Origin of the sequence: Microbacterium sp. LWH10-1.2, assembly GCF_038397765.1 — a bacterium.
In the GTDB taxonomy this organism is placed as follows: Bacteria; Actinomycetota; Actinomycetes; order Actinomycetales; family Microbacteriaceae; genus Microbacterium; species Microbacterium natoriense.
Map to the genome: position 1 here is coordinate 1,850,671 of NZ_CP151638.1, position 56,114 is coordinate 1,906,784.

General features: G+C 69.2%; 54 protein-coding genes (2 of these 54 only partly in view). 17 read left to right on the plus strand and 37 right to left on the minus strand.

Annotation, left to right across the window (positions count from 1 at the left end):
* Both MRBLWH10_RS08910 and truB read right to left on the minus strand, forming a co-directional pair.
* Positions 1–291: the 5' portion of a hypothetical protein gene (locus MRBLWH10_RS08910; RefSeq protein ID WP_341942419.1), read on the minus strand. The gene continues 78 nt to the left of window position 1, outside the view; 291 of the gene's 369 nt are visible here — the first part of the coding sequence; its start codon is at positions 289–291; the stop codon falls past the left edge of the window.
* Positions 288–1,181 (minus strand): tRNA pseudouridine(55) synthase TruB, encoded by an 894-nt coding sequence (truB, locus tag MRBLWH10_RS08915; protein WP_341942420.1) that lies wholly within the window; start codon positions 1,179–1,181, stop codon positions 288–290. Before truB ends, MRBLWH10_RS08910 begins: the two co-directional genes overlap by 4 nt.
* Positions 1,182–1,277: 96 nt before the next feature.
* On the opposite strand from truB, the gene MRBLWH10_RS08920 reads away from it, so the two are divergent.
* Positions 1,278–2,168 (plus strand): A/G-specific adenine glycosylase, encoded by an 891-nt coding sequence (locus tag MRBLWH10_RS08920; protein WP_341942581.1) that lies wholly within the window; start codon positions 1,278–1,280, stop codon positions 2,166–2,168.
* A 19-nt stretch (positions 2,169–2,187) separates the two neighbouring features.
* Here the strand turns inward: MRBLWH10_RS08920 and MRBLWH10_RS08925 are convergent, their stop codons facing one another.
* The 5 genes from MRBLWH10_RS08925 to nusA form a co-directional block, all read right to left on the minus strand.
* Complete coding sequence (locus MRBLWH10_RS08925) at positions 2,188–4,257, minus strand: LuxR C-terminal-related transcriptional regulator (RefSeq protein WP_341942421.1); 2,070 nt, start codon at positions 4,255–4,257, stop codon at positions 2,188–2,190.
* A gap of 156 nt (positions 4,258–4,413) precedes the next feature.
* The gene (rbfA, locus tag MRBLWH10_RS08930; RefSeq protein WP_105674619.1) at positions 4,414–4,845 is read right to left on the minus strand and encodes a 30S ribosome-binding factor RbfA; all 432 of its coding nucleotides are present in this window, start codon (positions 4,843–4,845) and stop codon (positions 4,414–4,416) included.
* 71 nt (positions 4,846–4,916) lie between these two features.
* The gene (gene infB / locus MRBLWH10_RS08935; RefSeq protein ID WP_341942422.1) at positions 4,917–7,667 is read right to left on the minus strand and encodes a translation initiation factor IF-2; all 2,751 of its coding nucleotides are present in this window, start codon (positions 7,665–7,667) and stop codon (positions 4,917–4,919) included.
* A gap of 94 nt (positions 7,668–7,761) precedes the next feature.
* Complete coding sequence (locus tag MRBLWH10_RS08940; protein ID WP_341942423.1) at positions 7,762–8,016, minus strand: YlxR family protein; 255 nt, start codon at positions 8,014–8,016, stop codon at positions 7,762–7,764.
* A 57-nt stretch (positions 8,017–8,073) separates the two neighbouring features.
* Entirely contained in the window at positions 8,074–9,057 is a 984-nt protein-coding gene (nusA, locus tag MRBLWH10_RS08945; RefSeq protein ID WP_105674625.1) for a transcription termination factor NusA, read from the minus strand.
* Between the two features lie 189 nt (positions 9,058–9,246).
* Between nusA and MRBLWH10_RS08950 the strand changes: the two genes are divergently transcribed.
* Positions 9,247–10,602: an NAD(P)/FAD-dependent oxidoreductase gene (locus MRBLWH10_RS08950; protein WP_341942424.1), complete on the plus strand. Its 1,356-nt coding sequence runs from the start codon at positions 9,247–9,249 to the stop codon at positions 10,600–10,602.
* On the opposite strand, the gene MRBLWH10_RS08955 is transcribed toward MRBLWH10_RS08950, so the two are convergent.
* Both MRBLWH10_RS08955 and MRBLWH10_RS08960 read right to left on the minus strand, forming a co-directional pair.
* The gene (locus MRBLWH10_RS08955; protein WP_105674629.1) at positions 10,571–11,611 is read right to left on the minus strand and encodes a TIGR00730 family Rossman fold protein; all 1,041 of its coding nucleotides are present in this window, start codon (positions 11,609–11,611) and stop codon (positions 10,571–10,573) included. The genes MRBLWH10_RS08950 and MRBLWH10_RS08955 overlap by 32 nt on opposite strands.
* Before the next feature lie 50 nt (positions 11,612–11,661).
* The gene (locus MRBLWH10_RS08960) at positions 11,662–12,822 is read right to left on the minus strand and encodes a P1 family peptidase (protein ID WP_223586619.1); all 1,161 of its coding nucleotides are present in this window, start codon (positions 12,820–12,822) and stop codon (positions 11,662–11,664) included.
* 174 nt (positions 12,823–12,996) lie between these two features.
* Here MRBLWH10_RS08960 and MRBLWH10_RS08965 point away from each other — a divergent pair, with 174 nt between their 5' ends.
* Positions 12,997–14,436 (plus strand): APC family permease, encoded by a 1,440-nt coding sequence (locus MRBLWH10_RS08965; protein WP_223586620.1) that lies wholly within the window; start codon positions 12,997–12,999, stop codon positions 14,434–14,436.
* Between the two features lie 23 nt (positions 14,437–14,459).
* On the plus strand, positions 14,460–15,059 hold the full coding sequence (locus MRBLWH10_RS08970; protein ID WP_105674722.1) for a TetR family transcriptional regulator: 600 nt from the start codon (positions 14,460–14,462) through the stop codon (positions 15,057–15,059).
* A gap of 51 nt (positions 15,060–15,110) precedes the next feature.
* Here the strand turns inward: MRBLWH10_RS08970 and MRBLWH10_RS08975 are convergent, their stop codons facing one another.
* Together MRBLWH10_RS08975 and MRBLWH10_RS08980 are read right to left on the minus strand one after the other, a co-directional pair.
* Positions 15,111–16,868, minus strand: a complete 1,758-nt coding sequence (locus tag MRBLWH10_RS08975; protein WP_341942425.1) for a proline--tRNA ligase — start codon at positions 16,866–16,868, stop codon at positions 15,111–15,113.
* A 41-nt stretch (positions 16,869–16,909) separates the two neighbouring features.
* Positions 16,910–17,680, minus strand: coding sequence for an isocitrate lyase/phosphoenolpyruvate mutase family protein (locus MRBLWH10_RS08980; RefSeq protein ID WP_341942426.1), 771 nt, complete (start codon positions 17,678–17,680; stop codon positions 16,910–16,912).
* 100 nt (positions 17,681–17,780) lie between these two features.
* Here MRBLWH10_RS08980 and MRBLWH10_RS08985 point away from each other — a divergent pair, with 100 nt between their 5' ends.
* Genes MRBLWH10_RS08985 through MRBLWH10_RS08995 form a run of 3 tightly spaced genes read left to right on the plus strand, consistent with a single transcriptional unit; the run spans position 17,781 to position 20,414 of the window.
* Positions 17,781–19,196 carry an RNB domain-containing ribonuclease gene (locus MRBLWH10_RS08985; protein ID WP_341942427.1) on the plus strand — a complete coding sequence of 472 codons (1,416 nt, stop codon included), beginning with the start codon at positions 17,781–17,783 and terminating at the stop codon, positions 19,194–19,196.
* A 5-nt stretch (positions 19,197–19,201) separates the two neighbouring features.
* A complete protein-coding gene (locus tag MRBLWH10_RS08990) occupies positions 19,202–19,897 on the plus strand; it encodes a nucleotidyltransferase domain-containing protein (protein WP_341942428.1) in 696 nt (231 codons plus the stop codon).
* 40 nt (positions 19,898–19,937) lie between these two features.
* Positions 19,938–20,414: an NUDIX domain-containing protein gene (locus MRBLWH10_RS08995; RefSeq protein WP_341942429.1), complete on the plus strand. Its 477-nt coding sequence runs from the start codon at positions 19,938–19,940 to the stop codon at positions 20,412–20,414.
* A gap of 41 nt (positions 20,415–20,455) precedes the next feature.
* Here the strand turns inward: MRBLWH10_RS08995 and MRBLWH10_RS09000 are convergent, their stop codons facing one another.
* Genes MRBLWH10_RS09000 through ispG form a run of 3 tightly spaced genes read right to left on the minus strand, consistent with a single transcriptional unit; the run spans position 20,456 to position 22,865 of the window.
* The gene (locus MRBLWH10_RS09000) at positions 20,456–21,325 is read right to left on the minus strand and encodes a hypothetical protein (protein ID WP_341942430.1); all 870 of its coding nucleotides are present in this window, start codon (positions 21,323–21,325) and stop codon (positions 20,456–20,458) included.
* A gap of 38 nt (positions 21,326–21,363) precedes the next feature.
* Positions 21,364–21,690 carry a nuclear transport factor 2 family protein gene (locus MRBLWH10_RS09005; protein WP_341942431.1) on the minus strand — a complete coding sequence of 109 codons (327 nt, stop codon included), beginning with the start codon at positions 21,688–21,690 and terminating at the stop codon, positions 21,364–21,366.
* Between the two features lie 23 nt (positions 21,691–21,713).
* Positions 21,714–22,865 carry a flavodoxin-dependent (E)-4-hydroxy-3-methylbut-2-enyl-diphosphate synthase gene (gene ispG, locus MRBLWH10_RS09010; protein WP_181155891.1) on the minus strand — a complete coding sequence of 384 codons (1,152 nt, stop codon included), beginning with the start codon at positions 22,863–22,865 and terminating at the stop codon, positions 21,714–21,716.
* Between the two features lie 223 nt (positions 22,866–23,088).
* On the opposite strand from ispG, the gene MRBLWH10_RS09015 reads away from it, so the two are divergent.
* Positions 23,089–24,972, plus strand: coding sequence for a chorismate-binding protein (locus MRBLWH10_RS09015; RefSeq protein WP_341942432.1), 1,884 nt, complete (start codon positions 23,089–23,091; stop codon positions 24,970–24,972).
* A gap of 43 nt (positions 24,973–25,015) precedes the next feature.
* Here MRBLWH10_RS09015 and MRBLWH10_RS09020 read toward each other — a convergent pair whose 3' ends face one another.
* Positions 25,016–26,332, minus strand: a complete 1,317-nt coding sequence (locus MRBLWH10_RS09020; RefSeq protein ID WP_341942433.1) for a site-2 protease family protein — start codon at positions 26,330–26,332, stop codon at positions 25,016–25,018.
* 65 nt (positions 26,333–26,397) lie between these two features.
* Between MRBLWH10_RS09020 and MRBLWH10_RS09025 the strand changes: the two genes are divergently transcribed.
* The 3 genes from MRBLWH10_RS09025 (at position 26,398) to MRBLWH10_RS09035 (ending at position 29,462) form a co-directional block, all read left to right on the plus strand.
* Complete coding sequence (locus tag MRBLWH10_RS09025; RefSeq protein ID WP_341942434.1) at positions 26,398–26,970, plus strand: hypothetical protein; 573 nt, start codon at positions 26,398–26,400, stop codon at positions 26,968–26,970.
* A 92-nt stretch (positions 26,971–27,062) separates the two neighbouring features.
* Positions 27,063–27,725, plus strand: coding sequence for a YcnI family protein (locus tag MRBLWH10_RS09030; RefSeq protein WP_341942435.1), 663 nt, complete (start codon positions 27,063–27,065; stop codon positions 27,723–27,725).
* 114 nt (positions 27,726–27,839) lie between these two features.
* Positions 27,840–29,462: a UDP-N-acetylmuramoyl-L-alanyl-D-glutamate--2,6-diaminopimelate ligase gene (locus MRBLWH10_RS09035; RefSeq protein ID WP_341942436.1), complete on the plus strand. Its 1,623-nt coding sequence runs from the start codon at positions 27,840–27,842 to the stop codon at positions 29,460–29,462.
* 42 nt (positions 29,463–29,504) lie between these two features.
* Here MRBLWH10_RS09035 and dxr read toward each other — a convergent pair whose 3' ends face one another.
* Positions 29,505–30,596, minus strand: coding sequence for a 1-deoxy-D-xylulose-5-phosphate reductoisomerase (dxr, locus tag MRBLWH10_RS09040; RefSeq protein ID WP_341942437.1), 1,092 nt, complete (start codon positions 30,594–30,596; stop codon positions 29,505–29,507).
* A 37-nt stretch (positions 30,597–30,633) separates the two neighbouring features.
* Positions 30,634–31,617 (minus strand): FKBP-type peptidyl-prolyl cis-trans isomerase, encoded by a 984-nt coding sequence (locus MRBLWH10_RS09045; RefSeq protein WP_341942438.1) that lies wholly within the window; start codon positions 31,615–31,617, stop codon positions 30,634–30,636.
* Positions 31,618–31,744: 127 nt separating this feature from the next.
* Between MRBLWH10_RS09045 and MRBLWH10_RS09050 the strand changes: the two genes are divergently transcribed.
* A complete protein-coding gene (locus MRBLWH10_RS09050; RefSeq protein WP_105674664.1) occupies positions 31,745–32,524 on the plus strand; it encodes a lysophospholipid acyltransferase family protein in 780 nt (259 codons plus the stop codon).
* A gap of 4 nt (positions 32,525–32,528) precedes the next feature.
* Here MRBLWH10_RS09050 and MRBLWH10_RS09055 read toward each other — a convergent pair whose 3' ends face one another.
* Positions 32,529–33,014, minus strand: a complete 486-nt coding sequence (locus MRBLWH10_RS09055) for an OsmC family protein (protein WP_341942439.1) — start codon at positions 33,012–33,014, stop codon at positions 32,529–32,531.
* 97 nt (positions 33,015–33,111) lie between these two features.
* Between MRBLWH10_RS09055 and MRBLWH10_RS09060 the strand changes: the two genes are divergently transcribed.
* Positions 33,112–34,107, plus strand: a complete 996-nt coding sequence (locus MRBLWH10_RS09060) for an asparaginase (RefSeq protein WP_341942440.1) — start codon at positions 33,112–33,114, stop codon at positions 34,105–34,107.
* Positions 34,108–34,119: 12 nt separating this feature from the next.
* Here the strand turns inward: MRBLWH10_RS09060 and MRBLWH10_RS09065 are convergent, their stop codons facing one another.
* From MRBLWH10_RS09065 to prmC, 16 genes are all read right to left on the minus strand, one after another.
* Positions 34,120–36,843 carry an FtsK/SpoIIIE domain-containing protein gene (locus MRBLWH10_RS09065; RefSeq protein WP_341942441.1) on the minus strand — a complete coding sequence of 908 codons (2,724 nt, stop codon included), beginning with the start codon at positions 36,841–36,843 and terminating at the stop codon, positions 34,120–34,122.
* A 69-nt stretch (positions 36,844–36,912) separates the two neighbouring features.
* Positions 36,913–37,707, minus strand: coding sequence for a protein phosphatase 2C domain-containing protein (locus tag MRBLWH10_RS09070; protein ID WP_105674670.1), 795 nt, complete (start codon positions 37,705–37,707; stop codon positions 36,913–36,915).
* Between the two features lie 186 nt (positions 37,708–37,893).
* Positions 37,894–38,739 carry a large exoprotein gene (locus MRBLWH10_RS09075; RefSeq protein WP_341942442.1) on the minus strand — a complete coding sequence of 282 codons (846 nt, stop codon included), beginning with the start codon at positions 38,737–38,739 and terminating at the stop codon, positions 37,894–37,896.
* Positions 38,740–38,855: 116 nt separating this feature from the next.
* The gene (gene yaaA, locus MRBLWH10_RS09080) at positions 38,856–39,602 is read right to left on the minus strand and encodes a peroxide stress protein YaaA (RefSeq protein ID WP_341942443.1); all 747 of its coding nucleotides are present in this window, start codon (positions 39,600–39,602) and stop codon (positions 38,856–38,858) included.
* A gap of 85 nt (positions 39,603–39,687) precedes the next feature.
* On the minus strand, positions 39,688–39,948 hold the full coding sequence (locus tag MRBLWH10_RS09085; RefSeq protein WP_045258871.1) for a F0F1 ATP synthase subunit epsilon: 261 nt from the start codon (positions 39,946–39,948) through the stop codon (positions 39,688–39,690).
* A 2-nt stretch (positions 39,949–39,950) separates the two neighbouring features.
* Positions 39,951–41,405 carry a F0F1 ATP synthase subunit beta gene (atpD, locus tag MRBLWH10_RS09090; protein WP_105674674.1) on the minus strand — a complete coding sequence of 485 codons (1,455 nt, stop codon included), beginning with the start codon at positions 41,403–41,405 and terminating at the stop codon, positions 39,951–39,953.
* 21 nt (positions 41,406–41,426) lie between these two features.
* Positions 41,427–42,326: a F0F1 ATP synthase subunit gamma gene (locus MRBLWH10_RS09095; RefSeq protein WP_105674676.1), complete on the minus strand. Its 900-nt coding sequence runs from the start codon at positions 42,324–42,326 to the stop codon at positions 41,427–41,429.
* A gap of 19 nt (positions 42,327–42,345) precedes the next feature.
* A complete protein-coding gene (atpA, locus tag MRBLWH10_RS09100; RefSeq protein ID WP_105674678.1) occupies positions 42,346–43,986 on the minus strand; it encodes a F0F1 ATP synthase subunit alpha in 1,641 nt (546 codons plus the stop codon).
* 47 nt (positions 43,987–44,033) lie between these two features.
* Positions 44,034–44,822, minus strand: a complete 789-nt coding sequence (locus MRBLWH10_RS09105; RefSeq protein ID WP_341942444.1) for a F0F1 ATP synthase subunit delta — start codon at positions 44,820–44,822, stop codon at positions 44,034–44,036.
* Positions 44,822–45,373, minus strand: a complete 552-nt coding sequence (locus MRBLWH10_RS09110) for a F0F1 ATP synthase subunit B (RefSeq protein WP_341942445.1) — start codon at positions 45,371–45,373, stop codon at positions 44,822–44,824. The genes MRBLWH10_RS09105 and MRBLWH10_RS09110 overlap by 1 nt, the downstream gene beginning before the upstream one ends.
* A 26-nt stretch (positions 45,374–45,399) precedes the next feature.
* The gene (gene atpE, locus MRBLWH10_RS09115) at positions 45,400–45,633 is read right to left on the minus strand and encodes an ATP synthase F0 subunit C (protein ID WP_105674684.1); all 234 of its coding nucleotides are present in this window, start codon (positions 45,631–45,633) and stop codon (positions 45,400–45,402) included.
* A 46-nt stretch (positions 45,634–45,679) separates the two neighbouring features.
* Positions 45,680–46,462 (minus strand): F0F1 ATP synthase subunit A, encoded by a 783-nt coding sequence (gene atpB, locus MRBLWH10_RS09120; RefSeq protein WP_341942446.1) that lies wholly within the window; start codon positions 46,460–46,462, stop codon positions 45,680–45,682.
* Between the two features lie 147 nt (positions 46,463–46,609).
* Positions 46,610–47,116, minus strand: a complete 507-nt coding sequence (locus tag MRBLWH10_RS09125; protein WP_341942447.1) for a hypothetical protein — start codon at positions 47,114–47,116, stop codon at positions 46,610–46,612.
* Positions 47,116–48,285 (minus strand): MraY family glycosyltransferase, encoded by a 1,170-nt coding sequence (locus tag MRBLWH10_RS09130; protein ID WP_105674690.1) that lies wholly within the window; start codon positions 48,283–48,285, stop codon positions 47,116–47,118. Before MRBLWH10_RS09130 ends, MRBLWH10_RS09125 begins: the two co-directional genes overlap by 1 nt.
* Complete coding sequence (locus MRBLWH10_RS09135) at positions 48,282–48,989, minus strand: L-threonylcarbamoyladenylate synthase (RefSeq protein ID WP_105674692.1); 708 nt, start codon at positions 48,987–48,989, stop codon at positions 48,282–48,284. The genes MRBLWH10_RS09130 and MRBLWH10_RS09135 overlap by 4 nt, the downstream gene beginning before the upstream one ends.
* Positions 48,990–49,030: 41 nt before the next feature.
* Entirely contained in the window at positions 49,031–49,891 is an 861-nt protein-coding gene (prmC, locus tag MRBLWH10_RS09140) for a peptide chain release factor N(5)-glutamine methyltransferase (RefSeq protein WP_341942448.1), read from the minus strand.
* Positions 49,892–49,990: 99 nt separating this feature from the next.
* On the opposite strand from prmC, the gene cysK reads away from it, so the two are divergent.
* Positions 49,991–50,929 (plus strand): cysteine synthase A, encoded by a 939-nt coding sequence (gene cysK / locus MRBLWH10_RS09145; protein WP_223586642.1) that lies wholly within the window; start codon positions 49,991–49,993, stop codon positions 50,927–50,929.
* Between the two features lie 9 nt (positions 50,930–50,938).
* The gene (epsC, locus tag MRBLWH10_RS09150) at positions 50,939–51,508 is read left to right on the plus strand and encodes a serine O-acetyltransferase EpsC (protein WP_105674698.1); all 570 of its coding nucleotides are present in this window, start codon (positions 50,939–50,941) and stop codon (positions 51,506–51,508) included.
* A 3-nt stretch (positions 51,509–51,511) separates the two neighbouring features.
* Here epsC and MRBLWH10_RS09155 read toward each other — a convergent pair whose 3' ends face one another.
* Positions 51,512–51,910, minus strand: a complete 399-nt coding sequence (locus MRBLWH10_RS09155; protein WP_105674700.1) for a phage holin family protein — start codon at positions 51,908–51,910, stop codon at positions 51,512–51,514.
* Positions 51,911–51,980: 70 nt separating this feature from the next.
* A complete protein-coding gene (locus MRBLWH10_RS09160) occupies positions 51,981–53,525 on the minus strand; it encodes a CitMHS family transporter (RefSeq protein ID WP_341942449.1) in 1,545 nt (514 codons plus the stop codon).
* Positions 53,526–53,670: 145 nt separating this feature from the next.
* Here MRBLWH10_RS09160 and MRBLWH10_RS09165 point away from each other — a divergent pair, with 145 nt between their 5' ends.
* A complete protein-coding gene (locus tag MRBLWH10_RS09165) occupies positions 53,671–55,353 on the plus strand; it encodes a sensor histidine kinase (RefSeq protein ID WP_341942450.1) in 1,683 nt (560 codons plus the stop codon).
* Positions 55,350–56,003, plus strand: a complete 654-nt coding sequence (locus tag MRBLWH10_RS09170; RefSeq protein WP_341942451.1) for a response regulator — start codon at positions 55,350–55,352, stop codon at positions 56,001–56,003. The genes MRBLWH10_RS09165 and MRBLWH10_RS09170 overlap by 4 nt, the downstream gene beginning before the upstream one ends.
* A gap of 22 nt (positions 56,004–56,025) precedes the next feature.
* On the opposite strand, the gene prfA is transcribed toward MRBLWH10_RS09170, so the two are convergent.
* Positions 56,026–56,114 carry the end of a peptide chain release factor 1 gene (prfA, locus tag MRBLWH10_RS09175; RefSeq protein WP_105674708.1) on the minus strand. It continues 991 nt past the right edge of the window, so only the last 89 of its 1,080 coding nucleotides appear in the window; the start codon falls outside the window, past its right edge; it ends in the stop codon at positions 56,026–56,028.

The window sequence follows — 56,114 nt, forward strand, 5'->3', positions numbered from 1 at the left end:
CACCGTGCTCCATCTGCTGCGCTCCATCAGGGCCCACAGCACGGCGCCGATCGGCAGGAGGACGGCGGACACCAGGTACACCCAGAACTCGAGGAGATCTCCCGTCGGCGGGTTCCCCACCAGCGGCGCCACGATCGAGACCACGACCTGCACGATCAGCAGCGCCTCGACGGCGGCGAGAGCGCCGACCGTGAAATCGCTGGGGCGGCGGCCCGCGAGTCCGGCCGAGACGCAGAACACGCCGGCGCCGATCGCGACGACGATCTGGACGATGGTCAGCCACAGGATCATCGTGCGACCTCCGGCATGTTCATCGCGCTCTTGAGGTCTGCACCGCGCTTCTCCACGACCCCGACGAGAACGCCGTCGTGATCGATCGCGGCGGCCAGAGCTCCGTCGAGTCGTGACGCCTGTCCCGGCAGCCTCTTGCCGTGGCGCAGATCCCTCGCATCCTCCGCCGAGACGTCGAGCGGCTGCAGGACCCGCGCCGCCGCCTGCGCTGGTGTGAGGGTCGGCGCCCCCTCGAGGGCATCGATGCCGACGGCATCCGCGACGTCGAAGTCGCCTACCCGCGTGCGACGGAGCGCTGTCAGATGGCCGCCGACGCCCAACCCCGATCCCAGGTCCCTCGCGAGCGAGCGGATGTAGGTGCCGGAGGAGCAGTCCACGATCACGTCGAGGTCGATGACGCCCTCCCCGTCACGGCGTGCCAGCACGTCGAAGCGGGACACCGTCACCTCTCTCGCGGCGAGCACGACCTCCTCACCCGCGCGCACGCGATCGTAAGCGCGCCTGCCGTCGACTTTGATGGCGGACACCGAGCTCGGGACCTGCGAGATCCGCCCCGTGAGCGAGCGGATGCCGTCGGCGATGCGCTCCTCCGTGACGTCGGCCCATGCGTCGGACGGCGCCTGGACGATGATCTCCCCGTCGGCGTCGTCGGTGCCGGTCGTCTGCCCCAGACGGATCGTCGCGACGTACGTCTTGTCGGCCCCGACGATGTACGTCAGCAGACGCGTCGCCCCTTCGATGCCGACGACGAGCAGGCCAGTCGCCATCGGATCCAGCGTGCCCGCGTGACCGACCTTGCGCGTTCCGAAAGCGCGTCTGGTGCGTGCGACGACGTCGTGGCTGGTCAGCCCAGCGGGCTTGTCAACGAGGAGGATGCCGGGCGAGACCATCCTCCCAGCCTACCGACGGCCGTCAGGGACGCTGCGCTTCAGCTCTCGACGGACGCACGGCGCGCGTCGGTCGCCTAGGCTGGCGAGATGCCCGCGATGACCTCTCCCGCGAGCGCGGGACTGCCGCGTCTGCCCGAGTGGTATCGCGGAGCCGCACGCGATCTCCCGTGGCGGCGACCGGAGTTCCACGACGAATACGGGGCGTGGGGAACGCTGGTCAGCGAGTTCATGCTGCAGCAGACACCGGTGACCCGTGTGATCCCGCACCTGAACGCGTGGCTCACCCGCTGGCCCACGCCGGTCGCTCTGGCCGCAGCCTCTCCCGCCGAGGTCGTGCACCAGTGGGCGAACCTCGGCTACCCGCGTCGGGCACTGTGGCTGCACAGGGCGGCCATCGAGATCACCGAGCGCCACGACGGCGTGGTCCCGCGCGATGTGGACGCGCTGCTCGCGCTGTCCGGCATCGGCGACTACACCGCACGCGCCGTCGCTGTTTTCGCCTACGGCGACCGGCATCCCGTGGTCGACACCAACACACGACGCGTGCTCGCCCGCGCGATCCAGGGACAGGCCCAGCCCGCGCCCCCGTCGCGTCGCGATCTCGGTCTCATGGAGTCACTGCTGCCCGCTTCGGATGCCGAATCCGCGATCTTCAACGCCGCCGCGATGGAGCTCGGCGCCACGGTGTGCACGTCGAGGGCACCCCGCTGCGAGATCTGTCCGCTTCTCGACGGGTGCGCGTGGGTGGCGGCCGGCCGACCAGACACGGGCGACCGGCGTCGCCGGCAGGCTGCCTTCGAGGGCTCGGATCGTCAGGCCAGGGGCGCCGTGCTGAGGATGCTGCGGGAATCGGCCCCTCGTCCGGTGCCGATCCCCGCGATCCTGCCAGAGTGGCCCGATCCGCAGCAGCGCGACAGAGCGATCGACTCGCTCATCGCAGACGGTCTCGCCGAGGCCGATGGAGAGCTGCTCTCCCTCCCCCGGTGAGCCCGATGCCGGCCACCGGCTAGGAGTACCGTCCGGCGCGATGAGCCAACACAGTCAGCTCGACCCTGTTGCGCACGCCGAGCTTCACGAACACCCGACCGAGGTGCACCTCGACCGTGCGCACCGAGACGCGGAGATCGTCGCCGATCTCGCGGTTGGATCCTCCCGTCACAGCGCGCATCGCGACCTCCAGCTCCCTCGACGTCAGCACCGGCTCCCAGGCGCGGCGGCACGCACTGACGAGGCTGTCTTCCGCGTCAGCCGCACGATCCTCCCTTTCCACCGCTGAGAGACGTTCCTCGGCGTTGCGGGCCCACGCCTCGGCGCCGGCCGTCTGGAACAGGGTCAGCGCCGTCTGGAGATGCTCGCGGGCCACGGCTGGCTCGTCCCTCACCAGTGCACGGGTGCCGAGCATCGACTCGACCCTGGCACGGGAGAACGGGGACGCGAGAGCCCTCGTCGCGAGGACGATCTCGTCGCGCTCCCGTCGCCACCGCGCATCAGGCGTCGCCGCGATGCGCGACATGAGCTCACGCGACAGCCGGGCGTCCGGCGGCTCGATCAACGGGGACGCGGGCGCTCCGTCATCGCGGACGAGTTCGTCGAGCTCGGGGACGGAGAACTGTCCTCGGGGAGAGCCGCGGTCCGCCCAGAGCCTCAAGAACGACGACGCCTCGTCGGCCTCTCCCCTGAGGAACGTCTCGACGGCGTGATCCACGAGCCGGTCGATGCGGACAGCGGACGGCAGCGACGCTGTCAGCGCCTCGGAGATCGGACCGATGCGTCCGCTCACGGCGAGGTCGAGTCGTCGTGCCAGGACCACCCCGAGACCGGCGAAGGGCATCGCGACGGGGAGGGCGAGCGCCGCCTCCCGAATCCGCTCCCTGGCGTGGCCGAGATCGCCCCGCCAGACGAGCAGCAGCACCTCGACGACGGCGCGGTACGCCGCGACGAGCGGGCTGTGTTCGAAACCGGCGACGAACGGGTCGACCTCGGTCCCGAGTCCGGACCCGCCGGCCGCCAGGAACCTCAGCGCCTGATCGAGGTCGCCGTCGACCGAAGCGCGGAGAGCACGGAGCATCCCTCCGGTGAGCGGCCCGGCTCCGACCTCGCCGTCGGTCTCGTCCTCCCCGGCGATCAGCCAGGCGAGGGTGACGACGGGGTCGCGCAGCGTGCTCTCAGCTCCGACTCTCGCGCAGCCTTCACGCAGCGCCTCCAGCCAGGTCCGCATCCCGCGTCGATCGCCGCGCTCCGCGCTGAGGACGGCGGCGAAGGCGGCTGCTCGCGCCCACGAATACCAGTCCTCGTCGTCACCCGACTGCGGCCGGAGCGAACCGGGGTCCACCTCGGGGACCGCGCCCTGAAGGAACGCCTCGGCGACCACGAGTCCTCCGAGCCCCTGCAGGCGAAAGCGCTCCGTTCCGGCCGGGAACAGCGCGCCGAGCCAGGCCGCCGCCTCCGCGGCGTATCCGGCGCCGATGGCGGCGGCGCCGGCGACCTGACGCGCCTCGTCGAGATCCGACCCTGTGGCGTGCGCGGCGGCCTCCGCCGCGAGGAGCAGTGCACGATCGGGGTGTCCTGATTCGGAGAGTCTCCGTGCGATGCGGGTCAGCTCCGGCGCGGTCTCAGGTATCCCGTACGACGAGGCGCGCGCGCGATGCCAGTCCGCGTCCACTCCGGCGCCGGGCGCGCCGAAGATGTGGGCGAGCCTCTCGTGCACCGAGGCCTCGACGACCGGGTCCGCGGTCGCCCGCAGCCAGACCTCGAGAAGAGGATCGACCAGTCGAACCCGCCCGGCGCGCACGACGAGGTGCGCGCCGATCGCACTCCGCATCAGCTCCTCGGCGCTCCGGCCGTCGAAAGCGAGCAGCGGCGCCAGCGCATCGTCCAGGCGCAGAGCGAGGGCGAGGAGGAGATCGCGGTCGCGCTCGCTCCATTCGATGCCGTCGTATCGCGCCGTGATCGACGCGACCAGCGGCAGCGGAGAAGGAAGCGGGCGCATCCCCGTGCGCACGGCAGGGTCGAGGATGCGCACGACATCGCGGATCGCCTCACGGTCGCCGTTCAGCTGAGCGGCGATGCGGGCCATCACATGTGGTGCGCAGGTCAGCGCCTCGTCTCGAAGGTCCGCGAGGACCTCTTCGACCGGCGCCGCGAAGCGACTGCTCGAAACGTTGATGCTGTTCCCCCCGGATGTGCGAGAACCTCCTCGCACAGCCGAGGGTAGCAAAACCCCGGACGGGGATCAGCGATCGGCGTCGTCGTCCGCGTGGACGTACGGGTCCGCGTCGCCGGCGTGCGATGCCGAGGACGCGAGCCTGGCGACCTCTGCATCATGCTCCTGCGCCTGGCGGAGCAGCGCGGAGATGTGGTCCGCGTTCTCCGGCAGGGCGTCCGGGATGAACTCGAGCGTCGGCACGAGGCGCGTGCTGAGCTGCTTGCCCACCTCGCTGCGCAGCATCCCCGTGGCGGAGGTGAGAGCGGCGCCGCTGGCGAGACGCTCCTCCTCCGTGCCGAGAACGGTGTAGAACACGGATGCATGCTGAAGATCGCCGCTGACGCGGACGTCGGTGATCGTGACGAAGCCGAGGCGCGGATCGCGCAGCCCCTTCTCGAGCCTCTCGGCGAGGATCACGCGGATGCGGTCCGCAAGACGAGCCTGTCTTTCACCAGCCATTGTTCTCTCCCTCTACGAAGCCTTCGGGCGAGGATGCGCTCAGCATCCTCGCCCGAAGATATCGAACTCGATCAGCCGCGAGGCTTCTCGACCATCTCTGTGGTCTCGATCTCGTCGCCGATCTGGATGTCGTTGTACTTGCCCAGGCCGATACCCGCCTCGTAGTCCGTGCGGACCTCGGTGACATCGTCCTTGAAGCGGCGCAGCGACTCGATGGCGAGGCCATCGGCGAGCACGACGCCGTCGCGGATGACACGAGCCTTGGCGTTTCGCGTGATCGTTCCCGACCGCACGATGACACCGGCGATGTTGCCGAACTTCGAGGAGCGGAACACCTCGCGGATCTCGGCGACACCCGACTGGACCTCTTCGTACTCCGGCTTGAGCATTCCCTTGAGGGAGCTCTCGATCTCGTCGATCGCGTTGTAGATGACCGAGTAGAACCGGATGTCGACGCCTTCACGGGAGGCGCGCTCGCGCGCCTTCGTGTCGGGGCGGACGTTGAAGCCCACGATGATCGCGTTGTCGATCGTCGCCAGGTTCACATCCGACTCGGTGATCGCGCCGACGCCGCGGTGGATGATGCGCAGCTGCACCGAGTCGTCGACCTCGATCTTGAGGAGCGACTCCTCCAGCGCCTCGACGGCACCGGAGACGTCACCCTTGATGATGAGGTTGAGCGACTCGACCTTGCCGTCTTCGAGAGCACGGGTGAAGTCCTCGAGCGAGATGCGCTTGCGGGCCTTGGCCAGCTGGGCGTTGCGCTCGACCGCTTCACGCTTCTCAGCGATCTGGCGGGCCATGCGGTCCTCCTCGGTGACGATGAAGACGTCACCGGCACGGGGCACCGAGTTCAGACCCTGCACCTGCACCGGGCGCGACGGGTAGGCCTCGAGGACCTGCTCGCCGTTCTCGTCGGCCATGGCGCGCACGCGGCCGTAGGCGGTGCCCGCGACGATCGCGTCGCCGACCCGGAGGGTTCCGGACTGGATCAGCACGGTGGCGACCGAACCGCGGCCCTTGTCGAGCTTCGCCTCGATGGCGACGCCTCGAGCGCCCTTGTTCGGGTTGGCCGTGAGGTCGAGACCGGCGTCGGCGGTGAGCAGCACGGCGTCCAGGAGCTCCTGGATGCCGGTTCCCGCACGGGCCGAGACGTCGACGAACATGACGTCGCCGCCGTACTCCTCTGCGACGAGACCGTACTCGGTGAGCTGCTGACGGACCTTGGCCGGGTTGGCCTCGGGCTTATCGACCTTGTTCACCGCGACCACGATCGGCACGTTCGCCGCCTGGGCGTGGTTCAGGGCCTCCACCGTCTGCGGCATGATGCCGTCGTCGGCCGCGACCACGAGGATCGCGAGGTCGGTGACCTGCGCACCACGGGCACGCATGGCGGTGAACGCCTCGTGACCGGGGGTGTCGATGAACGTGATGGCGCGCTCGATGCCCTCGTGCTCGGTCCAGACCTGGTAGGCGCCGATGTGCTGGGTGATGCCGCCGGCCTCACCCTCGATGACGTTGGTCTGACGGATCGCGTCGAGCAGTCGCGTCTTACCGTGGTCGACGTGACCCATGACGGTGACGACGGGAGGACGGATCTCGAGGTCGTCCTCGCTCTCGTTCTCCAGCTCGGCCTCGAGGTCGAGACCGAAGCCCTCGAGGAGCTCCTTGTCCTCGTCCTCGGGCGAGACCATCTGGATCTTGTAGCCGAGCTCGGCGCCGAGGACCTCGAAGGTCGCCTCATCCAGCGACTCGGTGGCCGTGGCCATCTCGCCGAGGTTGAAGAGGATCGTGACCAGGGTTCCCGGCTGCACCGTGTAACCGGTCAGCGTCTCGATCTTGTCGGCGAAGTCCGCGATCGATGCGCCGCGACGCATGCGGATGGTCTCCCCGTTGCCACGGGTGACGTTGACGCCACCGACGACCGGAGCACTCCGCATCTCGAACTCTTGCCGCTTCGCCCGCCGCGACTTGCGCTGCTTGCTCTTGCCGCCGCCCTTGCCGAAGGCACCGGCGGTACCGCCGCCAGGACCACGACCGCGTCCACCGCCGCCACCCGGGCGACCGGCGAAACCGCCGCCGCCGGGACGTGCGCCGGGACCGGCGCCGGGTGCACCGGCGCCGCCGGGACGACCGGGGCCACCGGGACGCTGCTGGAACGGAGCGCCGGGACGACCGCCCTGTCCACCGCGCGGAGCGCCGGGACGGGGGGAACCTGGGCGCGGAGCGCCCGGGCGGGGCGCGCCGGGGCGCGGAGCCTGCGGACGCGGGATGTTGCCCGGCGTCGGACGCTGGCCCATGCCCTGCGCCGAAGCGAACGGGTTGTTGCCAGGACGCGGACCCGCGGGACGCTGACCCATCCCCTGCGAGGAGGAGAACGGGTTGTTTCCGGGGCGCGGCGCACCGGGCTTCGGAGCTCCGCCATCGGCGGGCTTCGGAGCTGCGGGACCGGGCTTGGCTGCGGCCTCGGAAGCCGCGGGAGCCGCCTCTGCCGGAGCTTCGGCGACCGCGGGAGCGGCCGGAGCAGCGACCTCAGGGGCCGGAGCAGGCTTGGGGCCGGGCTTCGGACCCGGGGTGGGGCCTGAGGGCTTGGCCGCTGCCGGCTTGGCTGCGGCGGGCTTCGACGCCGGGGCGGCGTCTGCCGAGGACTTCAGCGAGGCATCGGACTCGATCGCGGCGCGCAGCTTGCGCGCCACCGGCGGTTCGATGGTCGAAGAGGGGCTCTTGACGAACTCTCCGAGTTCCTTGAGCTTTGCAAGTGCGATCTTGCTGTCGACGCCGAGTTCGGCGGCGATCTCATGTACGCGTGGTTTACCAGCCACAATTCTCCTGTCGGGTTCGGTCCACCCAGACAGGGCAGACCACTAGTCGCGGACGGGTCTCATTTCGAGCCGTTCACTTTGTTTCCATAGCTGTTCAGCCTTTGTTTCTTGGCGAATAATCTTCGATGGTCTGCGTGTCCAGAATCGTGGGCACACGCAGTGCTCGTCCGAAAGCGCGGCGCCGCAGTGCGGCGTCCATGCATTCCCGCGTCGGATGCACCCACGCGCCACGCCCCGGCAGCACAGCACTCTCATCGATGATGATGATGTCGTTCTGGGACACCACCCTGAGCAGAGTGGAGCGGGGAGCACGCGCGCGACAGCCGACGCACGTTCGTACGGGTTCCATCTTACACCTGCGTTTCACCCGGACTCACCGCCCGAGGGGGCGAGTCCGGGAAGCGGATCAATCCAGGACGCTGTCGGGCTGGATGTCGATCTTGGCGCCGGTCAGCTTCGCGGCCAGACGGGCGTTCTGCCCCTCCTTGCCGATCGCGAGCGACAGCTGGTAGTCGGGGACCAGCGCGCGGACGGCCTTGGTGCCGGCATCGAGGATGAACGAGCTCGTCACCTTGGCCGGCGACAGCGCGTTCGCCACGAAGGCCGCGAGCTCGGGGTTGTAGTCGATGATGTCGATCTTCTCCCCCGCGAGCTCCTCGGTCACCGCGCGGACGCGACGGCCGAGTTCGCCGATGCAGGCGCCCTTGGCGTTGATGGCCGGGTCGTTGGCCTTCACCGCGATCTTGGTGCGGTGCCCGGCCTCACGGGCGAGCGAGACGATCTCCACGAGTCCGCCGGCGATCTCCGGCACCTCGAGCGCGAACAGCTTGCGCACGAGACCGGGATGCGTGCGGGAGACCGTGATCTGCGGGCCCTTGAGCCCCTTGGCCACGCTGGTCACATAGACGCGGAGGCGCGAGCCGTGGGTGTACTCCTCACCGGGGACCTGCTCCTCTGGCGGGAGGATGGCCTCGACGGAGCCGAGGTCGACGTGGATCATGCGCGGGTTCGGCCCCTGCTGGATGACGCCGGCGACGATGTCGCCCTCCTTGCCGCGGAACTCGCCGAGCACCGCGTCGTCTGCGATGTCGCGCAGACGCTGGCTGATGACCTGCTTCGCGGCGAAGGCGGCGATGCGGCCGAAGTCGTCGGGAGTCGCGTCCTCCTCGCCGATGACGGCGCCCTCTTCGTCGGTGACGACCTGGAGCACGTCGACGTGACCGGTCTTGCGGTCGAGGGAGACGCGGACGCCCTCAGGCGCGGGGCCGTCTCCGGCGACGTGCTTGTTGTACGCCGTCAGGATGGCCTGTTCGATGATCGACACGAGTTCGTCGAAGGGAATCGCCTTCTCCTTCTCGATCCCACGCAGCAGACTCAGTTCGATGTCCATGACGGCCTCTCTATTCAGCTCTCGCCTCGCGCAATCGACCGCGGGCATCAGTCCAGGATACCGGAAGCGGGCGGCATCCCGCCCTCTCAGCCGGTCAGGGCGACGCGGGGGGCGTGCAGCGATAGCCTGGGCGCGACGCCGGAATGCGGCGAGCCGCACCGCTGCGGCGACGGAACGCAGGAGGAACGCGTGACCAGGTTCGACACCATCGTTGTGGGTGCAGGCATGTCGGGGATGACGAGTGCACGGATGCTGACGGATGCCGGCCAGCGGGTCGTCGTGCTCGAGGGACGCGATCGGATCGGCGGACGGATGAACACCGACCGCGCGGCCGGCTTCCCCGTCGACCTCGGCGCCTCGTGGATACACGGGATCGACGGGTCGCCGCTGTGGGATCTCGCACAGGCCCTCGGCATCCCGACCCTCGAGTACACGGTCGGCAGCTTCCAGGTGGGCGGTCGCCCGATCGAGAACTTCGACGGGGACGGCGCGGCGATGGATGCCGCCGCCACGGAGCAGTGGATCGCCGACGTCGACGAGGCCGATCGCCTGCTCGTCGAGGAGATCGCTTCCTCCGCTCCCGGCGACACCTACCTCGACGTGACCGAGCGCGCGCTGGACCGCTCAGGACTCGACGCGGAGCGCATCGACGAGATCCGCGAGTTCTTCCGCCATCGCGTCGAGGAGCAGTGCGGCGCCTGGATCGGCGATCTCGACGCGCACGGACTCGACGAGGATGCGATCGACGGCGACGAGGTCATCTTCCCGCGCGGCTACGACGAGCTCCCGCGCCGGATCGGCGCCGGACTCGACGTGCGGCTGAACCGCATCGTCACCGGGGTGTCCCGCTCCGCGAGCGGCGTCGTCGTCACCGCGGATGGCGAGGATTTCACGGCCGATCGTGTCATCGTCACGGTGCCGCTCGGCGTGCTCAAGACCGGGAGGATCGCCTTCACCCCACCGCTCCCCGACGAGGTGTCCGGCCCGATCGAGCGCTTGGGCATGGGTGTGTTCAACAAGGTGTTCGTCCAGTTCCCCGAACGGTTCTGGAACGAGGACAGCTATGTCATCCGAGCGCTCGGCGAAGCGGGCGAGCACTGGCACTCCTGGTACGACGTCTCCGCGGTGAGCGGTCTGCCGACACTCCTCACGTTCGCCGCCGGACCGTTCGGCCGGCGCATGCAGGAGCTGTCAGACGAGGATGTCGTGGCCGACTCCGTCGCCGCCCTCCGTGCGCTGTACGGCACGAGGGTCCCCGCACCGACGGCGCACTGGATCACCCGCTGGGGGCAGGATCGCTTCTCGGACGGTTCCTACTCGCACCTGGCCGTCGGTTCGTCGCACCACGACCACGATGCTCTCGCCGGCCCGGTCGACGACGTCTTCCACTTCGCCGGCGAGGCGACGTGGGGAGACGAGCCCGCGACCGTGGGCGCCGCGTTCTACTCGGGCCACAGGGCCGCGGAGAGGATCCTCGGCCGCCCCGTGGACCTCGCGGCGTTCGCCGCCGCGATCAGGGAGCGGGAGCAGACGGCAGATCGTTGATCGCGCGGATCAGGCGGAACAGCTCCCCCACGCGGTACTGATCGAGGTGCAGGGACAATCGCGGCAGATCGAGAAGGTCGTCGTCGGCGACCTCGGGCTGGCGAGGCGCGGTGCGCTCGATGCGACCTGAGATCAGCATCCCGGCGAACCGCTCGTTGAGATCCTCGATCTCGGCGTCGGTGGGCGCGTTCCTCAGCCGGAGCACGAGCGTGCCACCGACCCAGCGCAGGGAGTCGTAGTTGCGCCAGAACCCGGTGATCTCCGCCGTCGCGGCCTCGATCGAGTCGGTGATGACGACACGATCGAAGTCGCCCTCGGAGATGACTCCGGTCGGAGCGAGATCCTCGTCGATGAACCGCTTGAGCCCGGTCCAGAAGGTGCCGCCCTTCTCATCGAGCAGCACGATCGGCATCGGCTCCGCCTTGCCCGTCTGCTGAAGGGTCAGCAGCTCGAACATCTCGTCCAGCGTTCCGAAGCCGCCGGGCAGGCAGATGAAGCCGCGCGATTCCTTCATGAGCATGAGCTTGCGGGTGAAGAAGTACTTCATCGCGACCACGTGGTCCGACGCCTCGATGATCGCGTTCGCCTTCTCCTCGAAGGGCAGACGGATCGAGACGCCCAGCGAGAGGGCAGGACCCGCTCCTTCGGCCGCCGCCTGCATGATGCCGGGGCCCGCCCCGGTGACGACCATCCAGCCGTCGGCGGCGAGCGCCGACGCCACGTCCCGCGCCTGGCGATAGAGCGGATCGTCCTGCCTCGTGCGGGCCGATCCGAACACCGTGACCTTCGGCACTCCGCCGTAGGGTGCGAACAGGCGGAACGCATCCCGCATCTCGGCGAGCGCAGCCGAGGCGATCTTGAGGTCGAGGCGATCGGCGCCGTCCTCTCCGAGGAGGATGGCCGTACGCAGCATCCGCATCACCAGTCGCCGGTCGGACCGCACTCCGGCGTCGTCGAGCACTCTGTTGATCTCGGCGCTGAGCGCTTCGGGGAGTGGTTCCTCAGTCATGCGTCCAGCGTGTCACGCGAACCGCCGCACGGTCGACGCAACGCCGCCGGTCAGCGAGCGTTCACCTCGGCGACCGCCGCCCTGACCTCCTCGTGCGGGAGCGCGTGGCTGACGTGTCCGTCACGGCCGACCATGTCCTCCGCCGCGACCAGAGCGTTCCACACCGCCTCGTCGACGGCTTCGGCGACCGCGGTGAGGAACGGGTCGATGCGCCCCCACGGGATGAAGCGCAGGGTCTCGTACTCTGCACGGTCGTCCGAGGGGAACGAGGAGGTGAGGGCGCCCTCGTTCGCCGTGGACAGCGCGAGCATGATGTCGCCGGAGAAGTGCCCTCCTGCTGTGCCGCTGCGTCCGAGACCGATCGCTCCTCGCCGTGCCAGCGCGCCGCACTGACCGGGCAGCAGGGGCGCATCCGTGGCGATCACGACGATCGCCGATCCTGCCCCACCGGGGGCGCGCAGTCGTTCCCGCTCCCGATGGAACCAGTCGTCGCGCTCCATCGGGTTCGGCGCGGCCGAGCGCGACCCCAGCGGGATGCCGTCCAGGCGCAGCTCGTCGCGCGAGCCGAAGTTGGCCTGGATCAGCACGCCGACGGTGTACTCGTCATCGCCGTGCCGGACGACCCTGGATGAGGTGCCCGTCCCGCCCTTGAATCCGTAGCAGTTCATCCCGGTTCCGCCGCCGACGCTGCCCTCGGCCACTGGCCCCTCGGACGCGGCATCCAGCGCCTCCCGCGCGGTCGACGCCGTGACATGGCCGCCGTTGATGTCGTTGAGGTAGCCATCCCACGTCTCCCCCACGACCGGCAGCATCCACTGCGCGGCGACGTGCGGCGCCACCTCGGCCACCCACTGGTCGATGCCGCTGTGCACCGCACCCACGGAGTGCGAGCTCGTGATCCCGATCGGCATGGACAGCGCGCCGGACTCGTCGATCCACGCGCGTCCGGTGAGCTCTCCGTTGCCGTTGAAGGAGTGGACGGCGGCGGCGCAGGGCACGCCGACTCCGGAACGCCCTCGCGGCAGGATCGCCGTCACGCCGGTCCGCACCGCGCCTGCACCCTCCCCCTCGATCAGCGTCCGCTGACCGACGGCGAGCCCCGGTACGTCGGTGATCGCGTTGAGCGGGCCGCTCCTCCCGGCGAATCCGATGCCGAGGTCGCGTGCCCTGACGGGGCGCTCCGTGCGCGCCGTCTCCGCGGATGACTCCATCACTGCTCCGATCAACTATGAACGATTGTTCAGATTCTAGTCACCGATTTCCCTGTTTTGCTTGACACACACAGGTTAGCCCTTTTGAATCACTGTTCAGAAGATCGCATACGATCCTCACACCCGACCCGTCAGATTCCGGAGCCGCAGATGTCTCACCCGAATCCTCCGTCCGTGCCCACGACGACCACCACCACACTCGCACAGAGGCGTCTCGGCGTGTGGGCGATCGTGTTCTTCGTCGTCTCCGCCGCCGCTCCCCTGACCGTCGTCGCGAGCGCAGCGGCGACCGACTTCCGCCTCGCCGGCATCGGAGGGCCAGGGGCGATGCTCGCGAGCGGCGTCGTCCTCATCCTCTTCGCTTTCGGATTCACGGCGATGTCGCGCTACGTGCGCAACACCGGTGCGTTCTACGTCTACGGCGCGCGCGGTCTCGGCAAGCCGATCGGGATCGGCATCGTGTTCGTGACGATCTTCTCGTACGCGGCGCTGTGCATCTGCTTCTACGGATTCGTCGGCTTCTTCGGCGAGATGACGTTCGCTGCGCTCTTCGGCATCGAGCTGCCGTGGACCGTCTACGCGATCGTGGCTCTGCTGATCGTCGGCGTGCTCGGCTATCGCAAGATCGACGTCGGCGCGAAGGTCCTCGCCGTGCTGCTCACCGCGGAGGTCGCGATCCTGCTGATCCTCGCGATCGCCGTCCTCGCGCAGGGAGGGCCCGAGCCGATCTCGTTCGCCTCATTCGCTCCCGAGAACGTCTTCTTCGCCGCGGGCAGCGGTGCCCTGTTCGTCTTCGGCTTCGGCGCCTACCTCGGGTTCGAGAGCACGGCAATCTACACCGAGGAGGCGAAGGATCCGGCTCGGACCGTTCCCGCCGCCACCTACATCTCCATCGCCTTCCTCGCGGTGTTCTACGCCTTCACGTTCTGGATCCTCACCGTCGCCTTCGGCGTGGACGGCGTGCTCGAGCTCGCGCTGCAGGACGACTTCCAGGACATGGTGTTCCACGCCGGCGACCAGTACCTCGGCGCCTGGGCCGGAATCACGATGCGGATCCTCATCGTGACGAGCTTCTTCGCCTGCCTCCTCGCCTTCCACAACGCCAGCTCCCGCTACCTGTTCTCGCTCGGCCGCGAGCGGCTGCTGCCGTCATGGCTCGCTCAGACGCAGCCCACCACTCAGGCCCCCCACCACGCGAGTCTCGTCATGTCGATCGTCTCCCTCGTCGCCGTGCTCGTCACTCTCGTCACCGGGGCCGATCCCTTCCTGGGTTTCGCGCTGCCGGTGTACTCGATCGGCGTCGCGGGTCTCGTCTTCGCGCAGGCGGTGGCCGCGATCGCCGTGGTGGGCTTCTTCCTCAAGGACAGGAGGGACCACAGCGCGTGGCGCGTGATCGTTGCCCCTGCCCTCGGCGCCCTCGGGCTCATCGTCGGCTGGGTGCTCATCGCGATCAACTTCGACCTCGTGACCGGCCTCACTGGGCCGATCAACCTGGCCCTGCTGGCCCCGACGCCGGTGCTGTTCCTGGCGGGGATCGTGACCGGCTTCATCCTCAGGAGCCGCCGCCCCCAGCACTATGCTGAACTGACCACGCTCGTTCCCGACGACGAGTGACGTCGGGCGAGAAGGAGAAGGACGTGGCCGAGCAGCGAGGACGCGCCGTCCGTCGCGCGGAGCTGATCTCCGCCACCAGGAGGGTCGCCCGCCGGAGCGGCATCGGCGGCACGAACGTGCGGGCCGTCGCCGCGGAGGCCGCGGTGAGCACGGGGAGCGTGCTCTACTACTTCCCCAGCTTCGACGAGCTGATGTACGCCACCGTCGAAGGCGTCCTCGAGGAGATGTACGAGCAGAGGCGGATGATCGCCGAGGGGCAGCCCGATCCGGCGAAGCGGCTCGTCGCGCTGATCACCGCGGGCGTGCCCGATGAGATCAGCGATCACCTGCGCATGGCGTACGAGAGCATCCCCCTGCTCCGTGAGCAGCCGGAGTATCGCCCGCTGCACCGTTCCATCGTCGAACGGCAGGTGTCGCTGTACCGCTCGACGATCGAGGTCGGCGCCGCGATCGGGGTGTTCCGCCCCACGGCCGATCTCACCGTGATCGCACGCAACATCGTCGCTCTCGAGGACGCCTACGACCTCTACCCGCTGATCGGGCTGGAGCACGGCGCCGCCACCTACCGGGCGAACATCGTGTCGTACGCGCAGACCGCGCTCGGCTGCGAGCTCACGCTCTAGACGCGAAGAGAGCCGCGCCGCCCTCAAGGACGGACGCGGCTCTCGTCGTGATCAGCGGCGCGACAGCCGCTCGAGCGCGTCGTCGACGGAGACCGTGTCGCGGTCGCCGGTGGCACGGTCCCACAGCTCGACCTGGCCGTCTGCGGCACCCCGACCGACGATGACGATCTTCGGCACGCCGACCAGCTCGGCGTCTCCGAACTTCACGCCGGGAGAGACCTTGGGCCGGTCGTCGTAGAGCACGTCGAGTCCTGCGGACTCCAGCTGCGCCGAGATGTCGGCGGCCACGTCGAAGGCGACCTGATCGCGGCCCGCCGCCACGACCTGCACGTCGAAGGGCGCGACGGATGCCGGCCAGATGAGGCCCTTGTCGTCGTTGTTCAGCTCGGCGATGATCGCGAGGATGCGGGTCACGCCGATGCCGTAGGAGCCCATGGTGACGGTCACGAGCTTGCCGTTCTCGTCGAGGACCTTGAGTCCCAGCGCCTCCGCGTACTTGCGACCGAGCTGGAAGACGTGACCGATCTCCATGCCACGCGCGAGCTCCACGGGGCCGGAGCCATCGGGAGCGGGGTCGCCCGCGCGCACGTTCGCGATCTCCACGACGCCGTCCGCGGTGAAGTCGCGTCCTGCGACGACCGAGTGCGCGTGCTTCTGATCGATGTTCGCGCCCGTGATCCAGCTGGTGCCCTCGCTGACGCGCGGGTCGACCAGGTAGCGGATGCCGGTGGCAGACTCCTCACCGAGGATCGCGCCGGTCTCCGACCAGGGGCCGATGTAGCCCTTGACCAGCAGCGGGTTGTTCTCGAAGTCGTCCGCAGTGGCGGTCTCGACCTCGGCGGGTGCGAAGGCGACCTCCGCGCGCTTCTCGTCGACCTCACGGTCGCCGGGGATGCCGACGATCACGAGCTCGCGGGTGCCGTCGAGGTGGGTGAGGGCGAGCACGACGTTCTTCAGCGTGTCGGCGGCGGAGTACTCGCCGTCGAGGTTCGCATTGGCGTGCGCGACGAGCGTCTCGATCGTCGGGGTGTTCGGAGAGTCGAAGATCACGGGGGACGCATCGGCGTCGAACGGCACGGCGGCGGGAACCGCCGTCGTGAACGCCTCGACGTTCGCCGCGTAGCCGCCGGCGCTGCGCACGAAGGTGTCCTCGCCGACGGGAGTCGGGTGCAGGAACTCCTCGCTGCGGGAACCGCCCATGGCACCGGCATCCGCCTGCACGATCACGTACTCCAGGCCGAGGCGCTGGAAGATCCGCTCGTAGGCGTCGCGCTGGGCCTGGTAGCTCACGTCGAGACCGGCGTCGGACGAGTCGAAGGAGTAGGCGTCCTTCATCGTGAACTCGCGTCCGCGGAGCAGGCCGGCGCGCGGACGCGCCTCATCACGGTACTTGTCCTGGATCTGATAGATCGTGAGGGGCAGGTCCTTGTAGGACGAGTAGAGGTCCTTCACGAGCAGGGTGAAGGCCTCCTCGTGCGTCGGGGCGAGCAGGTAGTCGCCACCCTTGCGGTCCTGGAGGCGGAACAGCAGATCGCCGTACTCCTCCCAGCGGCCGGTGGCCTCGTACGCCTCACGCGGCATGAGCGCCGGGAAGTGCACCTCCTGAGCGCCCGCTGCGGCCATCTCCTCTCGGACGACGGTCTCGATCCTGGCCTTCACGCGCAGACCGAGCGGCAGCCACGCGAAGATGCCGGCCGCCTGCGGTCGGATGTATCCGGCGCGGATCAGCAGCTTGTGGCTGGCGATCTCGGCGCCAGCCGGGTCTTCACGGAGTGTGCGGAGGAAGAAATTGGAGAGACGAGTGACCACGGGCCCAGTCTAGTGACCCGTGGTCGCCCGCCTTCACGGGCTCAGTTGAGCGCAGGGAGACCAGAGGGGATGACGCCGCCCGCGTACAGGCTCGCCGCGAGCTCCTGTACGGCCGTCAGCGCCACGCGCTGCGGCAGCGGACCGTAGGAGATGCGGGCGACGCCCAACGACTCGTACTGGGCCGCGGTGAGCGCGCCGGGGAGGCCGATCACGCTGACCTTGCGCTCTCCGATGCCCTCGACGAGCTGACGGGTCACCGCCTCGTCGAGGATTCCGGGGACGAAGACGGCGGTGGCGCCGGCGTCGAGATAGGCGCGCCCGCGGTGGATCGCGTCGGCGATGCTCTCCTCCACCGGACGACCTCCCCCGCGCACGAAGGCGTCGGTGCGGGCGTTGAGAGCGAACGGCACACCCTCGGCCTCCGCGGCCTTCACGATGGCCGCGACGGCCGCGACCGACTCGTCGAGAGGCCGGAGACGATCCTCCACATTCGCGCCGACGACGCCGGCGGCGATCGCGAGACGCGTGGTCTCCCCCGCATCGCCGTACCCGTCGTCGAGGTCGGCGGTGACCGGGACGTCGACGGCCGCCGCGATGCGGCCGACCATGTCGATCATGATCTCGCGGGGAGTCGCGCCGTCGTCGTAGCCGAAGGACGCGGCGACGCCGTGGCCGGCCGTGGCGATGGCTCTCGTCTCGGGCAGCGCGGCGACCGCGCGCGCGGACACGACGTCCCACACGTTCACGACGCGAAGGATCTCGGGGGCTTCGTAGAGGCCGATGAGGGTCTGGGCTTTCGCAGCAGTGGTCATGAGACCACGCTAGTGCGGCGAACGGACACAGGGGCCTGTGGATCGCGTCGGATGACGCGTCGCTGAAAGCCTCGGAATCGCCGCGGCATAGTGTGGGGGCATGCCCCAGCGTCGATCGCATGTCGCCCCGTCCGCCGCGCAGACCGAGCTGGCCGCAGCGCTGGCACGCCTCAGGGAGGAGTCGGATGCGCCGAAGGACTTCTCCCCCGAAGCCCTCGCCGAGGCCGAGCGCGTCTCGGGCTCCGAGCCGGACCTGGATCTGAGGGACATCCCCTTCGCGACGCTCGATCCCGCCGGGTCGCGCGATCTCGATCAGGCGTTCCAGCTGGAGCGCGACGGATCGGGTTACACGGTCCGATACGCGATCGCCGATGTCCCGTCGTTCGTCGCTCCGGGCGGGGCTGTGGACGCGGAAGCACGTCGTCGCGGACAGACGCTGTACGCCGCGGACGGCACGATCCCGCTGCATCCGCGCGTGCTGAGCGAGGACCGGGCATCCCTGCTCCCCGATGTCGATCGCCCCGCCCTCGTGTGGACGTTCTCGTTGGACGAGGCGGGCATCGTCGGCGATTTCCGCCTGGAGCGCGCCCTCATCCGCTCGCGAGCACAGCTGGACTATGTGAGCGCCCAAGCGTCCCTGGACCGTGGAGACGACGGCCCCGCTTCGCTGCTCCCCGAGATCGGCGCGCTGCGCATCGAGCAGGAGAGGCTGCGCGGTGGCGCCAGCCTCAACCTTCCCGATGAGGAGGTGGTACGCGCCCCCGACGGCGCATACGCGATCGAGAGACGTCGGCCGCTTCCCGTCGAGGACTGGAACGCGCAGCTGTCGCTCATGACGGGCATGGCCGCGGCATCCCTGATGCTCGACGCCAGAGTCGGGGTGCTGCGCACGATGCCCCAGCCCGACGAGAGGTCCTTCGACGAGTTCCGCCATCAGACGGCCGCGCTGGGTCGCCCGTGGACGACGGGGCGCTACGGCGACTATCTGCGCGGGCTCGACCGTGCGGATCCGCTGACCCTGCCGATCCTCGAAGCCGCGGCCTCGCTGTTCCGCGGAGCGGGCTACGTCACCTTCGACGGCGCCGTTCCCGACGACGTGACCCAGGCGGCGATCGGGGCCCCCTACGCCCACACCACCGCTCCGCTGCGACGCCTGGTCGACCGCTGGTCTCTCGTCACCTGCCTCGCGATCTCACGGGGTGCCGAGACGCCGTCCTGGGCGCGCGACTCGCTCGCCGAGCTTCCCGCGCTCATGCAGGAGTCCGGACAGCGTGCGTCGAAGCTCGACGCCGCGACGATCAACTGCGTCGAGGCCGCCCTCCTGACGCCGCACGTCGGCTCGACGATCGAGGCGACCGTGATCGCCGCGCACGGCCCCAAGGGCAGGGTGCAGATCGCCGAGCCGGCCGTCACGGCGACGGCGCCGCTCCCCGCGGACGCCACCCCCGGTTCCACGGTGCGCCTCACCGTCGTGCGCGCGGACATCGCCCGCGGAGAGGTCGAATTCGCGTTGTGACGGACATGGAAGACCTTCTCGCTCTCGCTGAGCGCTTCATCACCCGGAACTATCCCGACGCGACGATCGCCGTCGTCGGAGGGAGCACCGCCCGCGGCGAGCGCACCGCGTCGAGCGACATCGATCTGCTCCTGCTCGGCGACGGGCTCTTCGACGACTCCGGTCAGACGAGCCGCGCGGCGACATACGAGTTCGAGGGAGAGACGGTCGAGGTCTTCGCGTACACCCTCGACGGCTTCGACGACTGGGCCCATCGCGGCGTCGCGCAGCACCGCCCCGTCATCGTGCACATGCTCACGGAAGGGCGCCCTGTCCGCGACGACGGACGTCTCGACGGACTCCGTGGCGCATGGACCGCGATCCTGGCTGAAGGTCCGACGCTGACAGCCCAGGAGTCCGCCCTCCGTCGCTACATGATCACGGACCTCGTCGATGACCTGCGCGACGCCGTCGATCCGTTGGAGCGCGAGGTGACGGCATCCGCCCTCTTCGAGCGGATCGCCGAGCTCATGCTCCTCTCGGAGGGGCGGTGGATCGCCACGGGGAAGTGGCTGCCTCGGCGACTTCGCGCCCTGAGCGAGGACAGGGCGGAGATGCTGAGCGCTCCCCTGCTCTCAGGAGACCACAGGAGCTTCGCCGACCGTGTCGACGCCGAGCTGGAGCGCGCAGGAGGGCGTGTGCGCGCGGGGTTCGTCCGCTGAGCTCACGCGAGACGAGGCCTGCCGACGTAGGCTCGGCGGCATGGCCATCTCCCCGTATGTGCGCGATCTCCGCAGCCGAGTCGGACACGACCTCCTTCTCCTGCCCGGCGTGACCGCGGTGATCCGCGACGGCTCGCGCTTCCTCCTCGCGCGACAGCACGGATCGCCGAACTGGGGAACAGTGGGCGGGAGCATCGAGCCAGGAGAAGAACCGCAGGAGGCCGTGGCCAGGGAGGTGCGGGAGGAACTGGGCATCGATCCCGTCGTCGGCGGCATCGTCGGCGCGTACGGTGGAAGCGATTTCGTCTTCGAATACGCGAACGGCGACCGTGTGAGCTACGTCAGCATCGCCTACGAGTGCCGGCTGCCTGCGGGCGCGAACATCTCCTTCGTCGACGACGAGCTCGTCGAGACCGGCTGGTTCACCCGAGACGAGGTCGCGACGCTGCCCCGGGACCCCTGGGTCGATCGGATCCTCGAGGATGCCGCGCACAGGCCGGAGCCCGCCGACGCGTGAACATATGACGCGGCCGAGCGCCTGCCCGTCGGGCTACGGCGTCAGGATGCGGGAACGGCGGTCGTCGTCATCACGAGGAGCTGCGGATCGCTCAGGTCGAGCGTCACCGAGATCGAGGCGAACTCCGCCAGCGATGAGACGTGGGTGCCTCCGCAGAGGATCTCCGCCGTGCCCTCCGGGAGCTCGCACACCCAGGTGCGGCGGTCGACGATCGTCGGGCCGTCGGTCACGATGCGGCTCGGAGCGGATGCCGCCACCCACGCGGCCAGCTGCGCGTTGATGCTCGCCTCACGATCGGCGAGGGTCGCCGAGAACGTCTCCGTGTCGAAGCCTGCCCTGCGCAGGCTCTTGCCGAGCCGGTACTCGTCGACGGCGCCGTCCTCGTGGATTCGGCTCGATTGATTCGCGCGCCCCTCGAAGTCGGGCGTCCCGAGGGCGTCCGCCCCCGGGTCCTTGCGCCACAGGTCCGCGACCGCGAGATCCAGCGCCAGTGAGGCGAGGTGGCATGCCGTGTGTCCGCGGCTCAGCCCCGCGCGTCGACCGGCATCCGCCGCCAGCGTGACCTCAGCCCCCTCGACCAGCCAGTCCGGAGCTGCGCCGTCGAGCCGATGGGCGACGAGCCAGGTCCATCCTTCCGCGCCGCGCTTGACCGGGATGTCGACCCCCACCGCGAAGGCGCCGTCATCGGATGCCGCCGCCATGACGGCCTCGGCCACACTCGCGGTGTCGCCGCCGTGAGAGATCGTGCCGGAGTCTCCCGGCTGGTCCGGCCAGGTGTGGTCGACCGGGTGGAACGGCGTCGCGTCCACCACGACCACGGTGCCGTCGGCTCCGCCGCGCTCGACGCGGGTGACGATGCCGTCGCCCGTGAGCGCACCTGCGGCGAATGACACGACAGTGGACGAGGACATGGTTCTCCTAGGGATTCAGCCGAGGGACGAGCGAACGCTCAGTGCCCGGGCGGGATGGTGAAGCTGGCGAGCCTGTCGCCGTCGACCACGAAGATGCCGTCCGACTCGCCGTTGAAGACGCGACTCGCCCAGCCGAAGCGGATGCGCGTGGTGTCGCCCTCGGTCTCGGACGAGAGCACGGTCATGCGCGCGCCTGCGCCGATGGCGTCGCTGTCAGCCCACCCCCGGACGCCGTCGGGACCCGCCTTGACGGTGCCCCAGTCGCTCACGAAGCCGGCGGGGGTGAAGGCCGCGACGAAGGCGTCGGTGTCGGCCGCGTTGATCGCGTCGATCATCGCCAGGACAGGTGTGGGCAGCTGCGACATCTTCGTCTCCTTGCGGTTCTCGGTCAGACCGTGACGACCTGAGCGGCGCCGAGCGGGGCGTCAGGCCCCATCTCCGCGGCGATGCGGTTCGCCTCTTCGATGAGCGTGGCGACGATCTCGGCCTCGGGCACGGTCTTGATGACCTCTCCCTTGACGAAGATCTGGCCCTTGCCGTTGCCCGAGGCGACGCCGAGGTCTGCTTCACGGGCTTCACCCGGACCGTTGACGACGCAGCCCATGACGGCGACCCGCAGCGGGACCGTCATGTCCTTGAGGCCCTCGGTGACGTTCTCGGCGAGCGTGTAGACGTCGACCTGCGCACGTCCGCACGACGGGCAGGAGACGATCTCGAGCTTGCGCTCGCGGAGGTTCAGCGACTGCAGGATCTGGTGACCGACCTTCACCTCTTCGGCGGGCGGGGCCGACAGGGAGACGCGGATGGTGTCGCCGATGCCCTCACCGAGGAGGATGCCGAACGCGGTGGCGCTCTTGATCGTGCCCTGGAACGCGGGACCGGCCTCGGTCACGCCGAGGTGCAGGGGCCAGTCGCCCCGCTCGGCGAGCTGACGGTACGCCTTGACCATCACCACGGGGTCGTTGTGCTTGACGGAGATCTTGAAGTCGTGGAAGTCATGCTCCTCGAAGAGCGACGCCTCCCAGACGGCGCTCTCCACGAGAGCCTCCGCGGTGGCCTTGCCGTACTTCGCGAGGATCCGCTTGTCGAGCGAGCCCGCGTTCACCCCGATGCGGAGAGACACGCCGGCGGCCTTGGCCGCCTCCGCGATCTTGCCGACGTTGCCGTCGAACTCGCGGATGTTGCCCGGGTTCACCCGGACGGCGCCGCACCCCGCGTCGATCGCGGTGTAGATGTAGCGCGGCTGGAAGTGGATGTCGGCGATCACCGGGATCTGGCTCTTCATCGCGATGATCTTGAGCGCGTCGGCGTCGTCCTGGTGCGGCACGGCCACGCGGACGATCTCGCACCCTGATGCCGTGAGCTCGGCGATCTGCTGGAGAGTGCCGTTGATGTCGGTGGTCTTCGTGGTCGTCATGGACTGCACGGTCACCGGAGCGTCGCCGCCCACGAGCACCTTGCCCACCTTGATCTGGCGGGACTTGCGGCGGGGGGCGAGGACTTCGGGGAGCTTCGGCATTCCCAGGTTCACTGCTGGCACCTCTCAAGCCTACGCCGCCCGCACGCGCCGGGGCTGGATGACAGCCCCACGTCATCGGCCCGCCCTGGTCCGATCACCTGTGATAGTTTTCACCACATGCTCGCGAACCTCACCTGGTGGCCCGCCTCCTAGGCGGTGTGTTCGCGTTCCCACGAATCCAGACCGCCTCCAGGGGCGGTCTTTTCGTTTGAGCCGCGCCCGATACCTCGCACAGGAGACATCGATGACCCTCTCACGCCTCGCCGAGCTCAGCGCAGACCCGGCGGCATCCTTCGTGCTGATCGCGCGCGACGGAGCGGACACGGTCGAGCTGCTCACCGGCGACGTCGTCGACGTCGATCTGCTCGCCGACATCCCGCTGATCGTCGACGGCGCCGCACGGGAGGTCTTCGCGATGGTGCCCTATCGCCAGGTGCGGGAACGCGGCTTCGTCGCTCAGGATGACGGCGCCCCGCTGCGGTGCATCGTCGTCGACGAGCACCTGCACCTGCCGACCCCCGAGGTGCTCTCCGCACTTCCGTCGGCCTCCGTCCCGCTCCGCGACGACGGCTTCGACATCGACGACGAGGAGTACGCCGCGATCGTCGAGCGCGTGATCGCCGACGAGATCGGCCGCGGAGAGGGCGCGAACTTCGTGATCCGCCGCGACTTCACCGCGAACATCGACGTCGACGACCGCACCGCCGCTCTCACCTGGTTCCGCGCCCTGCTCACGCATGAGCGCGGCGCCTACTGGACCTTCGCCGTCTTCACACCGGGCCACATCGCCGTCGGCGCGAGCCCCGAGGCGCACGTGGTCGCCCGCGACGGCATCGTCACGATGAACCCGATCTCCGGCACCTTCCGCCACCCCGCGGGCGGAGCCACGAAGGAGACCCTGGTGGACTTCCTCTCCTCCACGAAGGAGACGGAGGAGCTCTTCATGGTCGTCGACGAGGAGCTGAAGATGATGAGCGCCGTCTGCTCCGACGGCGGCCGCATCACCGGGCCGCACCTCAAGGAGATGTCGCGCCTCACGCACACGGAGTACATGCTCCGCGGCCGCAGCCGCCTCGACCCGCGCGACATCCTCCGCGAGACGATGTTCGCCCCCACGGTGACCGGCTCCCCCATGCAGAACGCCTGCGCGGTCATCCGCCGTCACGAGCGCAAGCCCCGCGGCTACTACTCCGGCGTCGCCGCCCTGTTCACGCCGAACGCCGAGGGCGGTCACGACCTCGACGCGCCCATCCTCATCCGCACGGTGTACCTCGAAGACGGTGCGCTCAGCGTTCCGGTCGGCGCCACCCTCGTGCGCCACTCCGACCCGTACGGCGAGGTGAGCGAGACCCACGGCAAGGCCGCCGGCGTACTGGGGGCGATCGGCGCCATCGATCGCGACCGGGTCGCCGAGGCGCGCAGCGATGCCGACGCCCCGACCGAGCCGCGCCCTCTCGCCGAGGACCCGACCGTCGCCGAGCTGCTCTCCTCCCGCAATGCGCGACTGGCCGAGTTCTGGCTCAACCCGCAGGGCGAGGAGTTCACCGGTCCGTTCACGGGACGCACGGCCCTCGTGGTGGATGCCGAGGACCGCTTCACCACGATGCTCGCCCATCAGCTGCGCCATCTCGGCCTCGACGTCACGATCGCCCCGTGGAACGAGGTGCAGGATGCCGCGGTCGACGCGGCGGACCTCGTGGTGGCGGGGCCTGGCCCCGGGGACCCGCGGGACCTGTCCAGCCCCCGCATCTCGCGGATGCGGGAGGTCGTGGCGCGCCGTCTCGACGCCCGGGCTCCGCTGCTCGCCGTGTGCCTGAGCCACCAGATCCTCGCCGATCGGCTCGGCATCGCTCTCACTCCCCTCGCGACACCGCACCAGGGGCTGCAGAAGTCGGTGCCCGTGTTCGGCGAGAACGCCTCGATCGGCTTCTACAACACCTTCACCGCGCGAGTGGATCCCGGCACGACGAGCGTGGATGGGGCCGAGGTGTCGGCGGATGCCGCGTCCGGCGACGTCTACTCGCTGCGCGGAGAGCGCTTCTCCTCCGTGCAGGGGCACCTCGAATCGATCCTGTCGCGCGACGGCATCCGCACGCTCGATCGGCTCGTCACGCACGCCCTGGCCTGACAGGTCCCGCGAGCGCGCAACAGCAACGGGGATCGTCGGCGGCTCAGCCTCCGAGCAGGTTCACCGGGTTGAACAGGTCGGCCACCAGGAGAAGCGCGCCCATCGCGATGAGCAGCGTCGCCACGACCACGGTGAGCGGCACGAGCTTCGTCGCGTCGACCGGCGCGGGCGGGGGCCGTCGGAAGAGCTTCGCCCAGGCCCGCTTGATGCCGTCCCACAGCGCGACCACGATGTGGCCGCCGTCGAGCGGAAGCAGCGGGATCAGGTTGAACACGAACAGCGCGACGTTCAACGATCCGAGCAGCCCGAGCAGCACCGAGAACCGGTTCAGGATCGGCGCATCCGTCGCCGCGACCTCTCCGGCCAGACGCCCGACGCCGACGACGCTCAGCGGGCCGTTCGGGTCGCGCTCGCCTCCGGTGACCAGCGAGGCGCCGATGTCCCACAGCTTCACCGGCAGCGTCACGATCAGCGACGCCACACGTGCGACGCTGTCGGCCGCCATCTCCGGCCCCGCCGTCAGCGGCTGCTGTACGAAGCCCATCTGGGCTCCCATGCCGACATAGCCGACGGTCTTCACGACCTGCTCGCCCTTCGCATCGAGCACGGGCCGACCGCTCGCGTCGGTGAGCTTGCGCTCGGCGGCGACCGGCGTGATCTCCAGCGTCTTCTCGGCGCCGTCCCGCAGCACCACCAGATCCAGGGTCTTTCCGGGAGACGCCTGCACGATCGAGGTCGCCTCCGCGAAGTCGGAGACGGGTTGTCCGTCGAGCGACACCAGCACATCTCCCGGCTTGATGCCCGCCTCCGCAGCGGGCGCCTCCGGGTCATCCGCCCCGCACTCGGTCGCCGTGGAACCGGCGGGGAGCACGCACTGGCTCACCGAGGCGATCGTGGTCGTGCCCTGCTGCACGCCGATCCCCGAGACGAGGACGGTGAAGATGACGACGGCGAGGATCAGATTCATCAGCGGGCCGCCGAGCATCACGATGACGCGCTTCCATACCGGGAGCCGGAAGAAGACGCGCTCCTCCGCCCCCTCCGCGATCGTCTCGTCGTTCGCCGACCTGGCGTCCTGGATGAGAGTGCGGAAGACGCCCTTGGCCGGACCCGAGCCCTTCGAGTCGGGGTACATGCCCGACATCGAGATGAAGCCGCCCAGCGGCAGCAGCTTGAATCCGTACTCGGTCTCGCCGATCCGCTTCGACCAGATCCGCGGACCGAAACCGATCATGTACTGGCCGACGCGCACGCCGAAGAGCTTCGCGGGGAGGAGGTGGCCGATCTCGTGCAGTCCGATCGAGAGGCCGAGGCCGATCAGCATGAACAGGATGCCGCCCACATAGAGCAGTGTTTCCACGTGCCTACGCTACTGGTCGCAGCCTAGGAATCAGCCCGGCACCGCCCCGAGGATAGGCTGAGGATGTGACCTCCCGCCAGCTGCGACTTCTGCGCGCGGCATCGGCGTCCTCGATCGCCACGCTCCTCGCGGCGGTCTCGCACACTCTCGCCGGCGGTTCCGCCCCGCATCCGCTGCTGGTGCTCGCCGTCTCCGCGTTCCTGGTGCCGCCGGCGGCGGTGATGATCGGCGCGGCGCCGTCGAGGCTGCGTGTCGCCGTTACGGTGCTCGTGAGCCAGGCCGCGTTCCATCTGCTCTTCCAGGTCCTCGGCGCACCTGTCGGCGGTGGCGTCATCGGCGCCGCCGGACACACGCACCATCTCCTGCCGCTCGGACCCGTCGCCGTCGCCGCGCTCCCCGACGCCACGATGCTCCTCGGCCATGCCGCAGCGGCCGTCGTCACCGTGCTCCTGCTCTGGCGCGGGGAGTCGACGGTCCGCGCGATCGCCGGCTGGGTCCGCGCCATGCTCCGCCGCGCCGCCGCTGCCGCCCCCGTGCTCCACGAGCGCCCCGCTCCGCTCCGCGCCGAGGTCCGCCCGCTGGCCGACGCCGTGCCCATCGCCGCGGTCTGCCGGCGCGGGCCGCCTGTCTCCGCCTGATCTCCGAACCGCCTCAACGAGGCGACCCCGCGGGGTGCCCGCGCTCACCGGCGCGCCCGCAGATCATGCAGTCCACAGACAGGAGTTCCCTCATGCGTTCCACCACCACCATCACCGCCGGCATCATCGGCGGCGCCGTCCTCGCCGTCGTCCTCCCGCTCGCCGCGAGCGCGCACGTCAGCGTCTCCCCCGACGAACTCGTCGCGGGAGACCACGGCGTCCTCACCTTCTCCTTCTCCCACGGATGCGAGACGTCCCCGACGACCGCGCTGAAGGTCACCATCCCGAAGGGCCTCGCTTCCGTGTCGCCGACCGCGGACGGCGACTGGACGATCGACGTCGAACGCGGAGGCGACGGTCTCGTCAGCGCTGTCACGTACACCGCGCTGACGCCCGTGCCGATCGACCTCCGGGGCGCGGTGAGCATGGGCGTCGGCCTCGATGAGGACACGCCCGACACTCTCGCGTTCCCCGTCGTGCAGACGTGCGTCGAGGGCAGCACGGAGTGGACCCAGCTCGCGAAGGACGGGGAGGACCCGCACAGTCTCGACACCCCGGCGCCGGTCGTGACCGTCGCCCCCGCCTCGGCAGAGGGCGGACACGACATGCCAGACGGACACGCCGAGACGTCCGCGACGTCGGATGCCACGGCGACGGCATCCGATCCCCTCCCGGTGGCTCTGGGAGCAGGAGGTCTGTTCGCCGGCCTCGCGGCCCTCGTCGTCGCGGTGCTCGCGTACCGCCGCAGGGCCTGAGCTCAGGACCCCGCCTTCGTCGCGCCGTCCGCCCGCATCGGGAGGCCTGTGCGACGAAGGCGGGGCCGTGCCGCATCCGGCAACGGGATCGAGCCATGAGATCATGGTGGGGACATGTCGATTGAACAACAACCGAGCCTGCCTCCCGTGCTCCGCCCCGCGAACCCGCCCCGGCGCGAGCTGTCCGAACTCGCCACCCGATTCGCCCGCGAGGTCCGCGGCGATCTCACCGGAGTCGCCCTGACGGGGATCACCCTCGCCACGGCCGACCTCCGCGCCGGCGAGGCGTTCGTCGCGATCCAGGGCGTGAACCGCCATGGCGCCGAGTTCGCCGCCACCGCCGCCGAGAAGGGCGCCGTCGCGATCATCACGGATGCTGCGGGCGCCGTGATCGCCGAGCCCGTCGGACTCCCGACCGTCATCGTCGATGACCCGCGAGCGGTCCTCGGCGCTCTCAGCGCCTGGGTGTACGGCACCGGCGCGGACGACGAGCTGCCGCTGCTCTTCGCGACGACGGGCACGAACGGGAAGACCAGCGTCTCGCACCTGCTCGAGGGCATCCTCGATCAGCTCGGCGTCGTCACCGGGCTCTCCTCCACCGCCGAGCGTCACATCGCCGGCGAGGTCATCGTCTCCCGTCTGACCACCCCCGAGGCCTCGGAGATGCACGCGCTGCTCGCCCTCATGCGCGAGCGGGCCGTCGAGGCCGTGGCCGTCGAGGTCAGCGCACAGGCCCTCTCCCGTCATCGTGTCGACGGCATCCTCTTCGACGTCGCCGGCTTCACCAATCTCAGCCACGACCACCTCGACGACTACGCCGACATGGAGGAGTACTTCGAGGCGAAACTGCCTTTGTTCCGTCCTGACCGGGCGCGCCGCGGGGTCGTCTGCCTGGATTCCCCCTCGGGTGCGACCGTCGTCGCACGCGCAGAGATCCCCGTGGTCACGGTCGGCACCCCCTCCATCGCCGCCGATCCCGAGGCCGCTGCGCGCGCCGACTGGGTCGTGTCGATCGACGACGAGCGCGCTGCGGGCACCACGTTCACGATGACCGGCCCGGCCGGCGTCCTCACCACGACCGTGCCCGTCATCGGACCGCACATGGCGGCGAACGCCGCTCTCGCCATCGTGATGCTACTCGAGGGCGGCTACGACTGGGACCGCATCGTCACGGCTCTGGAGCGAGACGGCGGCATCGAGGCCTATCTGCCCGGGCGCACGCAGCTCGTCTCGGGCGCGGCGGGCCCCGCCGTCTTCGTCGATTTCGGCCATTCGCCCGACGCGTTCGAGAAGACCCTCGCCGCCGTGCGCCGGGTCACGCCGGGCCGCGTCCTCATGCTGTTCGGCGCCGACGGCGACCGCGACGCGAGCAAGCGCTTCGACATGGCGCGCACCGCCGTCGAGGGCAGCGACATCCTCGTCATCACCGATCACCATCCGCGCTTCGAAGACCCGGACTCGATCAGGGCCACACTCGTGGAGGGCGCGCGCACCGCACGTCCGGATGCCGAGATCCACGAGTACTCACCGCCCGAGAAGGCGATCGTCGCCGCCGTCGGCCTGGTCGGCGAAGGAGACGCGATCCTGTGGGCCGGTCCGGGTCACCAGGACTACCGCGACATCCGCGGGATGCGCACTCCGTACTCGGCCCGCGAGCTCGCCCGTCGCGCTCTCAAGGCTGCGGGGTGGCCTGTACCCGATTCGCACTGGCCCGTGCCGTACCCCGACGAGGACTGAGGTCTCGCCGAGGCTCCGCGATCTGATGCCGGATCGACGGGGCTAGGCGGGCGCGCCTGCGGCGATGAACCGGTCTGCGGTGCGGCGCGCCCAGAGCTCCGCCTCGGCCAGGGACTCCACCGTGAGAGTCTCCGGCGGCTCGTGCGCATCGACCACCCTGGCGATGGTGTCCACGATGCCGAGGAACGACAGCCGTCCTTCGTGGAACGCGTCGACCGCCTGCTCGTTCGCCGCGTTGTAGACCGCCGGGAACGTGCGACCGGCGCGCCCCACCGCCTTCGCGAGAGCGACGGCGGGGAACGCCAGGTCGTCGAGCGGCTCGAACGTCCAGGAGGATGCCTTCGTCCAGTCCAGCGGTCGCCCGACACCGCCGACGCGGTTCGGCCAGTCGAGGCCGAGGGAGATGGGCAGGCGCATGTCCGGCGGCGAGGCCTGGGCGATCGTCGAGCCGTCGATGAACTCGACCATGGAGTGCACGATCGACTGCGGGTGGACGACGACGTCGATGTCGTCGTACGCGACGTCGAAGAGCAGATGGGCTTCGATGACCTCGAGTCCCTTGTTGACCAGGGTCGCGGAGTTCGTGGTGACCATGCGCCCCATGTCCCAGGTGGGGTGAGCGAGAGCCTCCTGCGGGGAGACGGTCTCCATCTCGCCACGACTGCGGCCTCGGAACGGACCGCCGGATGCCGTGACGACGAGTCGACGCACCTCATCGTGCGTTCCGCTGCGCAGCGCTTGCGCCAAGGCGGAGTGCTCGGAGTCCACCGGCACGATCTGACCGGGCGCGGCGGCGGCGAGCACCAGCTCTCCTCCGACGATCAGCGACTCCTTGTTCGCCAGCGCGAGCGTGCGTCCGGCCTTCAGCGCGGCGAGCGTCGACCCGAGGCCGATCGACCCGGTGATCGCGTTGAGCACGACGTCGGCATCGACGTCGCGCACCAGCTGTTCCGCCTCGGCGGCGCCCAGAGCGGTCGCATCGACCTGGAAGCGCTCCGCCTGTTCGGCGAGCATCGTGGCGTTCGAGCCTGCCGCCAGGCCCACGAGTTCGAACCGTCGTGGGTTCGCCCGGATGACGTCGAGCGCCTGAGTGCCGATGGAACCGGTGGAGCCGAGGACGATGATGCGACGCATGCCGCCAGCCTATGTCACGCCCTCGGCTCGTCCCGTGTTACTGCGCGACCTCGATCGGGGTGGTCGCGAGGATGTCGACGACGAAGACGAGCGTCTCATTCTGTAGCTCGTTGCCCTCAGACGCGCCGTAGCCGTCCTTCGGGGGCATCACGACGACGACCTGCGAGCCCACCTTCTGGCCTTCGAGGGCCGTCTTGAATCCGGTGACGACGCTCGTGGTCTGGAACTGCGCCGGCATCGCACCACGGCTCCAGCTCGAGTCGAACTCCTTGCCATCCGACCACTTCACACCGCGGTACTGCACGGTGACCAGGTCGCCAGAGGCGACGACCGCACCGTCGCCCTGCTTGAGGACGGCAACCTCGGTCTCGGTCGGTGCATCGCTCTTCGGAACCGTGATCGTCGGCGCGCCGTCGTCATCGAGCTCGACCTCGGGCATGCCCTCGGTCGGGTCGACGGCGGTGCCGGACGCGGTCGTCGGCAGCTCGTCGATGGTCTCGACGTAGAGCACGCTCGGGTGCATCCCCTCCCCCGACGCCGGCAGCGTCAGCACGACGCTCGAGCCGATCGGCAGGCACTCCGCGGCCACCGTGAACACTGTGGACTGCGTGGGGTCGACGATCTGCTGCGACTGCTGGGTCGCCAGCAGAGCGGAGAGGACGCCGTCCGGACCGCGCTCCGAGGTGCTGAGCACCTCGTTGGTCGTCGCATCGACGAGCTGGTAGCGGAGGGAGACGAGGTCGCCGGGCTTGACGTCGTCGCCATCGCCCTTGACCACGACGGAGCGCTCGGCTTCCTTGATCTCCGTGCCCTCGGGGACGGTGACCTTCGCGGCGGCGCCGGTGCCGTCGACGGTGACGGCATCGGAACCGGCGCCGGACTTCAGTTCGGCGAGGCAGGAGCTCGACGCCGTGGGGCTCGGAGTGCTCGACGACTCTGGCTTCGAGCTGCCGGAGCATCCGGCCAGGAGCAGGGTCGCCGCGGCGACGGTGGACAGGACGATGAGCGGACGCTTGCGCACAGTGAAGACCTCAGGATCTCTGGTGGGACATCCCATACTCTCGTACGCGGCTTGGTCCGCGCTGGGAGGCGCGGGGGCTGCGCATTGCATTCCGGTAACGGCATGGGATCGGGAGTAGCCTTCTCTGATGACCTCTGAGCAGTCCGTGGAGCCCGATTCCTCTCCCGCGGAGACCGCGAAGCCGCGTCACGCAGGGTTCACCTATGCGCTCGGCCGCAGCCTGATCAGCCCGCTCGCCCGTCTCATCTACCGCCCTCGCATCGAGGGAAGGGAGAATGTCCCCCTCGACGGCGCCGTGATCTTCGCGAGCAACCATCTGTCGTTCATCGACTCGATCGCCATCCCGGTCGCCGCGCCCCGCCCCGTGCACTTCCTCGCCAAGTCGAGCTACTTCGAAGGCACCGGCGCCAAGGGCTGGTTGAGCAAGACCTTCTTCGAGTCCATCGGGGCGATCCCCGTTCGCCGCGGAGCAGGCCAGGCTGCTCTGGACGCGCTGGACCTGCAGCGTCAGCTCCTCGAAGAAGGGCTTGCTGTCGCGCTGTACCCCGAGGGCACCCGCTCCACCGACGGCCGCCTCTACAAGGGGCGCACCGGAGTCGCCTTCCTCGCTTTGCAGACGGGCGCCCCCGTCGTGCCGGTCGGACTGATCGGCACCGACAAGGTCATGCCGGTCGGCGCGAAGATGCCCACCCTCTCTGAGCGCATCACGGTGAAGTTCGGAAAGCCGTTGGATCTCTCCCCGCACGGCCCGGCGACGAGCGGCAAGGCTCGGCGTCTCGCCACCGACGAGATCATGGCCGCCATCCACGCGCTCTCCGGGCAGGAGCTCGCTGGAGCCTACAACGAGGCGCCCGCGCAGGGCGCGATCGAGAAGATCAAGCAGGCGCTCCCCCACGAGCGCCGCTGACGCTTCACGCTGAGGCCCGCTCAGCCGTGACCGTGGCCTCGTGACGTACGGGGAAGTTCATCGAGTTCGCGATGAAGCACCATTCGTTCGCCTGAGCGTGGGCCCGCTCGGCTGCCTCCACCATCGAGGCCTCCGCCACCACGACCTCCGGCCGCAGCACGACCTCGACGAAAGCGCCCCCGCCGCGGCCGTCCTCCGTCATCAGACCGGACGCCGTGTCGCGGTACGAGACCACGACGACTCCGGCGGTCACGCAGGCGTGCAGATACGACAGCAGATGGCACTCCGAGAGCGACGCGAGAAGGAGGTCCTCGGGGTTCCATCTCGAGACGTCCCCGCGGAACGGCTTGTCGCTCGATGCGAGGATCTCGGGCTTTCCCTGGACCTCGAGAGTGACGTCGCGTCGATAGTCGCGGTATCCGCTGGTGCCCGTGCCGGTGTTGCCCGTCCACGTCGAGGTGAGTGCGTACCTGTGCTCGCCGAGTGCCATGGATACAGTCTGCCAGCGTCACCCCGGCACATGCCCCGACGTACGCCCCGACGGCGGGTGACCGCGAGCGCGCCCGCACCGACGGTAGTCTTGGGTGGTGCTGGAGACTCTCACCGTTCAGGATGCCGTTGAACTCGCCGTCGTGGAAAGAAGCGGCTTCGTGGAGTCCCGCCACGCGGGCGCTGCCGTCGTGCTGTCCCCCGAGGGCGAGGTCGTCGCGAGACACGGCAACATCGACGCGCTGATCCTCCCGCGGTCCAGCCTCAAGCCTCTGCAGGCGATCGCCTGCATCACCGCGGGAGCTCCCCTCGAAGGCGAACAGCTCGCTCTGTCCACGGCAAGCCACGTGGGCACCGATCGCCATGCGGAGGTCGTCCGCGAAGTGCTCACCCAGGGCGGGCTCACCGAGGACGACCTCGGCTGCCCCGAATCCTGGCCGAGCGACACGTCGACGCGTGACGAGCTCGTGCGCGAGCACGGCGTCCCCACCCGCATCCGCATGAACTGCTCCGGCAAGCACGCCGCGATGCTCCGCGCCTGCGTGGCGACGGGTTGGCCGACCGATGGCTACCTCGACCCCGCGCACCCGCTGCAGGTGCACATCCGCGAGGTCGTCGAGCGCCTGACCGGCGAGAGGGTCGCCCACACGTCGGTCGACGGATGCGGAGCTCCCGTGCACGCGATCACCCTGACCGGCCTCGCCCGCGCGATCCACCGGATCGGAAGCGCCTCCGAGCGCTCTCCCTTCGCACTGCACCGCGTCGCGGGTTCGCTCGTCCGTGCGGTGAAGGAGAGCCCGTGGACCATCGAGGGCCCCGGACGGCCGGACACCCTCGCGATCGAGAAGCTCGGCGTCTTCGCCAAGGGCGGCGCCGAGGGCATCATGGTGATGGTCGCTCCGAACGGGACCACCGTCGCCCTCAAGATGCTCGACGGATCCGCACGCGCCTCCACTCTCGTCGCCGCGACTCTCCTCGTTCGTGCGGGCGCCCTGCAGGAAGCCGACTTCGCCGCTCTTGCCGAGGCCCTTCCGCTCGCCGTTCTCGGCGGCGGGAAGGACGTCGGCGCCATCCGGCTCGGAAGCGGCATCTGAGCGGCCCACCCGTCACCGCCCGTCCAGCACGGGTACGATCACCCTGCGCGGCCCTTCGGCCTCACGCAGCGACCACGCCCGCCCGGCATGGGTGCGGGCGAACGGCGGTGTCTCCCTGACCCCTGCGAGCTGACGGAGGTCGGTGGGGTTCTCGGCCCTGATCAGAACCTCGCCGCGCGTGCGCACCGTCTGCCACAGCGACCAGTTGCGTTGCCACGTGTCGGCGTCGGCCACGAGGATGGCGGGCCGCGACGACGACGGAGGGGTCGGAGCGAGGAGCACCTCGCAGTCGGGATAGGCCTCGCCGAGAACCCGCGCCACGGAGTGCGGCCCCGATGTGACGATCGCGGTGACGTCGGCGGTGGGAGTCCAGCCAGTAGACGCGATGGGCGCAGTCCACTCGGATGGCGCCTCCTCCGGCACCCAGGCGAACTGCGTCTCACGTTCTCCCATCCACGCCCGCCCAGGGCCGCGATCGCGATCGAACGTCGCCGAGTCTCCGCCCGCCGCGAGGTGCTCGACCCTGCTGGGCATCCGCAGGAGGGCCCGCCTCGGGAGGGCGTCCAGGAGGCGCCCGACCGGTCCCGATGCTCTGGTCGCGGTGAGGACGAACGTCGTGCCCGAACCTCCTCGAAGGATCCTGTCCCACAGCTGCACGAACAGCTGAGAGTGCTCGGGCGGCAGCTCGGACGCTCTGACGTCGAGATCGTCGCACAGCACGAGATCCGCTCCGCCGGTTCGTGCCAGCTCGGTCACCGCATCCCATGCGCCCTCCGTATCATCGGGGATCCACAACGCATCGGGTCGCTGATGCCGGAGCAGGCGCAGCAGTGAGGAGCGCCCCGAACCCGCGGCGCCGAGTACGGCGAGTCCGCGCTCCGTGCCGACCCGCAGCGTCTCCACCGGTTGGCGTTGATGCGCGGGATCGTCCGATCGTCCCAGTAGGACTGCGCCGCTCTCCTCCTCACCACGGAGAGTCTCGAGAGGGATCGTGGAGGTGAGCACCGGCAGCCACGGGCTGGGAGAACGCTCAGCCTGCGACCACCGCATCGCGACCGCGCGAAGGTCGGCGACACCGGTCAGCGCCGCTCTCATCACCGCCGGTTCGGAGTCCTGCGGCCGGCGTACCAACGCCAAGCCTCTCGACAGCGCACCTCCTGGCAGTTCGGCCGCGGCATCCGTGCCGATCACGATGCGACTGTCGGCCGGATCTCCGACACGCAGGCTCAGTCGGAGCGGACAGTTCGCCGCCAGCGCGTCCTTGATCACGCCCGACGCTCGCTGCGTGCCGATGATCAGGTGCATCCCCAGCGCTCTGCCTCTGGCGGCGATGTCGGTGAACACCGCTCCCAGGTCAGCGTGCTCCTGCAGCATCGCCGCGAACTCATCGATCACGATCACCAGGCGCGGCATCCCCACGGCGCCGATGTCGCGGGCGCCCGCCGCGGCGAGGACGCCCTCTCGACGCCGGAGCTCTGCGGTCAAGCTGGACACTCCGCGCCGTGCGCCCGCCTCATCCAGGTCCGTGATCACGGCCGCCACCTGCGGGAGCGCGCGCAGGGGCTCGAAAGCGGTGCCGCCCTTGAAGTCCGCCAAGACGAAGACGACGCGGTCCGGTCCGTGCACCGCCGCCATCGCCGTCACCCAGGAGACCAGCAGTTCGCTCTTGCCCGTGCCGGTCGTCCCGGTCACGATCGCGTGCGGTCCGTCCTCGACGATGTCGAGGACGATAGCCCCCTGCTCTCCGACGCCGACGGCCGCAGACAGACCTCGCCCCTCGGCAGACGACGTCAGCCCCGACAGCATCACCTCATCGGGCAGAGCTCCCGTCTCGTCGTCTGCCGCCACCACCGCGATCGCCGCTGCCTGCGCCGACGAGATGCCCTCGACGGCGATCTCCTCCATCACGCCCTGAGGCGTCCGCAGACGGGCTCGACGCGGCTCGATGATGTCCAGCACCGTCGTGACGCCTCCAGGGACGTCACCGTCCCCTGAAGTGATCCAGAGCACGGCGTCCGCCTGCGGACACGTATCTCCCTCACGAGCGACCCCGAGCCTGAAGAGCTCTCTGCGCGATCTCCCCGAGGAGACGAATGCCCCGAGGCCCCATTCGACGAGTCGCTCACCCGCGAGCGCGATCCGACCGGCGCCGAACCGCAGATGCACCTGCACGACGAGGGCGCGCACGGCCGCAAGGACCACCGGCTCCGCCCCACGGAGACAGACTCCCCCGCCCAGAGGAACCACGATGGGCGCGTCGGAGAGCACGCCGCATCGTTCCTGGAAGTCTCTCGCCCTCGCGTCATCGGCGCCGACGGCGCGGACGCCGCTGCGAACGATTCCTCGTCCGATGACCAGTTCCGTTTCCGCGTCCACCGGATGGGTTCCGCGGAGAGGCGTCTGCACCAGACACGACGCGGCATCGGGATGACGATGATCGAGAAGACGCCGCTCCTCCTCGTGACGACGCGCGAGTTCTCCCTCTGCCCGCTGCCAGTCGCGCTCTCCTTCCCGCTCCGCGTCGCGCCTGGTCTTTCGGCGCACCCGCGACCCATCGATCACCGACGCCGCGATCATCAGCGGACCGAGAGCCGCGAAGCAGAGCGCGTAGAGGGAGTCGGTCAGCAGCCACAGCACGATACCCGACGCGACGGGGACGAGGGCCGCGAGAAAGGGGATCGGCGGTCTCCGGCCATCGATGGGTGCGGCAGGAATCGAGATCGGGAGGGAGTCCATACCGACCAGTGGACCGCATGCGTGCGGCGCCCGAAGCGTTCTCCACAGCCGAAGGCCGTGGAGCGGCGATCACTCCGCGGAAGTCGATTCCGTGGAGGACGAGTCGTCCACCTGGACGATGATGAGCGTCACGTTGTCCCTGCCGCCGTTCTCGAGCGCGGCTGCGAGCATCGCATCGACGGCGGGACCAGGGGTGCTGTGCTCGCGGAGGAAGTGCTGGATGCCGTAGTCGGTGAGCTCTTTGGTCAGCCCGTCCGAGCAGATGACGAACCGGTCGCCGACCTGGATGTCGATCAGCACGTAGTCGGGCGCCGTCAGCTCGCTCGCTCCGACCGCGCGAGTGATGACGTTGCTGTAGGGGTGCCCCTCGGCCTCCTCGGGGCTGATCTTGCCCGCGGTGATGAGTTCCTGCACCACGGAGTGATCGGTCGTCACCTGCACGAGCCGATCGTCGCGCAGGAGATACACGCGCGAGTCTCCGATGTTCAGGGCGACCCAGCGCGCATCATCGCCGTCGACTTCGAGGAAGACTCCGGTGAGCGTGGTCCCTGTGCCCTCGTCGGTCGTCTCCGGATGCGCGGCGATGTCGCCCACGGCGAGCTCCAGCGCGTTCTCGATCGCCTCGCGTCCGACTTCGCCCGCGGAGACGAGAGCCTCGAGACGGGTGACCGTGCTTTGACTGGCGATCTCGCCGCCGGCGTGTCCGCCCATGCCATCGGCGACCACGAAGAGCGGATACTCGGCGTAGAACGAATCCTGATTCGTCTCGCGCCGGAGGCCGACATCGGTGACTCCGGCCCACGACAGCGCCAGCTGCCGATGCGCGACCGTGACGCTGTGCGTCTTCGTTGTCGTCTCAGCCACGTGCTGCCTCCGGATTGCCTGCGGCGAATCGGGGGGGCCTCAGGATACACACACATCGTAGTGGACTTCGGCACCATCTCACCCACGCGCACGGGCACGGCGGTGACTATCGACGCCCTTCCCCACCCGGCACCGACAACGGCAGAGAGCCCCCGACCGAAGTCGAGGGCTCTCTGCATCAGATCGTCACGCAGGGGGCTGCGTGGGGTCGCTCGGCGCTGCGGGCGGAGCTGCCGGCGGTGCCGCAGGGGGCGCCGGGGGCGTCTGCGGAGCGGCCGGAGGCGTCTGCGGGGCCGGGGGCACAGGTGCGCCGGTCACCGGAGCGGCCGGAGGCGCGTAGCCGGGCTGTGCGGGAGGAGCGGGCTGCGTGTAGCCGGGCTGGGCGGGAGGCGCGTATCCAGGCTGTGCGGGAGGCGCGTAACCCTGCGGTGCGGGCGGAGCGTATCCCTGGGGCGCGCCGTAGCCGGGTGCCGGTGCGGCCGGACGCGGCTGCACGGGAACACCCTGCCAGACGGTCGAGTCGGCGAGGAAGCTGTTCGCCGCCCACGGGGCCGGGGCGATGTTCGGGTTCCAGCGCGACTTGTCGAAGGCGTTGATGCCGAGCCAGATGAGCGACAGGAAGATGTAGAGGACGACCCAGATCGCGTCCTTCTGAAGCTTCAGTCCCACGCGCCACGCCGCCAGGGCGAGCAGCACGACCAGCGCGATGCCGGTGAGGAAGTTCAGGTACGGAATGAAGCTCAGCGCCCAGGCGATGAGCACGGCCCAGGGCGAGATGTCACCGAGCTTCGCGAAGATGAGGGTGTTGTACACGGGCACCCAGGCACGCCACTTGCCTTCGACACCAGCCTTCTCGAAGATCTTCATGAAGAAGATCGCGGAGATCACATAGAACCCCGCGGCGAAGATGAGTCCGATGAAGGCGAAGATCAGGAGGCCTGCCGCAGCGGCGGCGCCTCCTCCGTCGTAGTAGCCGTCATAGAAGTATGAGGATGCGGCGGCCGTCGATGCGGCACCGATAAGTGAGTTCATGATCCCCTCCGGATCCGATGGGCAGTCGCCGAGATACGCTGCGACACAACCATAGCGAGGTCGTCAGCGACGAGCAACGGCCCACGCGGAGCGGACCTCGACGCCGACATGTGGCGTCATTCCTCGACGACGAACTCCAGAACCCCTGACTCCTCGGTGTCGCGCAGCGTTATGCCCTCTCGGCCTGCCCAGTTCCGCAATGACCGCAGAGACCCGATACGAGGACGCTGCTCCGCGAGCGCCCTCACCAGGAGCCCTTTGGACTTCTTGTTGAAGTGGTTGAGGGCGCGACCCTCGTGCGTCACCACGCGCACATAGGCCGCCGGGACGGATGCCGGGATCGGTCCGAGCGCGGCATAGGCTTCGCTGCGCAGGTCGAGGATGAACGGCGGTTCCTCCTCGGCGATCGCGGCGCTCGTCGCCTGCGCCCAGTGCCGGCGAAGCGCGCTCAGACCGGGGAGAGACGTCCCCGCGGCGAGGCGGTAGACGGGAATCGGGTCCAGGGCACCCACCGGGCCGAAGGGCGCCGAATGGACCCAGACGTGCGCGCCAAGCCAGCGGCGCGACGCGGAGCTCAGCGAACCGGCGTCGAGAGCATCGAAGAGGACGCCCGTGTACCGGTCGACGGCCGGCATCGTCGCGGACGTGCGCAGCATCCGATTGTGGGCGATGTCGCCCGCCTGACGCTCGCTCAGCTTGAGCACCTTCTTCGCCGACGCCTCGTCGGCGGAGAGGTCGATGAGCGCGTCGATGACGGCGCTACGGTAGTCGTGCAGTCCGGGCAGCGCCAGCTCGGCCAGGTCGAGCGGGGCGCCCGTCCCTCCCTCGCGCTTGGTCTCCGACGGCGGCAGCAGGATCTTCATGAGAACACCTCGGTGGATACAGACACGTCCGCCTCGGTGCCGCGAGCAGAACTCGCGGCGACCGAGGCGGACGCGGTGAAGATGATCAGGCGATGAGAGCCGCGTTGCCGGCGACGATCGTCAGGTTGTTGCCCTCCATGGAGAGGAATCCGTCCTGAGCGTTCGCCAGCACCTTGGTGCCGTCTTCCTGGGTGATCCGGACCTGGCCCTCGGCGAGGATGGCCAGCACCGGCTCGTGGCCGGTCATGAAGCCGATCTCACCCTCGACGGTCTTGGCGACCACGAGGCTCGCCTCTCCCGTCCAGACCTCCGCCTCAGCGGAGACGAGGCTGACATGCAGCGCCATGGTCAGGCATTCTCCTTCTGGATCTTCGCCCACTGCTCTTCGACGTCGGAGATGCCGCCGACGTTGAAGAACGCCTGCTCGGCGACGTGGTCGAAGTCACCGCGGGTGATCGCATCGAACGACTCGATGGTCTCCTTGAGCGGGACGGTCGAACCCTCGACACCCGTGAACTTCTTGGCCATGTAGGTGTTCTGCGAGAGGAATTGCTGGATGCGACGGGCGCGGGCCACGACGATCTTGTCTTCCTCGGAGAGCTCGTCGACACCGAGGATGGCGATGATCTCCTGCAGCTCCTTGTTCTTCTGGAGGATCTGCTTGACGGTGGTCGCGACGCGGTAGTGGTCCTCGCCCAAGTACCGGGGGTCCATGATGCGCGACGTCGAGGTCAGCGGATCGATGGCCGGGTACAGACCCTTCGACGCGATCTCACGCGAGAGCTCCGTGGTGGCGTCGAGGTGGGCGAAGGTGGTCGCCGGAGCCGGGTCGGTGTAGTCATCGGCCGGCACGTAGATCGCCTGCAGGGAGGTGATCGAGTGACCGCGCGTCGAGGTGATGCGCTCCTGGAGGAGGCCCATCTCGTCGGCGAGGTTCGGCTGGTAACCCACGGCGGACGGCATGCGGCCGAGCAGCGTGGAGACCTCGGAACCGGCCTGCGTGAAGCGGAAGATGTTGTCGATGAAGAGCAGCACGTCCTGCTTCTGCACGTCGCGGAAGTACTCCGCCATCGTCAGCGCCGAGAGGGCGACGCGCAGACGCGTCCCCGGCGGCTCGTCCATCTGGCCGAAGACGAGGGCGGTCTTGTCGAAGACGCCCGCCTCCTCCATCTCGTGGATGAGGTCGTTGCCCTCACGGGTGCGCTCACCGACACCGGCGAACACCGACACACCACCGTGGTCCTGCGCGACGCGCTGGATCATCTCCTGGATGAGGACGGTCTTGCCGACACCGGCTCCACCGAACAGACCGATCTTTCCACCCTGCACGTAGGGGGTCAGGAGGTCGATCGACTTGATGCCGGTCTCGAACATGGTGGTCTTCGACTCGAGCTGGTCGAAGTTCGGCGCCTTGCGGTGGATCGGCCAGCGCTCGGTGACCTCGATGGTCTCACCGGGCTCGCCGTTGAGGACCTCGCCGATCACGTTGAAGACCTTGCCCTTGGTCACGTCGCCGACGGGGACCGAGATGGCCTCTCCGGTGTCGCGAACCTCCTGGCCGCGGACGATGCCGTCCGTGGGCTTGAGGGCGATGGCGCGAACGAGGTCGTCGCCGAGGTGCTGAGCGACCTCGAGCGTGATCTCGGTGGACTCCTCGCCGATGACGATCGTGGTCTTCAGCGCGTTGTAGATGTCGGGGATCGAGTCGTGCGGGAACTCGATGTCGACAACCGGACCGTTGACGCGTGCGACGCGCCCGACGACCGCGGTCGCCGGCTTGTCAGCCGTGGCGGTGGGGGTCATTTTCGTCTCTCTCCTGATGGTCTATTTGCTCGACGAGAGCGCGTCGGCGCCGCCGACGATCTCTGCGATCTGCTGCGTGATCTCCGCCTGGCGCGCGTTGTTGCGCAGACGGGTGTAGTCGGTGATGAGCTTGTCGGCGTTGTCGCTGGCGGACTTCATCGCCTTCTGCGTCGCGGCCTGCTTCGCGGCGGACGACTGCAGAAGCGCGTTGAAGACGCGGCTCTGGATGTACACCGGCAGGATCGCGTCCAGCACGGTCTCGGCATCCGGCTCGAACTCGTAGAGCGGGTACACGGTGTTCCCGGCCTCCGACTCGTCGGCCTCCGCGATCTCCAGCGGAAGCAGGCGCACGGATTCCGGCTCCTGCGTCATCATGCTGACGAAGCGGTTGAAGACGAGGTGGATCTCATCCACGCCGCCGGCGTCTCCCCCGCGGGTGAAGGCCTCGAGCAGCGTGGCCGAGATCTCCTCCGCGGTGTGGAACGTCGGGGTGTCGGTGTCGCCGGTCCACTCCGCCGCCGCGGTGAGGCGGCGGAACTGGAAGTAGCCCACGGCCTTGCGGCCGATGAGGTAGAACACCGGCTCCTTGCCCTGCTCGCGCAGGAGCTCGGCCACCTCGAGACCCTCACGGAGGATCTGCGAGTTGAAGGCACCGGCCAGACCGCGGTCCGACGAGAAGATCACGACCGCGGAGCGGCGGATGTTCTCGGGCTCACGGGTGAGCGGGTGGTCGACGTTCGAGTGCGTCGCGACGGCGGACACAGCCCTCGTCACGGCCCGCGCGAAGGGGCTGGACGCCTTGACGCGTGCCATCGCCTTCTGGATGCGCGAAGCCGCGATGAGTTCCATCGCCTTCGTGATCTTCTTGGTCGTCTGAGCAGAAGAGATCTTCTGCTTGTAGACCCTGAGTTGAGCGCCCATGTTTCAGTACCCCGCGCGATTACGCGCGACGACCCTTGACGATCTTCTCCTGGTTGACGTCCTCAGCCTCGGCTGCAGCGTGCTCCTCGTGACCAGGGGCGCCGATGGCGTGGCCCTTGCCGCCCTGGAACTCCAGGATGAAGGCATCCGTCTGCTTCGACAGCTCCGCGACCGTGTCGTCATCGAGGACGTTGGTCTCACGCAGCGTGTCGAGCACCTTGGTGTTGCGACGCAGGTAGTCCAGGAGCTCACGCTCGAACCGCAGCACGTCCTCGACCTCGATCGAGTCGAGCTTGCCGTTGGTGCCGGCCCAGATCGAGACGACCTGCTCCTCGACGGGGTACGGCGAGTACTGCGGCTGCTTGAGCAGCTCGGTCAGACGCGCACCGCGCGAGAGCTGACGACGCGAGGCCTGGTCGAGGTCGGACGCGAACATCGCGAAGGCCTCGAGCGAGCGGTACTGCGCCAGCTCGAGCTTCAGCGTTCCGGAGACCTTCTTGATCGACTTGACCTGAGCGTCACCGCCGACTCGCGAGACCGAGATACCCACGTCGACCGCCGGACGCTGGTTGGCGTTGAAGAGGTCGGACTGGAGGAAGATCTGGCCGTCGGTGATCGAGATCACGTTGGTCGGGATGTACGCCGAGACGTCGTTGGCCTTGGTCTCGATGATCGGCAGACCGGTCATCGACCCTGCGCCGAGCTCGTCGGACAGCTTCGCGCAACGCTCCAGCAGACGGGAGTGCAGGTAGAAGACGTCACCCGGGTAGGCCTCGCGGCCCGGCGGGCGGCGGAGGAGCAGGGAGACGGCACGGTAGGCCTCGGCCTGCTTCGACAGGTCGTCGAAGATGATGAGGACGTGCTTGCCGCCGTACATCCAGTGCTGGCCGATGGCCGAGCCGGTGTAGGGGGCGAGGTACTTGAAGCCGGCGGGGTCGGATGCCGGAGCGGCCACGATCGTGGTGTACTCCAGAGCGCCGGCCTCTTCGAGCGCGCCCTTCACCGAAGCGATGGTCGAGCCCTTCTGACCGATCGCCACGTAGATGCAGCGCACCTGCTTGGTGACGTCGCCGGACTCCCAGTTGGCCTTCTGGTTGATGATCGTGTCGATCGCGATGGCCGTCTTGCCGGTCTGGCGGTCGCCGATGATCAGCTGACGCTGGCCGCGGCCGACGGGGATCATGGCGTCGATCGCCTTGATGCCGGTCTGCATCGGCTCGTGGACCGACTTGCGCTGCATGACGCCAGGCGCCTGCAGCTCGAGCTCGCGAACGCCGTCGGTGGCGATCGAGCCGAGGCCGTCGATCGGGTTGCCGAGCGGGTCGACCACGCGGCCGAGGTAGCCGTCGCCGACGGGGACCGAGAGGACCTCACCGGTGCGGGTGACCTCCATGCCGGCCTGGATGCCGGTGAAGTCGCCGAGGACGACCACGCCGATCTCGTGCTCTTCGAGGTTCAGGGCCAGGCCCTTGGTCCCGTCGGCGAAGGTGACGAGTTCGTTCGCCATGACGCCCGGCAGTCCCTCGACGTGCGCGATGCCGTCGGCGGCGTCGATGACGGTGCCGACCTCGGTCGCTGCGGCGCCGGTGGGCTCGTATGCTGCGGCGAAGTCCTTCAGCGCGTCACGGATGACGTCGGGGCTGATCGATAGTTCTGCCATTGTCTTCCCTTTGTATCTGGGTGCGCGGTTCCCCGCGCGAAGTCGTGTTAGCCCGCGAGCTTCTGGCGAAGGTCTGCGAGTCGAGCGGAGATGCTGCCGTCGATGACGTCATCGGCGATCTGCACGCGCAGACCTCCGACCACGGCAGGGTCGATGACGACGTTGAGCGAGACCTGACCCTCGTAGCGGCTCGAGAGAGCCGCGCTGAGCCTGGTGCGCTGAGCCTCGCTGAGCGGCGAGGCGCTGTGCACCGTGGCGACGACGCGTCCGCGCTGGCTGGAGACGATGTTCATCGCCCGGCTCAGCAGCTGACGCACTCGACGGTCGCGCGGCTGGCGGACCAGCGACGACACGATGACCGACGTACCCGTGCTGACGCCGCCGGAGAGCAGACGCTCGACGAGAGCGACCTTGGCATCCTCTCCCCCGATACGGCTGCCCAGGGCGAGCTCGAGCTCGGAGTTCTGGGCGATCACGCGGGAGAAGCTGAACAGCTCGCCCTCGATGTCGGCCTTCGGGTCGGCGATCGCCGCTGCGCGGATGGCCAGCTCCTGGATGCCGTCAATGAGCTCATCGGCGTTCGACCAGCGCTCGGCGACGACGGTCTTCAGGACGCTCTGCACGTCCTGGGAGAACCCGCCGAACACCGCTGCCACGACGTTCTGTCGCGCCGCGGCCGGAGCCGCGGGGTCGGCCAGCGCGCCGCTCAGATGCGACGACTCGCCAACGGCGTGCGCAGCGGCGAACAGCTCGCGCGCAGTGTCGATGCTGACGGACGACGCCGCGGCAAGCGCCTCAGTGGATGCCGCGAGTGCCTGAGTGGTCGCGCTGCCCATTACTGAGCCGCCTTCTCGGATGCCTCGAGGTCTGCGAGGAAGCGATCGACGACCGCCGTCGCACGTGCATCGTCGGAGAGCGTCTCCCCGACCACGCCGCCGGCGAGGTCGATGGCGAGCGAGCCCACCTCGCTGCGCAGCGAGACGAACGCCGCCTGGCGCTCGGCTTCGATCTGCGTGTGCGCGGTGGCCGTGATGCGAGCGGCCTCGGTGGAGGCGGCGTCCTTCGCCTCGGCGACGATCTTCTTGCCGTCCTCACGGGCGGCCTCGCGGATCTCACCGGCCTCGGTGCGAGCCTCGGCCAGCTGACGCGTGTACTCCTCGAGCGCGGCCTCGGCCTGCTTCTGAGCCTCGTCGGCCTTGGCGATGTTGCCCTCGATGGCGGCGGAGCGCGCGTCGAGCAGTGCATACATCTTGGGGAGTGCGACCTTCCACACCACGCCAAGGATGACGACGAAGCAGACGAAAGACCAGAGGATGTCGTACAGCTCGGGAATCAGCGGGTTGTGAGGCGCTTCTTCCGCTGCGTACGTGACAAGAGCGTTCAGCATCCTGTCTCCTTATCGAAGAGGTCGGATTACTGGAAGATGAAGTAGGTCGCGATGCCGATGAAGGCGAGCGCCTCGGTGAAGGCGATACCGATCCACATCAGAACCTGCAGGCGACCGGCCAGCTCGGGCTGACGGGCGACGCCCTCGATCGTCTTGCCGACGACGATACCGACGCCGATGGCCGGACCGATGGCTGCGAGGCCGTAGCCCACGGTGGCGATGTTGCCGTTGAGTTCAGCGAGAACCGTAGTTGCGTCCACGGGTTTTTCCTTTCGTTGGGTGGGAAGGCAGTTGTTGCCGACCCGCTCAGTGCTCTTCTGCGACCGCGAGCTGGATGTAGACCGCGGTGAGGATGGTGAAGACGTAGGCCTGCAGGAAGGCCACCAGGACCTCGAACAGGGTGAAGGCGAAGCCGAACGCGAGGGTTCCCGCGCCGAGAGCGATCCACCCGCTGCCCAGGGTGAAGACGAAGAACTGCGTCGCCGAGAAGAACAGCACCAGCATGAGGTGCCCGACGATCATGTTCATCAGCAGTCGGAGGGTGAGCGTCACCGGCCGGATGATGAAGGTCGAGATGATCTCGAGCGGCGTGACGATGATGTAGAGGAACGGCGGCACACCGGACGGGAACAGCGAGTTCTTGAAGAAGTTCTTCGGGCTCTTCTTGATGCCGGCGTAGATGAAGGTCACGTAGCTGACGACCGCGAGCAGCAGCGGCACGGCGATGATGCTGGTGCCGGCGATGTTCAGACCCGGGATGATTCCCGTGAGGTTCATGAACAGGATCATGAAGAAGAGCGTGGTGAGGATCGGCAGGAACCGGCGGCCGTCCTTGCGTCCGAGCAGGTCTTCCGCGATGTTCACCCGGACGAAGTCCAGGCCCATCTCGACGACGCTCTGGAAACGACCAGGGACGACGCGCATCTTGCGGGTTCCCAGCCAGAGGATGAGCACGACGACCGCCGTGGCAAGGAACTGGATCAGGTGGATGCGGTGGATGACCAGGTCGCCGATCTGGAAGACGGCGTCAGGGAAGAACTCATCGATCGACGGTCCGTGGAACTCGCCATCAGTGGCGAGTCGTGGCATCAGGGTCGCAGCAAGATTAAACAGCGCGGGCTCCAGCTTCGGGGCACCGGTCAGAACCGGGGCGACGATGGTCGGTGTGCTTCACAGCGCAAGCGCTCGCGGACGAGCGGCGGGCACGTGTCAACCCTATCAGAATCTGAGGGTCCCCTAAGACGCGGAGCCGCCCTCAGGAGTACTATTCGCGGCCCCGGGAGCCCGGTCCTCCGGCACCTCGGTGGGCAGTGACGCATCGCTCACCACGGGCAGGCGCATCTTCATGAGGGTCACGGCGTCGATCACGAGCGACATCAGCACCCCTGCGACGAAGGAGAAGATGAAGACGGTCGGGTGGATCCACGGCTGGCCGCTGATGAGAACCATGACGAGGAAGAAGATTCCGAGCTTGAGCAGCCACCCGCCGAGGACGATCGCGAAGAACAGCTGCACGTACAGGGGTTCGCCGTACCAGCGGTTGGCGACGAGGATGCTGATGCCGGTGATCGCGAGGAACAGCGCGGCGAGGAGGACTCCGAGCAGTCCGCTCACGAGACCCTGACTCTGGGCGACGATATAGCCGACGCCTCCGGCGATGACCGCGAGGATGCCCGTGGCCACCGCAGACCAGATCAGGGTGCGCCGAAGGATCGGCGTGCTGGAAACGGGGCTCGGGCTCATCAGGACTCCACGGGTGTCGGGTCGGGTGCAGCGCCCGCCGCGTGCGTCCTGCGGCGGGAGGGGTTCAGGGTGATGACGAGGCAGGCGGCGATGCCCACGACGCCGAAGGCCACGCCTGGGAGGTACTGACCGGGCCAGTCCTCGCGCGCGCCGACGTACATGAGGAGCACGGCGAGCGAGATCACGGCGGTCCACGCGTAGAAGATGAGGACGGCGTCGCGGTCGCGGTGACCGAGATCCAGCATCCGGTGGTGGAGGTGCTTGCGGTCGGGAGAGAACGGCGACCTGCCGGCGCTCATGCGGCGGAGCACGGCGAGGCCGAAGTCGAGAAGGGGCAGCAGCACCACGAGCAGAGGCAGCAGGATCGGGATGAACGCGCCGAGGAGACCCGAGCGGCCGATGCGCTCCGGATCGATCATCGACGGGTCGAGCTGACCGGTGAGGGAGATCGCCGAGGTGGCCATCAGGAGCCCGATCACCAGAGCCCCGGAGTCTCCCATGAAGATCTTGGCTGGGCTCCAGTTCAGGGGCAGGAAGCCCAGGCACGCGCCGATCAGGACCGCGGCGATGAAGGTGGAGAGGTTGAAGAACGTCGAGGCGCCGGTGTCACGGGTCACGATGTACGAGTAGGCGAAGAACACACCGTTCGCGATAAGGCAGACGCCGGCGACGAGGCCGTCGAGGCCGTCGATGAAGTTCACCGCGTTCATGACGATCACGATCGCGAACATCGTCATGGTGATGCTCAGCCAGCTCGAGAAGACGAGCATGTCCCCGAACGGCAGCGAGAGGATCTGCAGACCGCCGCCGATGGTGATGATCGCGGCCGCGAGGAACTGCGCCCCCAGCTTGATCATCCAGTCGAGATCCCACAGGTCGTCGACGACGCCGATGATCGCGATCAGCAGGGAGGCGCCGAGGATGGACCAGATCGCCTGGGGCGGCGTCCAGATCGTGGCGAAGAACGGGTTGGCCGCGGAGACGAGCATCGCGACGGCGATGCCGAGGAAGATCGCCACACCGCCAAGGCGCGGCGTGGGCGTCTTGTGCACATCGCGCTCGCGGATGCTCGGGTAGAGCTTGAAGCGGAGGCTGAGCCGCCACACCGCCGAGGTCAGTGCGAACGTGATCGCGGCGGTGAGGATGATCGTGAAGAGGTACTGCTTCACGAATCCCCGTCCTCTTCGGACGGATCGAGGGCCGGCTCCAGCAGGTCGCCGATGACCTCTTCGAGCTGGGCGCGGGAGATCGCGCCGTCACGCAGGATCCGCACGCCGCCCGTGGCCGGTTCGGCGCCGCGGGTCACCAGCGACGTCGCATCGATGATCGTCGAGGCGATGCCGTCGCGGCTCATCCCGTCGGCGAGGTAGACGGCGACGCTGTCGCCGAGCATCCGCTCCGCGTCGAGGGCCGACACGGCTGCATCCTTGCCGGTGAGGTTCGCGCTGGACACCGCGAGCGGCCCGGTCTCGGCGAGCAGCTCGAGAACGACCCGCCCCTCCGGCATCCGCACCGCGACCGTGCCTCTCGTCTCGCCCAGGTCCCAGACCAGCGAGGGCTGCGCAGGGAGCACGATGGTGAGTCCGCCCGGCCAGAAGGCCTCGACGAGACGCTCGACGGGCTCCGGCACGCTCTCCACGAGGGCGGCGAGGGTGTTGCGCGAGCCGATCAGGACGGGCGGGGGCTGGTTGCGCCCTCGACCCTTGGCGTCGAGGAGCCGCTGCACGGCCGTCGGCGAGAAGGCGTCGGCGGCCACGCCGTACACGGTGTCGGTGGGGATCACGATGAGCTCGCCGCGGCTGATCGCCTGACGCGCGTGGCGCATACCGGCGAGAAGCTGCGACTCATCGCCGCAGTCGAAGATGGAAGACATGACGGGTCGATTCTAGTCGGGGATGGCTGTGGGGCCGCCGGTCAGGGGCGGACGGCCGTCGTCACGCGGTCGCGAAGGGTGAGATCACGGTGGGTCGCCGTCGCACGCCAGCCGTCGGCCGCCAGGATGCTGCGGATCTGCTCGCCCTGCAGCTCGCCGTGCTCCAGCACGAGGAGCCCGCCGCCTCGCAGCAGCTCCAGACCCCTGGTGCTGAGGATGCGCACGATGTCGAGGCCGTCCTCTCCCCCGTACAGCGCCATGGCCGGATCGAACAGCCGCACCTCCGGATCGCGCGGGATCGCGGCGTCGGGGACGTACGGAGGGTTGGAGATGACGACGGATGCCGTGCCGGCGAGGTCGCGGAACGCATGGGCGAGGTCCTCGTTCACGAGGGTGAGGTTCGCGACGCCCTCGGTGTTCCTCCGCGCCCACGGGTACGCCTCGGGCGAGAGCTCGGCGGCGAAGACCCGCGCATGCGGCACCTCGGTCGCCATCGCGAGGGCGATCGCGCCGCTGCCCGTGCCCAGATCGATGCCGATCGGCTCGGGCTCGGCCGCAGCGAGAAGCGCGTCGATCGCGTACTGCACCAGGGTCTCGGTCTCCGGCCTCGGCACGAAGACCCCGGGGCCGACCGCGAGCTCGAGGTGGCGGAAGGGCGCCGTCCCGGTGATGTGCTGCAGCGGCTCCCTCGCCGCGCGGCGCACGACCACGGCGTCGATGGCCGCGGCCTCTTCCTCTCCCGGCGCATCGCCGCGGATGATCGCCGCCTGCACCTCTCCCCTGCTCCAGCCGAGCACGTGCCCGGCGAGGAGCTCAGCGTCGACCAGAGGATCGGGGACGCCGGCCTCGGCGAGACGCTGAGCGGCGGCGTGCACGAGGGCGGCGAGCGAGGTGTCGGGCATGGGTTCCAGCGTAGAGTGCAACCGACCGTCATAAAGGCGAGGCGCATAGACCCCTCCCCTAGGCTGTCGGCAGTCACCCCGCTCAGGAAAGGCTCTTCCATGCCCGGCATCCACTCCGACATCACCACGGCGTTCGGCAACACCCCGCTGGTGCGCCTGAACCACCTCACCGAAGGGCTGGACGCCACCGTCCTCGTCAAGCTCGAGTCGTACAACCCGGCATCCAGCGTCAAGGACCGCATCGGCATCGCGATCGTGAACGCCGCCGAGGCATCGGGAGAGCTGAAGCCCGGCGGCACGATCGTCGAGGCGACGAGCGGCAACACCGGCATCGCCCTCGCCCTCGTCGGCGCGGCGCGCGGGTACAAGGTCATCCTGACGATGCCCGCCTCGATGTCCAAGGAGCGCCGCGTGCTGCTCAAGGCGTTCGGCGCCGAGCTCGTGCTGACCGACCCGACCAAGGGCATGAAGGGCGCCATCGAGGCTCTGCAGGAGATCATCGAGAGCACGCCGGGCGCCGTCTGGGCCCGCCAGTTCGAGAACGCCGCGAACCCGCAGATCCACCGCGAGACCACCGCGCAGGAGATCCTCCGCGACACCGACGGCGACATCGACTTCTTCGTCGCGGGCATCGGCACCGGCGGCACCATCACCGGCACCGGCCAGGCGCTCAAGGCGGCCAAGCCCGACGTGAAGGTCATCGCCGTCGAGCCGAAGGACTCCCCCCTGCTCTCCGAGGGTCACCCCGGACCCGCGAAGATCCAGGGCATCGGCCCGAACTTCGTGCCCGCGATCCTCGACCGCGACGTGATCGACGAGATCATCACCGCCGAGTTCGACGAGTCCATCTCGACCGCGCGCGCACTCGCCGCACGGGAGGGCCTGCTGGTCGGCATCTCCAGCGGCGCCGCCGTCGCGCAGGCGCTCAAGGTCGCCGCGCGCCCCGAGAACGCGGGTAAGACGATCGTCGTCGTCGCACCGGACACGGGCGAGCGCTACCTCTCCACGGCGCTGTTCGAAGACCTCCGCGAGGACTGACCCGCACCGATGGGCATGATCGGCCGAATGCGCGAGGACATCGCGGCAGCGAGGCTCCGCGATCCGGCGGCCCGCAGCGCCGCCGAGGTCGCGCTGCTGTACCCAGGGCTCCACGCGATCTGGGCGCACCGCGTGTCGCATGCGCTGTGGCGTCGCGGACTGCGGCTGCCCGCACGTGCGGGCTCGCAGCTCGCGCGCTGGCTCACCGGCGTCGAGATCCATCCCGGCGCCACGATCGGCCGACGCTTCTTCATCGATCACGGCATGGGCGTCGTGATCGGCGAGACCGCCGAGGTGGGTGACGACGTGATGCTCTATCACGGCGTCACCCTCGGCGGCCGCACGCGGGACTCGGGCAAGCGGCATCCGACCCTCGGCGACGGCGTCGCGGTGGGAGCGGGCGCGAAGATCCTCGGACCCATCACCATCGGCGCGGGGTCGGTCATCGGCGCCAACGCCGTCGTGACCCGCGACGCGCCGGCGGACAGCATCCTCGTCGGCGTCCCCGCCAAGGCGCGCAGTCGCACGGCCGGCGAAGACACCAGGGCGCTGCTCACCGCGCCCGACTACTCGATCTGAGCGTCAGCGGCGGCGGTTGCGCACTTCCTTCTTGAGGAAGATCAGCGGCAGCACGACGCTGCCGATCGCGGTGACGAGCCACACGATCACCGCGCCCAGCAGCCAGCCCGTCGCGTCGACGATGCGCAGCCCTCCGATGGGCAGCAGCACGACGACGATGAGGGAGATCAGCGTCGAGAAGATGCCGATGCCGCCCATCAGCACCGGGGCGTAGCGGTCGGCCAGCTTGCTGACCCACGGGGAGAGCACGCTCTGCAGGATCGCGAAGATCAGGATGCAGATGACGAAGCCCCACCACTTGTCCCACTGGATCTGGAATCCGGGGAGCAGCAGGTCGGCGACGATGAGGCCGATGCCCGCGGAGACCAGGTACATGAGCGAGCGGAAGAGAAGCGTGATCACGGGCTGAGCATATCGCTCCCCCGCGCGGCCGGTGGGAGCGCAGCGTCTGCGCGTCCACCGGCCGTCGCGCTCACTGTGCGGCGAAGAACGGGATGGCGCCGGTCAGGATGCCCACGCCAAGCATCACGAGCGACACGATCGCCGCACGCCACAGCACCTTGCGGTGGTGATCGCCCAGGTTCACGCTCGCGAGGGAGACGAGAAGCAGGATCGCCGGGACGAGAGGGCTCTGCAGGTGCACCGGCTGACCCGTGATCGAGGCCCTCGCCATCTCCACCGGATCGATGCCGAAGTTCGCGGCGCTCTGCGCGAGCACGGGGAGGATGCCGAAGTAGAAGGCGTCGTTCGACATGAAGAACGTGAACGGGATCGACAGGATGCCGGTGATCGGGGCGAGGAACGGGCCGAGGGCGGGCGGAAGCACGTTCGTGATCCAGTTCGCCATGGCGTCGACCATGCCGGTGCCGGTGAGCACACCGACGAGGACGCCGGCGGCGATGACCATCGAGACGACGCCGACGATGCTCGGCGCGTGGGCGACGATCTCCGACGCCTGGTCCTTGATCCCGCGGAAGTTGATGAGCAGGGCGATCCCGGCGCCCACCATGAAGACGTACGGCAGCGGCATGATGTCGAGCACGAGCAGCACCATCACGGCGAGCGTGAGCACCAGGTTGAACCAGATGAGCTTCGGGCGGAGCGTGGGCCTGGCGGGATCCAGCATCGTGTCGGCCATCGCCGTGTCAGCCGGGTCGACGCTGGCCGCGGCGACCGGACCGTGTCCACCGGCCACCACCACGATGTTGCCGGTGCGAAGCGCCGCCCTGGCGCCGGGCTTGGGCTCCGCACCGCGGAAGATCTTCGGCACCGTGGCCAGCGCACCGCCGTCGCCGCCCGTGAGCAGCCCGTCGGAGTCGAGGCGCCCGAGGCGGCGGCGCTCCTGCAGCCCCAGGATCCAGGCGAAGCCGAGGGTCACGATCAGCCCGGCGCCGAGCGCGGGCAGCATCGGCACGAAGATGTCGGTCGGCTGCAGTCCCAGCGCCGTCGCCGCACGCACGGTCGGCCCTCCCCACGGCACGATGTTCAGGGTGCCGTTCATGAGACCGGCCACACAGGTGAGCACGACCGGGCTCATGCCGAGGCGGAGGTAGATGGGCAGCATCGCCGAGGTCGTGATGATGAAGGTCGTCGAGCCGTCGCCGTCGAGCGACACCGCGCCGGCGAGGATGGCCGTGCCGAGCACCACCTTCGCCGGGTCGTCGCCGAGCACACGGGTGATCACCCGGATGAGCGGATCGAACAGTCCGACGTCGATCATGATGCCGAAGAACATGATCGCGAACATGAGCAGCGCCGCCGTGGGCGCCATCTTGCCGATCGAGTCGAGGATCATGTCCCCGAGCCCGAGTCCGGCCCCCGCGAACAGCCCGAACGCCGTCGGGACGAGGATCAGGGCCACCATGGGCGTGAGGCGCTTCGTCATGATGAGCGTCATGAACGCCAGCACCATGGCGAAGCCGAGGAGCACGAGCACCCACTCCGGCGGCACGAACGCCACGTCGTACGTGGGCGCCTCTTCGGCGGCCGCGAGCAGGCCGGTGAGTGCGTGGGACATGCGGTGACTCCTTCGTCATGGCTCCGTCGTCGGCGACGGATCCTGATGAGACTAGGGAATCGGCACGCTCAGGGTGCGGTATCCCGCATTCCCTCCGGTTGTGCGCGTAGCGTGGGTTCTGCGCATATTGCGCGGGAGGAGCACAGTGCCCAGGACGACGTCGACCAGACCGCGGTTCGCGACGCGTGCGCTCCTGCTGCACCTCGCCACCGTCGCTCTCGTCGTCGCGCTCTGCACCGGCGTGTATCTCCTGCTCGCGGTGCAGCAGCTGCGGGCGGAGGCCGAGTCCACCGCGCTGGGCATCGCCAGGACCCTGGCCGAGGATCCGCAGGTCCGCTCAGAGGTCGCCCGCATCTCCGCATCCGATCGCGAACCGGATGCCGAGGCGCTCCGTCACGGCGAGCTGCAGCGTCTCTCCACCGACGTCGCCTCGCGCACGGGGGCGCTGTTCGTCGTGATCACCGACGACAACGGCATCCGTCTCGCCCACCCCACCCCGTCGCGCATCGGCGAGGAGGTCAGCACTCCCTACGAGGAGGTGCTCGCCGGCAGCGAGATCGTGGACTGGCAGACCGGCACCCTCGGCGAGTCCGCTCGCGCGAAGGTCCCTGTGCGCGATGCGGGCGGGACCCCCGTCGGAGAGGTCAGCGTCGGATTCGAGCGCGCCGGCGTCTTCGACGATCTGCCGCCGCTGCTCGCCGTGATCGCCCTCACCGCGGCGGGGGCGCTGGGGCTGGCCATCCTCGCCTTCCTTCTGCTCCGCCGACGGTGGGAGCGTCTGACCCTCGGCGTCCAGCCCGAGGAGCTCGTGGCGCTCGTGCAGAATCAGACCGCGGTGCTCGACGGCGTGGACGACGGCGTGCTCGCGATCGACCCGCAGGGAATCGTGCGCGTGAGCAACGCCGCCGCGGATCGGCTCCTCGGGCTCGACGCGCCCGTCGGGCGCCCACTCGACGGGCTGGGCCTGCCCGCCGCGGTCCTCGACACGACGACCGGCGCCCGCGCGCGGTCGAGCGCCCTGGTCGGAGACCGGATGCTGTACCTCGACTCGCGCCCGGTGATCCGCGACGGCCGTGCGCTCGGCGACGTGCTGATCGTGCGCGACCGCACCGATCTCGTGGCGCTGACGGAACGGCTGGAGACCGTCAGGACGATGACGGCCGCGCTGCGCGTGCAGCGGCACGAGTTCGCCAACCGCATGCACGTGGCCGCCGGGCTCATCGACGCCGACCGTGTCGCCGACGCCAGGTCCTTCCTCGGCGAGCTCGTCGCACGCGGCCCGGTGGCGTTCCCCGTCGCGGGGCTCGACCTCCTCGGCGACCCGTTCCTGCACTCCTTCCTCGGCGCCAAGGGCGTGGAGGCCGGAGAACGCGGCGTCGCCCTGCGCATCGCCGAGGACACCCAGCTGATCGGAGGCGTGAGCGCCGCCGAAGACGTGGCCGCCGTGCTCGGCAACCTCGTCGACAACGCGGTCACCGCAGCCGTGTCAGGAGAGCGGACGCCGCGCTGGGTGGAGGTCGCGGTGCTGGACGACGGTGACGCCCTCGTGTTCACGGTGTCGGACTCGGGCCCCGGTCTGCGCGGGGTCGATCCCCTGTCGACCTCGACGTCGGCCGACGGCGCCGCGGACAGCGTGCACGGTCACGGCATCGGCATCCCTCTCTCGACCGAGATCGCCCGCCGCAGCGGAGGGGACCTCTGGGTCATCGACCCCGGTGACGACGAGCACGGTGCGGTGTTCGCCGCCCGGGTCGGCGGAGCCGTGGACCCCGCGCGCGCAGAGCAGCCCGCCCGCACAGACCGGACAGAACAGCAGGAGAAGCCATGACCGACCCCCTCCGCGTGCTCATCCTCGACGATGACTTCCGCGTCGGGCAGCTGCACCAGGGCATCGTCGACGAGCATCCCGGCTTCACGGTGACGGGTACGGTGCGCTCGCTCGCCGAAGCCCGCGACAGCATCCGCTCCTCCCGCCCCGACCTCCTGCTGGCGGACGTGTTCCTCCCGGACGGCGACGGCATCGCGTTCGTACGGGAATCAGGGGTGGATGCGATCCTCATCTCCGCAGCCGACGATGCCCCGACGGTGCGCCGCGCACTGAGATCGGGGGCGGTGGGCTACCTGAGGAAGCCGTTCGAGCGGCGCGCTCTCTCCGGCCTGCTCGATCGGTACGTCCGCTACCGCAACCTGCTCGCCGGCGACCGCGCGCTCCGCCAGGAAGACGTGGACAGAGCTCTGGCGATCCTGCACGGCGCCGGCGAGCCGGTGTCGCTGTCGCGGTCGGCGACCGAACAGCTCGTGCTCGCCGCTCTCGGCGACGGAGAGGCCTCCGCAGCCGAGGTCGGCGAGCGCGTCGGCATCTCGCGGGCGACGGCGCAACGGCATCTGGCGGCACTCGCCGCGAGGACCGTCGTGGAGGTGCGGCTCCGCTACGGCGCCACGGGGCGCCCCGAGCACCGGTACGCAGCGCGCACCTGACGCCCAGGGCGGGCGCGCCCGCTCAGGACTCGGAGCCCACCGCGGCGAGGCGGGCCTCTTCATCGGCCTGGATGGCCGACTCGATGATCGGCTCGAGAGCGCCGTCCATCA

What these genes read in the sequence shown, in the direction of transcription:
- truB (WP_341942420.1), bottom strand. Translation starts at nt 1,181, where the DNA reads ATGGTCTCGCCCGGCATCCTCCTCGTTGACAAGCCCGCTGGGCTGACC.
- MRBLWH10_RS08920 (WP_341942581.1), top strand. Translation starts at nt 1,278, where the DNA reads ATGACCTCTCCCGCGAGCGCGGGACTGCCGCGTCTGCCCGAGTGGTAT.
- MRBLWH10_RS08925 (WP_341942421.1), bottom strand. Translation starts at nt 4,257, where the DNA reads ATGGCCCGCATCGCCGCTCAGCTGAACGGCGACCGTGAGGCGATCCGC.
- rbfA (WP_105674619.1), bottom strand. Translation starts at nt 4,845, where the DNA reads ATGGCTGGTGAAAGACAGGCTCGTCTTGCGGACCGCATCCGCGTGATC.
- MRBLWH10_RS08940 (WP_341942423.1), bottom strand. Translation starts at nt 8,016, where the DNA reads ATGGAACCCGTACGAACGTGCGTCGGCTGTCGCGCGCGTGCTCCCCGC.
- nusA (WP_105674625.1), bottom strand. Translation starts at nt 9,057, where the DNA reads ATGGACATCGAACTGAGTCTGCTGCGTGGGATCGAGAAGGAGAAGGCG.
- MRBLWH10_RS08955 (WP_105674629.1), bottom strand. Translation starts at nt 11,611, where the DNA reads ATGACTGAGGAACCACTCCCCGAAGCGCTCAGCGCCGAGATCAACAGA.
- MRBLWH10_RS08960 (WP_223586619.1), bottom strand. Translation starts at nt 12,822, where the DNA reads ATGGAGTCATCCGCGGAGACGGCGCGCACGGAGCGCCCCGTCAGGGCA.
- MRBLWH10_RS08980 (WP_341942426.1), bottom strand. Translation starts at nt 17,680, where the DNA reads ATGACCACTGCTGCGAAAGCCCAGACCCTCATCGGCCTCTACGAAGCC.
- MRBLWH10_RS08985 (WP_341942427.1), top strand. Translation starts at nt 17,781, where the DNA reads ATGCCCCAGCGTCGATCGCATGTCGCCCCGTCCGCCGCGCAGACCGAG.
- MRBLWH10_RS08990 (WP_341942428.1), top strand. Translation starts at nt 19,202, where the DNA reads ATGGAAGACCTTCTCGCTCTCGCTGAGCGCTTCATCACCCGGAACTAT.
- MRBLWH10_RS08995 (WP_341942429.1), top strand. Translation starts at nt 19,938, where the DNA reads ATGGCCATCTCCCCGTATGTGCGCGATCTCCGCAGCCGAGTCGGACAC.
- MRBLWH10_RS09000 (WP_341942430.1), bottom strand. Translation starts at nt 21,325, where the DNA reads ATGTCCTCGTCCACTGTCGTGTCATTCGCCGCAGGTGCGCTCACGGGC.
- MRBLWH10_RS09005 (WP_341942431.1), bottom strand. Translation starts at nt 21,690, where the DNA reads ATGTCGCAGCTGCCCACACCTGTCCTGGCGATGATCGACGCGATCAAC.
- MRBLWH10_RS09015 (WP_341942432.1), top strand. Translation starts at nt 23,089, where the DNA reads ATGACCCTCTCACGCCTCGCCGAGCTCAGCGCAGACCCGGCGGCATCC.
- MRBLWH10_RS09030 (WP_341942435.1), top strand. Translation starts at nt 27,063, where the DNA reads ATGCGTTCCACCACCACCATCACCGCCGGCATCATCGGCGGCGCCGTC.
- MRBLWH10_RS09035 (WP_341942436.1), top strand. Translation starts at nt 27,840, where the DNA reads ATGTCGATTGAACAACAACCGAGCCTGCCTCCCGTGCTCCGCCCCGCG.
- dxr (WP_341942437.1), bottom strand. Translation starts at nt 30,596, where the DNA reads ATGCGTCGCATCATCGTCCTCGGCTCCACCGGTTCCATCGGCACTCAG.
- MRBLWH10_RS09050 (WP_105674664.1), top strand. Translation starts at nt 31,745, where the DNA reads ATGACCTCTGAGCAGTCCGTGGAGCCCGATTCCTCTCCCGCGGAGACC.
- MRBLWH10_RS09055 (WP_341942439.1), bottom strand. Translation starts at nt 33,014, where the DNA reads ATGGCACTCGGCGAGCACAGGTACGCACTCACCTCGACGTGGACGGGC.
- MRBLWH10_RS09065 (WP_341942441.1), bottom strand. Translation starts at nt 36,843, where the DNA reads ATGGACTCCCTCCCGATCTCGATTCCTGCCGCACCCATCGATGGCCGG.
- MRBLWH10_RS09075 (WP_341942442.1), bottom strand. Translation starts at nt 38,739, where the DNA reads ATGAACTCACTTATCGGTGCCGCATCGACGGCCGCCGCATCCTCATAC.
- yaaA (WP_341942443.1), bottom strand. Translation starts at nt 39,602, where the DNA reads ATGAAGATCCTGCTGCCGCCGTCGGAGACCAAGCGCGAGGGAGGGACG.
- MRBLWH10_RS09085 (WP_045258871.1), bottom strand. Translation starts at nt 39,948, where the DNA reads ATGGCGCTGCATGTCAGCCTCGTCTCCGCTGAGGCGGAGGTCTGGACG.
- atpD (WP_105674674.1), bottom strand. Translation starts at nt 41,405, where the DNA reads ATGACCCCCACCGCCACGGCTGACAAGCCGGCGACCGCGGTCGTCGGG.
- MRBLWH10_RS09095 (WP_105674676.1), bottom strand. Translation starts at nt 42,326, where the DNA reads ATGGGCGCTCAACTCAGGGTCTACAAGCAGAAGATCTCTTCTGCTCAG.
- atpA (WP_105674678.1), bottom strand. Translation starts at nt 43,986, where the DNA reads ATGGCAGAACTATCGATCAGCCCCGACGTCATCCGTGACGCGCTGAAG.
- MRBLWH10_RS09105 (WP_341942444.1), bottom strand. Translation starts at nt 44,822, where the DNA reads ATGGGCAGCGCGACCACTCAGGCACTCGCGGCATCCACTGAGGCGCTT.
- MRBLWH10_RS09110 (WP_341942445.1), bottom strand. Translation starts at nt 45,373, where the DNA reads ATGCTGAACGCTCTTGTCACGTACGCAGCGGAAGAAGCGCCTCACAAC.
- atpB (WP_341942446.1), bottom strand. Translation starts at nt 46,462, where the DNA reads ATGCCACGACTCGCCACTGATGGCGAGTTCCACGGACCGTCGATCGAT.
- MRBLWH10_RS09125 (WP_341942447.1), bottom strand. Translation starts at nt 47,116, where the DNA reads ATGAGCCCGAGCCCCGTTTCCAGCACGCCGATCCTTCGGCGCACCCTG.
- MRBLWH10_RS09135 (WP_105674692.1), bottom strand. Translation starts at nt 48,989, where the DNA reads ATGTCTTCCATCTTCGACTGCGGCGATGAGTCGCAGCTTCTCGCCGGT.
- prmC (WP_341942448.1), bottom strand. Translation starts at nt 49,891, where the DNA reads ATGCCCGACACCTCGCTCGCCGCCCTCGTGCACGCCGCCGCTCAGCGT.
- cysK (WP_223586642.1), top strand. Translation starts at nt 49,991, where the DNA reads ATGCCCGGCATCCACTCCGACATCACCACGGCGTTCGGCAACACCCCG.
- epsC (WP_105674698.1), top strand. Translation starts at nt 50,939, where the DNA reads ATGGGCATGATCGGCCGAATGCGCGAGGACATCGCGGCAGCGAGGCTC.
- MRBLWH10_RS09160 (WP_341942449.1), bottom strand. Translation starts at nt 53,525, where the DNA reads ATGTCCCACGCACTCACCGGCCTGCTCGCGGCCGCCGAAGAGGCGCCC.
- MRBLWH10_RS09170 (WP_341942451.1), top strand. Translation starts at nt 55,350, where the DNA reads ATGACCGACCCCCTCCGCGTGCTCATCCTCGACGATGACTTCCGCGTC.